The sequence below is a fragment of the Escherichia fergusonii ATCC 35469 genome, from assembly GCF_000026225.1.
Lineage (GTDB): Bacteria > Pseudomonadota > Gammaproteobacteria > Enterobacterales > Enterobacteriaceae > Escherichia > Escherichia fergusonii.
Window position 1 is genome coordinate 4,490,898 of record NC_011740.1, and the last position, 54,439, is coordinate 4,545,336.

The 54,439-nt window shown below is 48.7% G+C and carries 68 protein-coding genes, 3 tRNA genes and 7 pseudogenes (2 of these 78 only partly in view); 49 read left to right on the top strand and 29 right to left on the bottom strand.

The features are described from left to right. The 5 genes and pseudogenes from sstT to EFER_RS21900 form a co-directional block, all read right to left on the bottom strand. Positions 1–681 carry the 5' portion of a serine/threonine transporter SstT gene (gene sstT / locus EFER_RS21880; protein WP_000211670.1) on the bottom strand. 564 nt of this gene lie to the left of the window's left edge, so 681 of the gene's 1,245 nt are visible here — the first part of the coding sequence; its start codon is at positions 679–681; its stop codon lies beyond the left edge, outside the window. 207 nt (positions 682–888) lie between these two features. After that, positions 889–1,857, bottom strand: coding sequence for a TerC family membrane protein Alx (alx, locus tag EFER_RS21885; RefSeq protein ID WP_001098799.1), 969 nt, complete (start codon positions 1,855–1,857; stop codon positions 889–891). Between the two features lie 282 nt (positions 1,858–2,139). Then, a complete protein-coding gene (locus tag EFER_RS21890; protein ID WP_024256579.1) occupies positions 2,140–3,126 on the bottom strand; it encodes a Gfo/Idh/MocA family protein in 987 nt (328 codons plus the stop codon). An 85-nt stretch (positions 3,127–3,211) separates the two neighbouring features. Beyond that, a pseudogene (locus tag EFER_RS21895) lies at positions 3,212–3,904 on the bottom strand (SanA/YdcF family protein). A 76-nt stretch (positions 3,905–3,980) separates the two neighbouring features. Further along, positions 3,981–4,484: a M48 metallopeptidase family protein gene (locus EFER_RS21900; RefSeq protein WP_001295542.1), complete on the bottom strand. Its 504-nt coding sequence runs from the start codon at positions 4,482–4,484 to the stop codon at positions 3,981–3,983. Positions 4,485–4,568: 84 nt separating this feature from the next. Between EFER_RS21900 and rlmG the strand changes: the two genes are divergently transcribed. Further along, positions 4,569–5,705, top strand: coding sequence for a 23S rRNA (guanine(1835)-N(2))-methyltransferase RlmG (gene rlmG / locus EFER_RS21905; protein ID WP_000018680.1), 1,137 nt, complete (start codon positions 4,569–4,571; stop codon positions 5,703–5,705). A 162-nt stretch (positions 5,706–5,867) separates the two neighbouring features. Further along, complete coding sequence (locus tag EFER_RS21910; RefSeq protein ID WP_024256580.1) at positions 5,868–6,656, top strand: hypothetical protein; 789 nt, start codon at positions 5,868–5,870, stop codon at positions 6,654–6,656. An 83-nt stretch (positions 6,657–6,739) separates the two neighbouring features. Here EFER_RS21910 and opgB read toward each other — a convergent pair whose 3' ends face one another. The 6 genes from opgB to EFER_RS21940 all read right to left on the bottom strand — a co-directional run bounded on the left by opgB (position 6,740) and on the right by EFER_RS21940 (position 12,457). Beyond that, positions 6,740–9,031, bottom strand: coding sequence for a phosphatidylglycerol--membrane-oligosaccharide glycerophosphotransferase (opgB, locus tag EFER_RS21915; protein ID WP_001292693.1), 2,292 nt, complete (start codon positions 9,029–9,031; stop codon positions 6,740–6,742). 253 nt (positions 9,032–9,284) lie between these two features. Further along, the gene (locus EFER_RS21920; protein WP_000858933.1) at positions 9,285–9,779 is read right to left on the bottom strand and encodes a YjjA family protein; all 495 of its coding nucleotides are present in this window, start codon (positions 9,777–9,779) and stop codon (positions 9,285–9,287) included. A gap of 50 nt (positions 9,780–9,829) precedes the next feature. Beyond that, positions 9,830–10,567: a DNA replication protein DnaC gene (gene dnaC, locus EFER_RS21925; protein WP_002431706.1), complete on the bottom strand. Its 738-nt coding sequence runs from the start codon at positions 10,565–10,567 to the stop codon at positions 9,830–9,832. Positions 10,568–10,569: 2 nt separating this feature from the next. Further along, entirely contained in the window at positions 10,570–11,109 is a 540-nt protein-coding gene (gene dnaT, locus EFER_RS21930; RefSeq protein ID WP_000098569.1) for a primosomal protein DnaT, read from the bottom strand. 107 nt (positions 11,110–11,216) lie between these two features. Beyond that, positions 11,217–11,690 (bottom strand): threonine/serine exporter, encoded by a 474-nt coding sequence (locus EFER_RS21935; protein WP_000538172.1) that lies wholly within the window; start codon positions 11,688–11,690, stop codon positions 11,217–11,219. After that, on the bottom strand, positions 11,681–12,457 hold the full coding sequence (locus EFER_RS21940; RefSeq protein ID WP_001192845.1) for a threonine/serine exporter family protein: 777 nt from the start codon (positions 12,455–12,457) through the stop codon (positions 11,681–11,683). Before EFER_RS21940 ends, EFER_RS21935 begins: the two co-directional genes overlap by 10 nt. A 289-nt stretch (positions 12,458–12,746) precedes the next feature. Here EFER_RS21940 and pobA point away from each other — a divergent pair, with 289 nt between their 5' ends. The 4 genes from pobA (at position 12,747) to bglJ (ending at position 16,413) form a co-directional block, all read left to right on the top strand. Continuing rightward, on the top strand, positions 12,747–13,931 hold the full coding sequence (gene pobA, locus EFER_RS21945; RefSeq protein WP_000857123.1) for a 4-hydroxybenzoate 3-monooxygenase: 1,185 nt from the start codon (positions 12,747–12,749) through the stop codon (positions 13,929–13,931). 10 nt (positions 13,932–13,941) lie between these two features. After that, on the top strand, positions 13,942–14,841 hold the full coding sequence (locus tag EFER_RS21950) for a helix-turn-helix domain-containing protein (protein ID WP_024256581.1): 900 nt from the start codon (positions 13,942–13,944) through the stop codon (positions 14,839–14,841). A gap of 217 nt (positions 14,842–15,058) precedes the next feature. Then, positions 15,059–15,784 (top strand): helix-turn-helix domain-containing protein, encoded by a 726-nt coding sequence (locus EFER_RS21955; protein ID WP_000936673.1) that lies wholly within the window; start codon positions 15,059–15,061, stop codon positions 15,782–15,784. Next, positions 15,742–16,413 carry a DNA-binding transcriptional activator BglJ gene (gene bglJ / locus EFER_RS21960; RefSeq protein WP_015953969.1) on the top strand — a complete coding sequence of 224 codons (672 nt, stop codon included), beginning with the start codon at positions 15,742–15,744 and terminating at the stop codon, positions 16,411–16,413. The genes EFER_RS21955 and bglJ overlap by 43 nt, the downstream gene beginning before the upstream one ends. Before the next feature lie 59 nt (positions 16,414–16,472). Here the strand turns inward: bglJ and fhuF are convergent, their stop codons facing one another. Further along, the gene (gene fhuF / locus EFER_RS21965; protein WP_000331587.1) at positions 16,473–17,261 is read right to left on the bottom strand and encodes a siderophore-iron reductase FhuF; all 789 of its coding nucleotides are present in this window, start codon (positions 17,259–17,261) and stop codon (positions 16,473–16,475) included. A 140-nt stretch (positions 17,262–17,401) separates the two neighbouring features. Here fhuF and EFER_RS21970 point away from each other — a divergent pair, with 140 nt between their 5' ends. Next, positions 17,402–17,638: a DUF1435 domain-containing protein gene (locus EFER_RS21970; protein ID WP_015953970.1), complete on the top strand. Its 237-nt coding sequence runs from the start codon at positions 17,402–17,404 to the stop codon at positions 17,636–17,638. A gap of 38 nt (positions 17,639–17,676) precedes the next feature. Here the strand turns inward: EFER_RS21970 and EFER_RS21975 are convergent. The 6 genes from EFER_RS21975 to rsmC all read right to left on the bottom strand — a co-directional run bounded on the left by EFER_RS21975 (position 17,677) and on the right by rsmC (position 20,297). Further along, positions 17,677–17,763, bottom strand: a tRNA-Leu gene (locus tag EFER_RS21975). A 33-nt stretch (positions 17,764–17,796) separates the two neighbouring features. Then, positions 17,797–17,883 (bottom strand) — tRNA-Leu (locus EFER_RS21980). 28 nt (positions 17,884–17,911) lie between these two features. Then, positions 17,912–17,998: transfer RNA gene (locus tag EFER_RS21985), tRNA-Leu, on the bottom strand. Between the two features lie 434 nt (positions 17,999–18,432). After that, positions 18,433–18,852 (bottom strand): hypothetical protein, encoded by a 420-nt coding sequence (locus tag EFER_RS21995; RefSeq protein ID WP_000711193.1) that lies wholly within the window; start codon positions 18,850–18,852, stop codon positions 18,433–18,435. Between the two features lies 1 nt (position 18,853). Beyond that, positions 18,854–19,084: a CPCC family cysteine-rich protein gene (locus EFER_RS22000; RefSeq protein ID WP_000430081.1), complete on the bottom strand. Its 231-nt coding sequence runs from the start codon at positions 19,082–19,084 to the stop codon at positions 18,854–18,856. A 181-nt stretch (positions 19,085–19,265) separates the two neighbouring features. Continuing rightward, entirely contained in the window at positions 19,266–20,297 is a 1,032-nt protein-coding gene (rsmC, locus tag EFER_RS22005) for a 16S rRNA (guanine(1207)-N(2))-methyltransferase RsmC (RefSeq protein WP_001272310.1), read from the bottom strand. Positions 20,298–20,399: 102 nt separating this feature from the next. Between rsmC and holD the strand changes: the two genes are divergently transcribed. From holD to EFER_RS22025, 5 genes and pseudogenes are all read left to right on the top strand, one after another. Further along, positions 20,400–20,813 carry a DNA polymerase III subunit psi gene (holD, locus tag EFER_RS22010; protein ID WP_000204018.1) on the top strand — a complete coding sequence of 138 codons (414 nt, stop codon included), beginning with the start codon at positions 20,400–20,402 and terminating at the stop codon, positions 20,811–20,813. Next, positions 20,782–21,228 (top strand): ribosomal protein S18-alanine N-acetyltransferase, encoded by a 447-nt coding sequence (gene rimI, locus EFER_RS22015; RefSeq protein ID WP_001092449.1) that lies wholly within the window; start codon positions 20,782–20,784, stop codon positions 21,226–21,228. Before holD ends, rimI begins: the two co-directional genes overlap by 32 nt. A 14-nt stretch (positions 21,229–21,242) precedes the next feature. Further along, complete coding sequence (gene yjjG, locus EFER_RS22020; RefSeq protein WP_000870712.1) at positions 21,243–21,920, top strand: pyrimidine 5'-nucleotidase; 678 nt, start codon at positions 21,243–21,245, stop codon at positions 21,918–21,920. 90 nt (positions 21,921–22,010) lie between these two features. After that, positions 22,011–22,079, top strand: a pseudogene (locus tag EFER_RS24875) (hypothetical protein); the annotation flags it as partial. Between the two features lie 226 nt (positions 22,080–22,305). After that, on the top strand, positions 22,306–23,529 hold the full coding sequence (locus EFER_RS22025) for a tyrosine-type recombinase/integrase (protein WP_001218281.1): 1,224 nt from the start codon (positions 22,306–22,308) through the stop codon (positions 23,527–23,529). 260 nt (positions 23,530–23,789) lie between these two features. Here EFER_RS22025 and EFER_RS22030 read toward each other — a convergent pair whose 3' ends face one another. From EFER_RS22030 to EFER_RS24350, 6 genes and pseudogenes are all read right to left on the bottom strand, one after another. Next, entirely contained in the window at positions 23,790–24,122 is a 333-nt protein-coding gene (locus tag EFER_RS22030) for a FlxA-like family protein (RefSeq protein WP_001317460.1), read from the bottom strand. A gap of 202 nt (positions 24,123–24,324) precedes the next feature. Next, on the bottom strand, positions 24,325–24,600 hold the full coding sequence (locus tag EFER_RS23580) for a hypothetical protein (protein ID WP_071821821.1): 276 nt from the start codon (positions 24,598–24,600) through the stop codon (positions 24,325–24,327). 234 nt (positions 24,601–24,834) lie between these two features. Further along, positions 24,835–25,371 carry a 5'-deoxynucleotidase gene (yfdR, locus tag EFER_RS22035; RefSeq protein ID WP_000008231.1) on the bottom strand — a complete coding sequence of 179 codons (537 nt, stop codon included), beginning with the start codon at positions 25,369–25,371 and terminating at the stop codon, positions 24,835–24,837. A 128-nt stretch (positions 25,372–25,499) separates the two neighbouring features. Then, positions 25,500–26,324 (bottom strand): YfdQ family protein, encoded by an 825-nt coding sequence (locus tag EFER_RS22040; protein ID WP_000081304.1) that lies wholly within the window; start codon positions 26,322–26,324, stop codon positions 25,500–25,502. Positions 26,325–26,389: 65 nt separating this feature from the next. Continuing rightward, positions 26,390–26,752 (bottom strand): protein YfdP, encoded by a 363-nt coding sequence (gene yfdP, locus EFER_RS22045; protein ID WP_000135674.1) that lies wholly within the window; start codon positions 26,750–26,752, stop codon positions 26,390–26,392. A gap of 14 nt (positions 26,753–26,766) precedes the next feature. After that, positions 26,767–27,077: pseudogene (locus EFER_RS24350) on the bottom strand (hypothetical protein). A gap of 144 nt (positions 27,078–27,221) precedes the next feature. Between EFER_RS24350 and EFER_RS22050 the strand changes: the two are divergent. After that, a complete protein-coding gene (locus tag EFER_RS22050; protein WP_000559917.1) occupies positions 27,222–27,737 on the top strand; it encodes a hypothetical protein in 516 nt (171 codons plus the stop codon). A gap of 227 nt (positions 27,738–27,964) precedes the next feature. Here EFER_RS22050 and EFER_RS22055 read toward each other — a convergent pair whose 3' ends face one another. Beyond that, positions 27,965–28,591 (bottom strand): LexA family protein, encoded by a 627-nt coding sequence (locus EFER_RS22055; protein ID WP_000450739.1) that lies wholly within the window; start codon positions 28,589–28,591, stop codon positions 27,965–27,967. A 98-nt stretch (positions 28,592–28,689) separates the two neighbouring features. Here EFER_RS22055 and EFER_RS22060 point away from each other — a divergent pair, with 98 nt between their 5' ends. The 10 genes from EFER_RS22060 to EFER_RS22105 all read left to right on the top strand — a co-directional run bounded on the left by EFER_RS22060 (position 28,690) and on the right by EFER_RS22105 (position 34,548). After that, positions 28,690–28,890 carry a Cro/CI family transcriptional regulator gene (locus EFER_RS22060; RefSeq protein ID WP_000205495.1) on the top strand — a complete coding sequence of 67 codons (201 nt, stop codon included), beginning with the start codon at positions 28,690–28,692 and terminating at the stop codon, positions 28,888–28,890. A 37-nt stretch (positions 28,891–28,927) separates the two neighbouring features. Continuing rightward, entirely contained in the window at positions 28,928–29,479 is a 552-nt protein-coding gene (gene ymfL / locus EFER_RS22065) for a protein YmfL (protein ID WP_048814586.1), read from the top strand. A 175-nt stretch (positions 29,480–29,654) separates the two neighbouring features. Continuing rightward, positions 29,655–29,834, top strand: a complete 180-nt coding sequence (locus EFER_RS23600) for a DUF4222 domain-containing protein (protein ID WP_001250269.1) — start codon at positions 29,655–29,657, stop codon at positions 29,832–29,834. Beyond that, on the top strand, positions 29,824–30,765 hold the full coding sequence (locus tag EFER_RS22075) for a helix-turn-helix domain-containing protein (RefSeq protein WP_000104982.1): 942 nt from the start codon (positions 29,824–29,826) through the stop codon (positions 30,763–30,765). The genes EFER_RS23600 and EFER_RS22075 overlap by 11 nt, the downstream gene beginning before the upstream one ends. Next, entirely contained in the window at positions 30,762–31,256 is a 495-nt protein-coding gene (locus tag EFER_RS22080; RefSeq protein WP_015953975.1) for a PerC family transcriptional regulator, read from the top strand. The genes EFER_RS22075 and EFER_RS22080 overlap by 4 nt, the downstream gene beginning before the upstream one ends. Next, a complete protein-coding gene (locus EFER_RS22085) occupies positions 31,256–31,582 on the top strand; it encodes a LexA family protein (RefSeq protein ID WP_000210160.1) in 327 nt (108 codons plus the stop codon). Before EFER_RS22080 ends, EFER_RS22085 begins: the two co-directional genes overlap by 1 nt. Next, positions 31,579–31,968 carry a RusA family crossover junction endodeoxyribonuclease gene (locus EFER_RS22090; RefSeq protein WP_000767113.1) on the top strand — a complete coding sequence of 130 codons (390 nt, stop codon included), beginning with the start codon at positions 31,579–31,581 and terminating at the stop codon, positions 31,966–31,968. The genes EFER_RS22085 and EFER_RS22090 overlap by 4 nt, the downstream gene beginning before the upstream one ends. A gap of 19 nt (positions 31,969–31,987) precedes the next feature. Further along, complete coding sequence (locus EFER_RS22095; RefSeq protein WP_001061398.1) at positions 31,988–32,785, top strand: KilA-N domain-containing protein; 798 nt, start codon at positions 31,988–31,990, stop codon at positions 32,783–32,785. Between the two features lie 7 nt (positions 32,786–32,792). Continuing rightward, the gene (locus tag EFER_RS22100) at positions 32,793–33,782 is read left to right on the top strand and encodes a DUF968 domain-containing protein (protein ID WP_024256582.1); all 990 of its coding nucleotides are present in this window, start codon (positions 32,793–32,795) and stop codon (positions 33,780–33,782) included. 13 nt (positions 33,783–33,795) lie between these two features. Beyond that, on the top strand, positions 33,796–34,548 hold the full coding sequence (locus EFER_RS22105) for an antitermination protein Q (RefSeq protein WP_001047084.1): 753 nt from the start codon (positions 33,796–33,798) through the stop codon (positions 34,546–34,548). A 271-nt stretch (positions 34,549–34,819) separates the two neighbouring features. Here EFER_RS22105 and EFER_RS24355 read toward each other — a convergent pair. Together EFER_RS24355 and cspF are read right to left on the bottom strand one after the other, a co-directional pair. Then, positions 34,820–34,909: pseudogene (locus EFER_RS24355) on the bottom strand (hypothetical protein). 54 nt (positions 34,910–34,963) lie between these two features. After that, the gene (cspF, locus tag EFER_RS22110) at positions 34,964–35,176 is read right to left on the bottom strand and encodes a cold shock-like protein CspF (protein ID WP_000087756.1); all 213 of its coding nucleotides are present in this window, start codon (positions 35,174–35,176) and stop codon (positions 34,964–34,966) included. Between the two features lie 302 nt (positions 35,177–35,478). On the opposite strand from cspF, the gene cspB reads away from it, so the two are divergent. Then, the gene (gene cspB / locus EFER_RS22115; protein WP_000066482.1) at positions 35,479–35,694 is read left to right on the top strand and encodes a cold shock-like protein CspB; all 216 of its coding nucleotides are present in this window, start codon (positions 35,479–35,481) and stop codon (positions 35,692–35,694) included. A gap of 363 nt (positions 35,695–36,057) precedes the next feature. On the opposite strand, the gene ynfU is transcribed toward cspB, so the two are convergent. Then, positions 36,058–36,228, bottom strand: coding sequence for a putative zinc-binding protein YnfU (ynfU, locus tag EFER_RS24690; protein ID WP_001405948.1), 171 nt, complete (start codon positions 36,226–36,228; stop codon positions 36,058–36,060). Between the two features lie 218 nt (positions 36,229–36,446). Between ynfU and EFER_RS22120 the strand changes: the two genes are divergently transcribed. Continuing rightward, positions 36,447–36,662, top strand: a complete 216-nt coding sequence (locus EFER_RS22120) for a class II holin family protein (protein WP_000839581.1) — start codon at positions 36,447–36,449, stop codon at positions 36,660–36,662. Between the two features lie 4 nt (positions 36,663–36,666). Further along, a pseudogene (locus EFER_RS24695) lies at positions 36,667–37,002 on the top strand (YdfR family protein); the annotation flags it as partial. Between the two features lie 163 nt (positions 37,003–37,165). On the opposite strand, the gene EFER_RS23605 reads toward EFER_RS24695, so the two are convergent. Next, complete coding sequence (locus EFER_RS23605) at positions 37,166–37,426, bottom strand: hypothetical protein (protein WP_001306174.1); 261 nt, start codon at positions 37,424–37,426, stop codon at positions 37,166–37,168. 113 nt (positions 37,427–37,539) lie between these two features. On the opposite strand from EFER_RS23605, the gene EFER_RS22130 reads away from it, so the two are divergent. The 23 genes and pseudogenes from EFER_RS22130 to EFER_RS22235 all read left to right on the top strand — a co-directional run. Continuing rightward, the gene (locus tag EFER_RS22130; RefSeq protein ID WP_001101174.1) at positions 37,540–38,073 is read left to right on the top strand and encodes a lysozyme; all 534 of its coding nucleotides are present in this window, start codon (positions 37,540–37,542) and stop codon (positions 38,071–38,073) included. Continuing rightward, on the top strand, positions 38,070–38,567 hold the full coding sequence (locus tag EFER_RS22135; RefSeq protein WP_001071778.1) for a DUF2514 domain-containing protein: 498 nt from the start codon (positions 38,070–38,072) through the stop codon (positions 38,565–38,567). The genes EFER_RS22130 and EFER_RS22135 overlap by 4 nt, the downstream gene beginning before the upstream one ends. Before the next feature lie 363 nt (positions 38,568–38,930). Continuing rightward, entirely contained in the window at positions 38,931–39,143 is a 213-nt protein-coding gene (gene cspI / locus EFER_RS22140) for a cold shock protein CspI (RefSeq protein WP_000066495.1), read from the top strand. A gap of 10 nt (positions 39,144–39,153) precedes the next feature. Beyond that, positions 39,154–39,342, top strand: coding sequence for a cold shock small protein YmcF (ymcF, locus tag EFER_RS23610; RefSeq protein ID WP_071528545.1), 189 nt, complete (start codon positions 39,154–39,156; stop codon positions 39,340–39,342). Between the two features lie 2 nt (positions 39,343–39,344). Further along, positions 39,345–39,383: pseudogene (locus EFER_RS24700) on the top strand (hypothetical protein). 31 nt (positions 39,384–39,414) lie between these two features. Next, positions 39,415–39,644, top strand: a pseudogene (gene ynfN / locus EFER_RS22145) (protein YnfN). A gap of 172 nt (positions 39,645–39,816) precedes the next feature. Continuing rightward, positions 39,817–39,990 carry a GnsA/GnsB family addiction module toxin gene (locus EFER_RS22150; protein ID WP_024256583.1) on the top strand — a complete coding sequence of 58 codons (174 nt, stop codon included), beginning with the start codon at positions 39,817–39,819 and terminating at the stop codon, positions 39,988–39,990. Positions 39,991–40,285: 295 nt separating this feature from the next. Next, positions 40,286–40,492: a hypothetical protein gene (locus EFER_RS22155; protein ID WP_000548593.1), complete on the top strand. Its 207-nt coding sequence runs from the start codon at positions 40,286–40,288 to the stop codon at positions 40,490–40,492. A gap of 552 nt (positions 40,493–41,044) precedes the next feature. Next, positions 41,045–41,536 carry a DUF1441 family protein gene (locus EFER_RS22165; protein WP_000349509.1) on the top strand — a complete coding sequence of 164 codons (492 nt, stop codon included), beginning with the start codon at positions 41,045–41,047 and terminating at the stop codon, positions 41,534–41,536. Beyond that, entirely contained in the window at positions 41,536–43,638 is a 2,103-nt protein-coding gene (locus EFER_RS22170) for a phage terminase large subunit family protein (RefSeq protein WP_000934084.1), read from the top strand. The genes EFER_RS22165 and EFER_RS22170 overlap by 1 nt, the downstream gene beginning before the upstream one ends. After that, on the top strand, positions 43,635–43,847 hold the full coding sequence (locus tag EFER_RS22175; protein WP_001072975.1) for a hypothetical protein: 213 nt from the start codon (positions 43,635–43,637) through the stop codon (positions 43,845–43,847). The genes EFER_RS22170 and EFER_RS22175 overlap by 4 nt, the downstream gene beginning before the upstream one ends. Next, positions 43,847–45,355, top strand: a complete 1,509-nt coding sequence (locus EFER_RS22180) for a phage portal protein (RefSeq protein WP_000985953.1) — start codon at positions 43,847–43,849, stop codon at positions 45,353–45,355. The genes EFER_RS22175 and EFER_RS22180 overlap by 1 nt, the downstream gene beginning before the upstream one ends. Beyond that, entirely contained in the window at positions 45,300–47,327 is a 2,028-nt protein-coding gene (locus EFER_RS22185) for a ClpP-like prohead protease/major capsid protein fusion protein (RefSeq protein ID WP_077626326.1), read from the top strand. Before EFER_RS22180 ends, EFER_RS22185 begins: the two co-directional genes overlap by 56 nt. An 86-nt stretch (positions 47,328–47,413) precedes the next feature. Next, positions 47,414–47,737, top strand: coding sequence for a DUF2190 family protein (locus EFER_RS22190; RefSeq protein ID WP_001097050.1), 324 nt, complete (start codon positions 47,414–47,416; stop codon positions 47,735–47,737). Beyond that, positions 47,730–48,005 (top strand): DNA breaking-rejoining protein, encoded by a 276-nt coding sequence (locus tag EFER_RS22195; RefSeq protein WP_001283153.1) that lies wholly within the window; start codon positions 47,730–47,732, stop codon positions 48,003–48,005. The genes EFER_RS22190 and EFER_RS22195 overlap by 8 nt, the downstream gene beginning before the upstream one ends. Positions 48,006–48,016: 11 nt before the next feature. Further along, positions 48,017–48,595, top strand: a complete 579-nt coding sequence (locus tag EFER_RS22200; RefSeq protein ID WP_000677109.1) for a phage tail protein — start codon at positions 48,017–48,019, stop codon at positions 48,593–48,595. Continuing rightward, positions 48,592–48,993, top strand: a complete 402-nt coding sequence (locus tag EFER_RS22205; RefSeq protein ID WP_001079398.1) for a phage minor tail U family protein — start codon at positions 48,592–48,594, stop codon at positions 48,991–48,993. Before EFER_RS22200 ends, EFER_RS22205 begins: the two co-directional genes overlap by 4 nt. 11 nt (positions 48,994–49,004) lie before the next feature. Then, the gene (locus tag EFER_RS22210) at positions 49,005–49,748 is read left to right on the top strand and encodes a phage tail protein (RefSeq protein WP_000211109.1); all 744 of its coding nucleotides are present in this window, start codon (positions 49,005–49,007) and stop codon (positions 49,746–49,748) included. A 60-nt stretch (positions 49,749–49,808) separates the two neighbouring features. Next, positions 49,809–50,195 (top strand): phage tail assembly chaperone G, encoded by a 387-nt coding sequence (gpG, locus tag EFER_RS22215; RefSeq protein ID WP_001300035.1) that lies wholly within the window; start codon positions 49,809–49,811, stop codon positions 50,193–50,195. An 8-nt stretch (positions 50,196–50,203) separates the two neighbouring features. Next, on the top strand, positions 50,204–50,533 hold the full coding sequence (locus tag EFER_RS22220; RefSeq protein WP_001161009.1) for a phage tail assembly protein T: 330 nt from the start codon (positions 50,204–50,206) through the stop codon (positions 50,531–50,533). Further along, on the top strand, positions 50,505–53,570 hold the full coding sequence (locus EFER_RS22225; protein WP_000372016.1) for a phage tail tape measure protein: 3,066 nt from the start codon (positions 50,505–50,507) through the stop codon (positions 53,568–53,570). The genes EFER_RS22220 and EFER_RS22225 overlap by 29 nt, the downstream gene beginning before the upstream one ends. Then, positions 53,570–53,899 carry a phage tail protein gene (locus tag EFER_RS22230; RefSeq protein WP_000447253.1) on the top strand — a complete coding sequence of 110 codons (330 nt, stop codon included), beginning with the start codon at positions 53,570–53,572 and terminating at the stop codon, positions 53,897–53,899. The genes EFER_RS22225 and EFER_RS22230 overlap by 1 nt, the downstream gene beginning before the upstream one ends. A gap of 9 nt (positions 53,900–53,908) precedes the next feature. Further along, on the top strand, positions 53,909–54,439 hold the 5' portion of the coding sequence (locus EFER_RS22235) for a phage minor tail protein L (RefSeq protein ID WP_001152389.1). The gene runs 168 nt beyond the window's last position; 531 of the gene's 699 nt are visible here — the first part of the coding sequence; it begins with the start codon at positions 53,909–53,911; its stop codon lies beyond the right edge, outside the window.

The window sequence follows — 54,439 nt, forward strand, 5'->3', positions numbered from 1 at the left end:
CAGCATACAGCCAACCAACACCATTAGCAGTTGCGCGTACCCCCACAGTGCATCAAACCCGGTAGTTGCCAGTGTGGAAGAGACCAGGCCGAAAATACCAATGGGAGCGAAGCGAATCACCAGTTTCACCATAAAGGTGACGGCACTGGACATATCATTAATCAGGTTTTTTGTTGTCTCGTTACCGTGGCGCAGTGCAAAGCCGAGGCCAATTGCCCATACCAGAATGCCGATATAATTACCTTTCAGCAGAGCATCAATTGGGTTAGATACCATGCTCATCAGCAGGCCGCGCATGACTTCCACAATGCCGGATGGCGGTGTGATATCGCCTGCACCAGTGGTGAGTTGTAGTGTTGAAGGGAAGGCGAAGCTGAAAACTACCGCCGTCAGTGCAGCAGTAAAAGTACCTAACAGATAGAGAAACAGAATCGGGCGAATACTGGTTTTTTGCCCGTGCTGGTGGTTAGCAATAGAAGCCATAACCAGCATCAGCACAAGAACCGGAGCAACCGCTTTCAGTGCGCCAACGAATAAGGTGCCTAACAGACCGACAGCTTCAGCTGCAGGTTTTGAAACCCATGCCAGAATGATCCCGAGAACGAGACCGACCAATATTTGTTTTACCAGGCTTCCCTGAGCCAAACGCTGAAGCAGCCCCGGCGAACGTTGCGTAGTCATTTTTGTGATCCTTGGTGTGATGTTGCTCATCCAATGTGCGCTTTGTTAGTGCATCTTTCTGGATGTAATAAGGTGTTTACCTGAGTGAGTATAAGGAAAGATTACGTTCGGGGAAGCGTAAAATGCTGGAAATTACGCGGCGCGTCATAGTTTTTAACTAAATTATTACAATTGTGCCGGGAAGCGTTGCACTTCCCGGCGCTTTGGTTACTGCATCTGTTGTTTTTTATCGTGCTGATAATTCACCCAGGCATTGACGATAAGAGTCAGTACCAGAATGCCAAACACCACACCCAGCGAAACGGCGATCGGAATATGGTAGAAGTCGACAATCAGCATCTTGATACCGATAAACACCAGAATCACCGCCAGACCATATTTGAGCATCGAGAAACGTTCTGCTACGCCCGCCAGCAGGAAATACATCGCACGCAGGCCGAGGATCGCAAACAGGTTTGAGGTCAGCACAATAAACGGATCGGTGGTCACGGCGAAGATAGCCGGAATGCTATCCACGGCGAAAATCACGTCGCTCAACTCCACCAGAATCAGTACCAGCATCAGCGGCGTGGCATACAACAAACCATTCTTACGCACAAAGAAATGCTCGTTGTCGATGGTGTCGGTCATGCGCAAATGACCGCGCAGCCAGCGCACCAGCGGCTTGTCGCCAATGCCTGATTCATCTTCATGGGCGAGCGCCATCTTCACACCGGTAAACAGCAGGAAGGCACCGAAGATATACAGGATCCAGTCGAACTGCGAAATCAGCCAACTGCCAGTGAAGATCATGATGGTACGCAGAACAATCGCCCCGAGTACGCCATACACCAGCACGCGCCGTTGTAACGCCGCCGGGACAGAGAAATAGCTGAACAACATCAGCCAGACAAAGACGTTATCGACCGCCAGCGATTTCTCAATCAGATAACCGGTGAGAAAGGCCAGTGCCTGTGGATCGGCAACGGCGCGACCTTCGGTTTGCACCAGATACCACCAGAAAGCGGCGTTAAACAGTAAAGACAGCGTCACCCAGACCAGCGACCAGGCCGCAGCCTGTTTCATGGTCATGGCATGTGCCCCACGACGCCCCTGTAACAACAGGTCGATAGCCAGCATAATGGCGACAACAACAGCGAATCCGCCCCATAACAATGGCGTGCCGACAGTATTCATAGAAGTTCCTTACACATAAAAAAACGGCCAACGTCGGAAGACGTCAGCCGCTGCTTTTTATGCATAGACCTCGCCTTCCGGCAAGGTCTCACTTACAACAAAAAAGGAATACGTCTGCGTATTCCTTTCGGGTTGCCCGGTGACCGGATGTGGTTTTTCACACATCGTAATGACGATCGACCGACAATGAAGTTACTCCCCTTTGCAGGTAACAAAGTATGACAGACCATTCACCCAGTCAATGGTCTGTTACATGCCTTTTACACTGCTTTACGGTAACCATTATTGTTTTACGCTATCTGCCGGAAAAATCACCCCCGTCTGGCGGCGGATCTCGGTCAGCAGTTTGGCGGTGATGCGACTGACCGCCAACCCTGGATGATCCACCAGATGTTCATCCACCAGTTCAGCAAACAGCTCTGCTTCGTAGAGCATGGTATTAATATGCTGCGGCTGAGTGAGATCCTGCATCTGGCTGCCGCGCGGCACAAAACACACTTTCTGGCATTCAGACAGTTTTTCAATCACCAGCGATCCCGCTTCGCCCTGAATCTCGCTTGCCAGGACAGAATCGCTCACTTTTGAGTGCTGCAACGTAACGCTGAAATCACCGTAATCCATCACCACCACGCCGTGGGCATCCACACCGCTTGCCAGCAAACTGGCGGTCGCTTGCACGCTTTTCGGCTCACCAAATAACGCCACCGCCGACGCCAGACAGTAAAAGCCGATATCCATAATTGAACCGTTGGAGAATGCCGGATTGAAGGTGTTGGGATTCTCGCCGTCCAGATAACGCTGATATCGCGAGGAATACTGGCAATAGTTGAAAAAGACTTTACGCAATTTGCCGACTTTCGGCAGCGCCTGGCGCAACAAATGAAAATTCGGCAGGCTGGCGGTTTTAAATGCCTCAAACAGCACCACCTGATTTTCCCGCGCACAGGCAATGGCTGCATCCACTTCCGCCAGATTCGACGCCAGCGGTTTCTCGCAAATCACATGTATCTTGTGGCTAAGGAAAAGTTGTGTCTGGGAAAAGTGCAGGGCATTCGGGCTGGCAATATACACCGCGTCAATGGCATCGCTTTTCGCCATCGCTTCCAGCGACGTAAACAGATGCTCGACAGAAAAATCATTGGCGAAGTGCTGGGCCTGTTCAAGGCTGCGGGAATAGACGGTGGTTAACTTGTATTTACCGCTCTCATGGGCGGCCTCGACGAACTGGCGGGTGATCCAGTTCGTGCCAATCACAGCGAAACGTATCATAACGCGTGGATACTCCATAAAGGGATTCTGCCGTCAATGTAGCACGCCTTTTTCATCTTCGACGTGCGCAGTGCGCAGATACGCATTATTTCTGCGCCGGACAGCCATGCTCGCTAAACGGCCCAATCATGACCGACGGCCCGAGATATTTCGGCTGTCGATGGAGGATTTTCGCATCAATCACCGCGCTGACTCTGGCAAGTTTTTCCCGCAGTTGAGTATATAAACCGTGCTTCATATTCAGGTCCGGCGCGTTAAAGCCGATGGCATCAATGCCATATTGCTTTGCCAGCCAGATGGCGCGTTGGTTATGAAATTCTTGCGAAATAATGGTGATATGGTTTTCCCCAAACACTTTTTTGGCACGCACTACCGAATCAAGCGTTGAGAATCAGGCATAGTCGCAGAAGATCACTTTTGCTGGTACGCCTTTAGCGATCAAAGCCTGCTGCATGCCTGACGTTTCATCGTAATTTTTACGTCCGTTATCGCCACTGACCAGCAGCCATTTCACTTTTCCGGCGTGGTACAACTCTGCTGCGGTATCAATACGTCGGGTAAAGTAGCGATTACCCGGCCTCGCCCCCAACAATAAACCCACGTTACGCGCCGGAACGGCGTTAACATCGCTCCAGGTCAGCTGTTTGCTGGCGTTGACCATTGCGCGATCGGCGATAAAAATTGTCGCTCCTGCCACAAGTAACAGTAAGCAGGCAATCTTTAGAGTCCGGCGAGAAAAACAAACGCGGCGAAGAAGGCGGGCAAATGCGCGCAGCATGGTCGTTATCCTTAACGAAAGGGGGGAGGTCGATTTTAGGCGCTAAAGGAGGAAAAGATAACGCCTGAAATTATTTTCAGATTTTGTCCTGCCCAAGCGACAACTGCGTTAGCCACAGCCGGGTGTCGAACTCAAGCTGGTGGTACTGCGGTTCCATATGACAGCACAACTGGTAAAACGCTTTGTTGTGCTCTTTCTCCTTCAGGTGCGCCAACTCGTGCACCACGATCATGCGCAAAAACGGTTCTGGCGCGTTACGAAACACAGTAGCGACGCGGATCTCTGCTTTTGCTTTCAGCTTGCCGCCCTGCACACGCGAAACAGCGGTATGTAACCCGAGCGCGTTTTTCAGCACATGAATCTTATTGTCATACATCACCTTATTGATCGGCGGGGCATTGCGCAGAAACTGATTCTTCAGATCCTGAGTATATTGCCAGAGGGCTTTATCGGTGGCGTAGTCGTGCGTTCCTGGATAGCGTTTTGCCAGCACATCGCCCAGACGCTGTTCATTAATCAGCGTGCGCACCTGGGAAAGTAGCTGCTCGGGATAACCCTGAAGATAAGTAAGATTGCTCATAACCGCCCACGAAAAAGAGAAAAAGGGTATACTCACGCACCCTTTTCAGGGGCAACGTCGAAATTTTATCATTCAGGAGGGCCGATGAGCCACTTAGACAACGGTTTCCGTTCACTGACATTACAACGTTTTCCGGCGACGGATGACGTTAACCCGCTACAGGCGTGGGAAGCGGCGGATGAATATTTGCTGCAACAGTTGGACGACACAGAAATCCGCGGCCCGGTGTTGATCCTGAATGATGCCTTTGGTGCGTTAAGTTGTGCACTGGCGGAACATAAGCCGTACAGCATTGGCGACTCATACATCAGCGAACTGGCGACGCGCGAGAATTTACGCCTCAACGGGATTGATGAGTCGAGCGTGAAGTTTCTCGACAGCACCGCCGACTACCCGCAACAGCCGGGTGTGGTGCTGATCAAAGTGCCGAAAACACTGGCATTGCTGGAACAGCAACTGCGTGCGCTGCGCAAAGTGGTCACGTCGGATACACGTATTATTGCCGGTGCCAAAGCCCGTGACATTCACACTTCCACGCTGGAACTGTTCGAAAAAGTGCTCGGCCCGACCACCACCACGCTGGCATGGAAAAAAGCTCGCCTGATTAATTGCGCTTTCAATGAACCGCTGCTGGCCGATGCGCCGCAGACCGTTAGCTGGAAGCTGGAAGGTACTGACTGGACTATCCACAACCATGCGAATGTCTTCTCCCGCACCGGGCTTGATATCGGCGCGCGCTTCTTTATGCAACATCTGCCGGAAAATCTCGAAGGTGAGATTGTCGATCTCGGCTGTGGTAACGGCGTTATTGGCCTGACACTGCTTGATAAAAACCCGCAGGCGAAAGTGGTGTTTGTCGATGAATCACCGATGGCGGTTGCTTCCAGCCGTTTGAACGTTGAAACCAACATGCCCGAGGCGTTGGATCGCTGCGAGTTTATGATCAACAACGCGCTCTCCGGCGTGGAGCCTTTCCGCTTTAATGCTGTGCTCTGCAACCCGCCGTTTCATCAGCAACATGCGCTGACTGATAACGTCGCCTGGGAGATGTTCCACCATGCCCGCCGCTGCCTGAAAATCAACGGCGAGCTGTATATCGTTGCCAACCGTCACCTGGATTACTTCCATAAACTGAAGAAGATTTTCGGCAACTGCACCACTATTGCGACGAATAATAAATTTGTGGTGCTGAAAGCGGTGAAGCTGGGGCGTCGTCGGTAAGTCTTGTTTGTAATGCCGGATCAGGTGTCAGTTCCTGGTCCGGTAAATATTGGTTTACTTCTTTCTTGCCGGGTACTGGTCATTGGTGACGTTGCGGGAAAGTAATTAAAGCGTATTATTCCACAATAAATAATGCACTTTAATTATAGGTCGTGTGAATATATGAAGGGATTCTTTAAAGCAAAAGGAATTAATGGCGCAATTAATATTGGTGCGTTCATTAGTTTTATTACCTCTTTTATGACCTTTCTCCCCTTTTTTTTACCGTCAAGTTTAGTTTCGAATAACATTTTCTACACGGTGATAAATATATTTATCGCCATAATGTGGTTAATTATTTCCGTTGGGATTTATAAAAAAATACAGATTTGTGCCTGGCTGTCCATATTTTTTTATATTGTAAATCAATGTGCTATTATTATTGATACGGGATACACACGGTTCAATCTGCTGTGGCCTTTGGGTATTTATTTTTTTTGCTGCACCGTTGTGGCTGTTCGACTTTCTTCTCGGGAGAGAAAAGAAGGAATTAGTCTTGAATACCGACTGAGGAAAGATGCTTTTAAACTCTTCATCGCTATGGTGTTGGTTTTTGGGGCCGGAGTGTTTATCTCGATGAAAATAAATGATTACTTAGTCCAGAATCTTTGGGGAGAGTATGTCAAAGCTATTGAGGTCGAAAGAGAAAGATCTAAACTACCGATTAAAATTGACAATAATGTAACGTTAATGAATTTTTATATTGAAGATAAATCATTGGTTATGGAATATGACACAAAGAATTTAAAAACATTAAATGCTACAGAATGGTACGATAAAACAAAAAGCGACTTTAAGCGTTTTTGTTGGGTAAACGTTATTCAGGTAAAAGGGTTTCAGGTAATATATCGTTTTACCCAGGGATATGAAAAAAGAGAGTTTAAATATAACGTTCTTGATTGTCGTAATTAAAAATTAATAGAAACAGCATGAGCGCGTTATCTGCCAGCGGTGGCGTACAAGTACTTGCACGCCACCGCTGGCACTCAAGCTCGCTAACCTTCACGCTCAACAACTTTGATTTCAACCATACCAATCCCCAGTTTTCGTGGTGAATGCCCCAGGATATTCCCCTCGTTGGTGGCGATGGGTTCCGGCGGCACAATTACTACGGTACTGGCGCTGTTGGGGTTATCAAAATGCAGCGTGGTGGTAGTGACTTCATTACCCAGCACCATTGTCTGTTCTTCATTACCAATGCGAACGGGTATCGGTTTGCTGGCGTTCGTGCCGTAGGCTTTGGCAGTAATCACCAAATCAAATTTCTTCGGCAGCGGTGCGTTGTATTCAATTTTCACTTCATCACCCAGTTGGGCGTTGGACCAACGTCCCCACGACTCCGGGCGGGAAATGCCACTGAATTGTTTTACCTCTTCCGGCGCGCCTGCGACATTAAAGATAAAACTGTCGGCTTTATAACGGATATCGTTATCAACGATTTTCAGCGTATCGACGTTACCTTTATAGCGCTCCATATCGATAACCGTATCTTTGAAAGCGGTTTTACCCTGCCATTGTGGTTTATCAACATGCTGTACACGTTGTTCTCCGCCCAGTTGCCCTTGAGACACACACCAGTCGGTAGAAAGCGATAATTCAGGTGCCCACAGCCGCGCCATTTTGTAGCAGCGATCGACCCAGACAAAGTTATCGCGTGGGGCGAAGTCCGCCAACTGGAAGCGCAGTGGGGCAGAATATTCACTTTCAGGCAGTGGTTCTACACGTTTATCGGAAACACGTAGCAGCAGCGGTAAGCGGAAATGGCTGCCAGAAAACGCAATGGTGTTTTTATCCTGATCGATTGTGAACGCTTTTATCTCTTTCGGGAATTTCCACAGCCGAATTATATCTGGCTTCCAGGCCAGTGTTTTCTCTTTGATATTCAGGAAAATTTCCGACATCGACTGCCCGGACAAACTGCTACGGCCAAGACCAAGAAAATTATCGCCACCAAGGATATCCAGTACGGTTGCGCCGTTATCCATCGTATTACGCTTCACCGCCAGCGTTTCCTGTTGTGGTTTATCACCACGCAGTACAAAAAACAGGTTATTACGATCCTGTTTGTTCAGGTATTTCCACGCCGTGTTATTCATTGCCAGATGATCTGACGAAACCACAATCACCGTGTTTTTAAACCACGGCGATGCTTTGATTTTATTAATGAAAGTAGCAATATTTTCCTGGCTGCAGCTCACTGCGCTAAACGATTGATTTTGTTTACCATCAAAGTCATACCGTTTGCGATTGCAGGTACGGGAGATAAAACCGTCAGGGTGGTGAGTGTCCACCGTCAGTGTGAATAATGAAAACCGCTGACCAGACCGGGAAAGCTCTTCAAATTTTTTCCAGGCTTCATCAAGCACCGTATCGTCGTAAAAGCCCCAGTCATTGCGGTAGGTTGGATCGGCTACGACACCTTTTAACTCTTCTGCACCGTACAGATGATCAAAACCGTGAGATTTCAGGAACACATCTTTGCCCGCAAAGCGCAAATTGGCCCCTTGGACAAAATAATTCTGATAACCGGAGTTTTTCAGGATATCGCCAAGACAGATATTTTGTGGAAAGAAGCTGGAAACTGACGCCGAGGCGTTACCCTCAAAAGGCGCAAACAGAGGAATTCCACACTGCGAGGCAACCATTCCGGCAATGGTGTAATCCGTACCAGGTAGCTGCATCGTGTGGCTGAAATCCATGCTTTCATTTTTAATTGCCCCCAGCTCTGGCGTCAGATCCGGGAAGGCCTCGTTATCAAAATAGGTGCGCTCAAGACTTTCGCCATAGATATACACCAGATTCAGTTTCGGATTCGGGATCGTTTTTGCCGGTTCTTTGTAGTAAATAGCAAAATCGGGATCGCCATCGCGAGTCTGCGACTTAACCAGTTCCGTAATCTGCCGAAATGCCGGACTGGCATCTACAGAGCCCAGCGCTAAGAGCAGAGCCAGTAAGCTATAACCAAAATGGTGCGGGTGATGACGACGACGGCGCAGGATCCAACCCAGCGAAACAAAAACTGCAGTCAGCGCCAGCACAATACCAACGCCTGGCAGAATATACTTGCCAATGCCCGCGCCAGTCAGGCTATTTGTCAGCGTGTAAAGCACTGCATCATTGATGCCGTCACCAGTAAAATAATCGCTAGCATATAGGGTGATATTGAGCACAACAAATAACCCAAGCACCGTCAGCGTGGCGGCAAACCACCAGGTGTTACGACCTGCTTTCCAGGCATAAATCAGCACGGAAGCGAGGAAAAGGGCAAAGGAGAGTAACTCTGACAACTGACGATCCTCTTTCAATCCAGCGGGCAACTGGCAGACAATCTTTTTACTGGTTGCACAATGTAACGACGATGTCACATTGCCGCAATTGTAGTGTCAAAAAAATCAATTTTTGTTCAGATTTGGTTTATAAATAAACTTTTTTGATCACCGTCACTGCTTGTGAGCGAGTGGCTGAAAGGACCTGGAGATAAGAAAAAATGCGGTTAACGCCACGTTACTCCTCAAAAGGTTAAAACGTGGCGTTGAATTATCAGGAAATAAAGTTCAGCCCTTGTTTTAAGACCAAATCGCAGGCCTTAGTTTTCACTTTTTCCGCCAGTGGTGTTGAGCCAATATTGTCGAGATTCAGTTGCTGACCATCTTTGGTTTTCAACAAACCAGCGATGCCATCCAGATAGTTGCTATCCTCTTTTTGCTTTTCGCTACTGAGTCCCAGTTTTTCCAGCACCTGATTTTTGACATTTTCAGCATCGGTAACGGAAGCCAGTTTTTGCTTCACGCAGTATTGCAGAATACCCGCTACGTTATTCATATTGCCTGAGCTGAGTGCCTGATTGTCGCCATTAAGCAGGCCCGTTAGCGTGGCAAGAGAAAGCCCGCCTTGTTGTCCAGACGAGGTGTTTTGCTTATTCAGTTCACTGGCGGCGCTGGCAAGAGAATCTTTCCATGACGCAGCAAAAGTACTGGTGCTTAATAATGCACTGGCGGCAAACGCGCAGCACAGCAGATATTTTGTTGTTTTCATCCTGATGACTCTTTGTGTTGTTGCTTCTGGCGCAACGGCGCGCCAGAGAATTAATATTCTTTACCGGTCACACGGCTGCGGTAACTTTCCCAGTTGAAGATCACCCATAAGCTATTGCCCAGGCGCATACGATCCATCACGCGTTCGCCAAGTAGCTTTGTCATCTCTTCCATATTGCTGTTGGTTAACATTCCGGTTGGACGCTTGGAGGATGAGCGGCGATCCACGATCTGGTTAATGATCACTTTTTCATAGCGCGATTCAGTTTGTACCCCGATCTCGTCGATCACGAGTAGATCGACATTACTGAGATCATTAAGCAGTTGTTCTTCCGTTGTTTCACGATTTGTAAAGGTGTCTTTCATAGCAGACATAATGTCTGCAACGGTAATGATTAATACCGATTTCCCACGTAGCAGCAGTTCATTACAGATTGCCGCCGCCAGGTGGTTTTTACCTGTTCCCGGTTTGCCAGAGAAGATAAAGCTGGCGATGTTACCGTCAAACTCTTCCACATACTGTCGTGCTTTGCTCAGAGCGTTCATTTGCCCTTCGCACTCCACAACGTAGTTTTCAAACGAACAGTTTTGATGCAAAGGACGAATACCTGAACGGTTGAAGGTACGCTGCATTTTCATCGCCCGGTTTTCTCGAGCCAGGGCGGCGGCACGGATCGCGCCCTGTTCTTTCTGCCAGGCCAGCAGTTCTTCACCTGTGGTAAAAGCAGGCTTGATATGCTCAGGCATCATCTTTTGCAGACGTTTCATCAGATCGCCAACGTTTTTCATGGTCATCCTCTAAAACCGGGTGGAATTTGATTGTCAGGTTCACTGACCGTGTTTACATCTCGTTTCGGCATACCGCCATTGCTGGCCCGGCTGATTTGGACACTGCGTGCCAGCTTTTGTTGCCACTGTACATGATGAAAAACTTTCCCTTCCGCCTGCCAGTAAGCAACAAAAGAAGCCAGTTCTGCCGCTGTGACGGGTTCTCTTAATGCAACACCCCATAGTGCCGCCAGTCGCTGAAAATCAGCATCTGGCTGCCAGTCGGCATACATGGCAAATTTCCCCATCGGCACTGCAACAGGAGTAGATTGTGGTTCTTCAAACAACTGCGCATCCAACGCGACATCACTACCTGGTTGCGATAATTTTTCTTCAAGTGCCAGCAATGCCGCCAGACGATCTGGGGTGATGGCGTAAAAGGCGGGAGCATTATTGGCAAATACCGCTACCGTACCACTCGCAGATTTGGCCAGCACGGCAGCATGATCCTGTACCAGGGCGTCAATGCCGATAACGTCCGGGGTCAAAATTCTGGAAGACATACTATTTCTCAAAAGTGGAATAACACACGAGAAGGGAGATCTACTAATAGTATCACACAGAAGACAGAGATCGGCAGGATGCTGCGCCGATCTCCAACATCACGTCGTTATACCCGTGGGCGTTTGCGATACAACCATAGCCCTGGTACAGAGAGGCCAATAGAAAGCGCCCCGACGATAGAAGAGGCTTTCAGGAAATTGGTTAACAGGGTAATCATTAATGTTTCGCTGTACCCAAAATGGCTAATTTGTACTGCCGATATCATCGCTGTATACGCCGGAATACCTGGAAACATCGGAATCACTGCTGCCACAGTAAAAACCTTTGGATGCGCGAGATACCAGCGCGACCACTGAATACCGATACTGCCAACCAACAGTGAGGCCATAAATGTTGACCATTCAATATTGAAATCAGCAGCCATCATAATCATCCGCGAACCATGACCAATGGCACCGAGGAGCCCACACCATGGCAGTGCCCGATGCGGCACATTAAACACCATGGCAAAGCCGATGGCAGGAATTGCCGCCAGAATCATGTCTTGCATTAGTGCAAGCAGAAAATCAATCACACCCATCCGCGAAGTCCCCATGCAGTTAATGCCATGACTACCCCCACACACGTTGCCAGCGTTAGCAAACTGGCGATTGCCCAACGCGCAAGACCTGTATTGATATGCCCTTTAAACATATCAGCGACAGAGTTGATTAACGGAAAGCCCGGCACCAGAAGCAACACACTGGCTGCCATCGCAATATTGGGCGTGTGGCTGAACATGGGGAGATTTAATAACAAACCCGAAATAGTGGTGGCGATAAAAGCTGTAATACAAAAGGTAATTTGGGGATGAAGGTGTCGTTGTGCCAGTGTCAGTCGTATATACATCGCTATCAGGCTGGCAAAAAATGTTACGACTGCGCCATCCCAACCCCCATTATTCAATTTACAAAAGCAGGCGCAGGAAAGACCGACCATGAATGCAACCAGCCATCGTGGATAGCGTAATGGTTTTATTTGACTGAAACGTCTCTCCACCCCTTTGTAATCCAGCAACTTGTGTTCTGCGAGGATGACGATGTGTTGTACCTCTGTCACCACGTGCATATTTATACCGTGATCCTGGTTTTTACGGGTGGTGGTCAGGCAGTGCCCATCTTTAATGGTCGTCAGGACGATTGCGTTAGATGAGATTGCGCTTTCCACGCTGTCCATACCCAGCGCCCGACCAAGGCGGGTAGAGAGCTCCTCAACCAGTGCGCTTTCCGCACCATGTTGCAGCAAAAAAAGCCCGCACTGAATACATAATCGTGTGATCGACCGTTGTAACGATTGCTCTGTTTGCATGACTCACTCTGTTGTAAATCGCGATGACGTCTCGCCGGGTAGCAAAAGGCTTCTTTGTATCATGAAGCGTAACGACGGAGCCCACGTAAAAGATCAAATTTGCGGCGGAAAAATAAGCGTTCTGTGCAAAATCAGAACATGACCTGTGCCACAAAACGTACAAATTGGTGAAAAGTCCAAAAACTGTCGTCGATTTGCCCTTCTTTTTTTCTCCAGCTTCTCAAAAATGCAACATGAAACTTTCATTAAACATTATTAATACAAATAATTAACCATATGTGGAGGATTGATGAAAACTCAGGTGACTATTATAGGCGCAGGGCCTTCCGGGCTGTTATTGGGGCAGTTGTTGCATAAAGCGGGTATCCGCACCCTGATTATTGAGCGGCAAACACCAGAATATGTGCTTGGGCGGATTCGGGCCGGGATTCTGGAAAGTGGAACGGTAGATTTGTTGCGGGAAGCGGGTGTCGCGAAACGTATGGATCGGGAAGGGCTGATACATCATGGCGTGGAATTTATTTTTGATGGTAAACGCATTCCAGTTCCGCTCAGTGAATTGACCGATGGCAAAAACGTGATGGTCTACGGGCAAACGGAAGTCACTCGCGATTTGATGCAAGCGCGAAATGAGAGTGATGCGCCCACCATTTATGGCGTCAGTCAGGTCATGATTCACGATGCCAAAAGTGACCGACCCTCTGTCACCTTTGAAAAAGATGGCGAGCACTGCCGTGTAGAGTGTGACTTTATTGCCGGATGCGATGGTTTTCATGGCGTATCCCGGCAAAGTATTCCCCGTGATGTGATTCGTGAATACGAAAGTGTGTGGCCGTTCGGTTGGCTTGGTTTGTTGGCGGATACACCCCCGGTCAACCCGGAACTGATTTACGCGCATCATCAGCGTGGTTTTGTACTTTGTAGTCAGCGCTCACTAACCAGGAGCCGTTACTATTTGCAGGTGCCCCTCAGCGAGCAGGTCGAGGCATGGAGTGATGAACGTTTCTGGGCGGAGTTAAAGAGCCGTTTACCTCATGAGTTGGCAGAAAAGTTAGTGACTGGTCACTCACTGGAGAAAAGTATTGCGCCTTTGCGTAGTTATGTGGTGGAACCCATGCAATATGGCAAATTATTTCTGGTGGGGGATGCCGCACATATCGTGCCACCAACGGGAGCAAAAGGGTTAAATCTGGCTGCGTCTGATGTGAATTATCTCTGGCGTATCCTGACACAGTATTACCATGCCGGGCGGACCGATTTGCTGGCGCGTTATTCGCAACTGGCTTTGAATCGTGTCTGGAAGGGGGAACGTTTTAGCTGGTTTATGACGCATCTTCTGCATGACTTTCAGGACAAAAGTGAATTTGATCGCAAAATGCAGGAAGCAGATCGCCATTACTACCTGGAATCCGTTGCCGGACTGACCACTATTGCCGAGAACTATGTCGGTTTACCCTTTGAAAATGTTGGATAAAAAAGAAAATATGCAAAGTGTGGCAACAGTTCCGGTTTTTAAGCTCTATGGCGAACGGCAAGGCTGGCCCACACCTGAGCTGCTGCATTGTGAATCTATTCATCAACGCAGCAGTCAGTATGAGTGGCATATTCGCGTGCATCAACATGCGGAACTGGTGCAGTTGCTCTATCTTCATCATGGGCAAGCGGAAATTGAAATTGAAGGTAAAACTACGGTCATGCAAGAGGCTTGCCTGCAAGTCGTTCCCGCATTATGCGTACATGGTTTTCGCTTTTCACCTGGCACTGAGGGTTATGTTCTCTCACTGGCCCTGCCACTGTTAAGTCATATGGAATCGCAATTTCCACGCCCGCTTTCGTTGTTAAACACTGCACAATGTTTTCCGGTCGGGCGGTCTCACGAGTACATCCGTACATTATTTGCGGCGTTACAACAGGAATATCATGAAGATAATGATGCCCGGGAAATGATGATGTTCTCTCTGTTGAGTGCACTGTTGGTATGGTTAACCAGGCAGGAACAGCCTCTTCGGCCACGTTCAGGGAGCAGTGAACGTAAGCGCAGTGTGATGTGCTTGTTCGCAAGGCAAATCGAAAGCCAGTATCGGGAACATTTACCGTTAAAAGAATATGCCCGGCGGACTGGTGTCTCGGTTACGCATTTAAATCAATTATGTCGTGAATTTCATAACTGTAGTGCATTAATGGTATTACACGAACGGTTGATTCTGGAGGCTAAACGCTGTCTGCAATACACCCAAATGACCATCAGCCAAATCGCAGATTATTTGGGTTTTAGCGATGTTGCTTATTTCTCGCGATTTTTTAAACGTCACACGTTGCTGTCACCTAAAGCATATCGTGGAATTATGAATAATTCAGATGACATTAGTGAAACTAACAATTGAATTAAGTTATTTTAAATGTGTTAGCGCTATAGCATAAGGTATTATGTGATACTACTCTCTTGATTTATACAATGAGGATTGTAGTATTATCGACGAGTAAAAGGTATATTACGGACGAATTATTCACGGAGTCTATTAATTCATTATTTCCATCATTTTGATGTATATATTTATGGAACATGATTAACGACAAAACCAGTGAGACCAGGGAGGAAATATGTTGCCAGGATGCTGCACAAATGGAATTATTATCAGCAAAATACCTGTTATTCAAAGCGGGTTAAAAGGAATAATGAACACTCATTTTCCTGATTGTGATCTCTCATTCAGTTCAACGCCAGAAGAAGTCACGTTGTTACAACTGCGTCGTTCAGATATCGCCATCGCAGATTTAACGGGTGAATGTAAAAATCCCCGGGTCATTTGCGAACAATTTTATACCTTAATTTCACAATATCGCGAGATCCACTGGATATTTCTGGTATCACGCTCTTATTACGCGCAGGCGGTCGAGTTTCTGATGTGTCCGACTGCGACGCTGCTATCGGATGTTGAACCTATCGATAGCCTGGTCAAAACCATTCGTACCGGTAATCTCCGTGGCGACAGAATCAGCAAAGCGTTGCTTTCTCCGGTTATTGACGAACCTCATGATTACAGTTTCCGTCCCGTTATTTTAACGCTCTCAGAGCGGAAGGTATTAAGGCTCCTTGGAAAAGGTTGGGGAATCAATCAGATCGCCTCCTTATTAAAGAAGAGTAATAAAACCATTAGCGCCCAGAAAAACAGCGCCATGCGTCGATTAGCAATTCATAGTAATGCTGAAATGTACGCATGGATCAATAGTTCTCAGGGAGCCAGAGAGCTGAACTTGCCTTCAGTCTACGGAGAAGCCACGGAATGGAAATCAACAGGAATTCAAAGAGAAATGTCGCACTTGTAGAAAAGTGTGTCATGAGCAGTGTGGGTATTAAAAGTTTATTTGATACTTTCCCTGGTTATCCTTACAGGTTATATACCTACTCGACACAAGATGCTTTTCGCATGGCGATGATGACAACAAGTTTTTCGGCTGTCATTTTTTCACTCTCAGCTATTCGTAAAGAACGCAGAGTGGGGTTGTCTTACCTGAATGAACTGGCAAATAAAAATCCGCGTATGCGGCGGTTGGTTATTGCCGATGATGATATGGAAGCGCGCTTAATTAATTCATTATCACCATCACCGCTCGATGGGGTTTTAAGTAAGGCTTCAACATTACGGGTATTGCAAGAGGATCTTTATAACTCGTTAACCTGTATACGGCAGAAAAAAGATAGCGCAGGAAATCCGTGGTATCTCGACATGTTAAGCCCTACAGAGCGTGAAATATTACATTATATGTCGCATGGATATTCAATGATACAAATCGCTGCACAATTGAAACGTAATATTAAAACAATTCGGGCGCATAAATTTAACGTAATGGCGAAGTTGGGTGTCAATTCTGATGCTGGCCTACTTGATGCCGCCGATATTCTTCTTTATATGCACGGCACGCAATCCGAAAGTGCATTACCAACTGCAGTCTAAACGATAATGCCGGGTAAGTTGACCCGGCAGCGCGATTACTGGCAAATATTCACCCTCAGTTATTTCAGCGTACAGTCACCACATTGCTGCACATCCGGTAAGCGATAACGCTGGCAGCAAGTGCGGCGCACCAGCAGGCCGTCGCGCAGCACCACGGTACGCCAGAGTGGATTATCTTCACCGGTAGTAAGCGTTTTCTCAAAAAAGAGGGCATGGCGCAGCGATTCAACCGTCGCCTCGCCGAGCAGTTGCTTCATCTCAGTCAGATACCAGTTGATCAAATACCCGGTATTACTCCAGATAAGTTTGCCGTTAATCTCTCCCGTTGCTTCTAATGCCTGCACAATCGGAACCAGCGCCTGGCTGATTAACTTTTCCATTCGCTGCTGCGGCGAATGTGGTGTTGCGTTTTTATCTTCACACACATCGACCCAGAAACAGGCGGCGCGTCCGGTTTCGTGAAACTCAGCATGGAAATGTTCCGGCGACACATCTAATGCTTTTTCCTGCGTCAGCAGCGCCAGCATTAATGGCGGCACCATCAGGCCGATATACCATTGTGCCCATAGTGAGATCAGCGGTTTGTTCTCGCGGATCATCATCGGTTGATTGCGGTAGATATGATCGGAATAGACCGCCAGTAGAGAACTTAGCGTATTCGGTGATGACCATTGCGCCAGCGTCATGGCGTTAAACGGGGCGGGTTCATCCAGGCGGATAAACTCGAGCAAATGTTCTCGATGTTCGGCGATCGTCGCACGTACGGCTTGTGCAAGCCCAGCATCCTGCGGCTGGAGATGCGTTCGCCAGATAACATCTTCATAGAGCGGTGCGGAACGATAGGCCATAATCGCGATGGTAATCTAAATGATAATGATTGCTAATCCTAGCGATAGGTTTATTCGATAGCAAGGGATTTCTCTGACTTGCAAATGATAAAAATTATCATATGATATTGGTTATCATTATCAGTGAAAGAGATGAAACCATGTTGCAACGTATGCTGGGCAGTGGCTGGGGAGTGTTTCTGCCAGGATTGCTGATTGCAGGGCTGACGTATGCGGATTTATCGCCGGATCAGTGGCGGATTGTCATTCTGATGGGATTGGTGTTGACGCCGGTGATGTTGTATCACAAACAGTTACGGCATTACATTTTGCTACCATCGTGCCTGGTGCTTATTGCTGGAATCATGCTGATGATAATGAATTTGAATCAGGGATGACAAAACAGGGAAGAAACAAGGAAGGAAGTAAAGATAATTGGTGCGAGGGGGGGGACTTGAACCCCCACGTCCGTAAGGACACTAACACCTGAAGCTAGCGCGTCTACCAATTCCGCCACCTTCGCACAGTCATCTTACTTTTTTGATATCGCCTCGTTTGGTGCGAGGGGGGGGACTTGAACCCCCACGTCCGTAAGAACACTAACACCTGAAGCTAGCGCGTCTACCAATTCCGCCACCTTCGCCCAGTGCGAGCAATATCAACGTGGTTTTTGGTGCGAGGGGGGGGACTTGAACCCCCACGTCCGTAAGGACACTAACACCTGAAGCTAGCGCGTCTACCAATTCCGCCACCTTCGCATACCATCAATTCTTAAAAAGAATTGCTACCACGGAGGCGCATTCTAGTGGTTTTCAGCTTTTCGTCAATAGTTAATTATCGCCAGATGTGTAATTGCTGGAAAAATGGCCATCGGCGGATTGTGGATAATTCGGTTGTCGGTCGGATAAAGCGTTCAGGCCTTACCTGACACGACATGTAGGCACAGATGCCAAATGCGACGCTGGCGCGTCTTATCTGGCCTACGAAGGGCTAACGTGCAGGTTTTGTATGTTGGATAAGGCGTTCACGCCGCATCCGACACGGTATGCGGGTACTGTTGCGTGAATTCTCGTTCGCAATATTTTTCAGACTCAATTTCAATATCCCTTGTGTAGTATTCATCACAAAGGATGTCAAAATTATCAATAAACGTAGTATGATAATCCGGGAGTTTTGCTCTGGCAATGTAGCATCATTTTTTTAACTTCCGTGAGATAGTGATTTTTTTAGCAATGATTTCAATGTAGAAGTCATGACTTTGGACAATGTAATGCGTGTATGTTCCTGAGTCATATAATTTCCAGTCAGTAAAATGCTCTGTTCTTTCGTTCTCGAGTTTTTCCAGCCATGATGACACCGGGACTACCCAGTAACATGAAGCAAAGTCATTCTCACCACAAGGAGTATAGTATCTGCGATCTTTATTGCGTTCATAACGCGTAGCCCATACTTCTGTAAATTCAACAACACCCTTAAATCTGGAGTATTTTGTTGAAGCTCTCCAGAGAGGAAAACTGATTATTAATGAATCACCAATACTTTCAATATGAACATAATCATTTGGTGCCTGCCAGTAAGGCAATTCAATAGCGTATGCGTAATCTTTTTTCATTTTATTTTTTGCTTTTAATTACAATTTGCGCTATTTGTTTTTGAAAAATTTCCGTTTTTTTATATTCATTCGGTGTGGCGTGGTTACAACTACTGTACTGATCGCCTGTCTTACCGTCATTCTGCCAGTGGCATACGGGACAGATCTCAAAAAAAGCATCTTCCTTGCTGGCGAAAACAAGATACCCGCAAGCATTACAAGCTATACCAGACATTGATGAGTTATTTTCCATATTATGATTATCCTTGAATTCGCGCAAAGAGATAGTACACATGCTTGATTGTTGAAAGGATGCTTATTAAGTGTGTGAGGCACCGATTAAACCGAAAAAAGGTGCTAACCGCCGCATTCTTAGAGTAAAAAAAACAGTCATATGCCCGATGTGCAAACTCATCGGGCTCATATGGGGATACTTAACCTTTCTTCGCCTGGCGGGTCATAATGGCGCGATACACCTTGAAGCGCCCGGTTTGCGCGATCACTTCGTGGAAGCCAAATGTCTCATCCAGCACGTCCGGGTAAGGCAGGAAGGCGTTCGCCACAATTCTCAGCTCGCCGCCGCTGTTAAGATGACGCACCGCGCCGCGAATCAGCGTTTGCGCCGCATCCAGGCTGGTTTGCATCCCATCGTGGAACGGCGGGTTGGAGATGATCATATCAAAGCGACCTTTCACCTCGGAAAAGACGTTGCTGGCAAAGACTTCACCTTCAATACCGTTGGCAGCAAGTGTTGCACGGCTGGCTTCAACTGCTGGCGCAGAAACATCGCACAACGTGAGACGAATTTTCGGCGAATGGCGCGCAAAGGCAACCGAAAGCACGCCCGCGCCACAGCCGACATCCAGCACTTTACCTTTCGTGTGCGGAGTTAACGTCGAGAGCAGCAGTTGGCTACCGACATCCAGACCGTCGCGGCTAAACACGCCCGGCAGCGTTTTGACCGTCAGGCCATCGACGTTATATTCGCCCCAGAATTTATCGGCATCAAACATCGGCTGCTTTTCCAGACGACCAAAATAGAGGCCACAGCGACGGGCGCTGTCGACTTTATTCAACGGCGCATAATCTGCCAGCATCTGCTCTGCGCTGCGCACGCCGCTTCGGTTCTCGCCAACGACAAAAATATCCGTCCCCACCGGCAGCAGAGAAAGTAAATTCATCAACTGGAACTGGGCTTCCGGTTTGTTCTTCGGCCAGTAGTAAATCAGCGTATCGCAATCTGCGACATCATCCGCCGTGGCGACCAGGCTAAAACGGGCGTTATCACCCATCTGGCGGCTTAATACCTGCCAGTGGTGGAACTGCTGGGTATGAGCACGGCTGGCCGCGGTATCTAAACGCGCGGGCAGGTCATCCTGTAAGTCTCCGGCAAACAGAATACGGCTTTGTTCGAAATCATCACTGTGACGCAGCAAGACTTCACTTGCCGGGGTAAATGCAGACATGGAATGCTCCTCAATTGATACTGGCGGCGATTATAGCCATATGTTGGCGCGGTATCGACGAATTTGCTATATTTGCGCCCCTGACAACAGGAGCGATTCGCTATGACATCCCGACGAGACTGGCAGTTACAGCAACTGGGCATTACCCAGTGGTCGCTGCGTCGCCCTGGCGCGTTGCAGGGGGAGATTGCCATTGCGATCCCGGCACACGTCCGTCTGGTGATGGTGGCAAACGATCTTCCCGCCCTGACTGATCCTTTAGTGAGCGACGTTCTGCGCGCATTAACCGTCAGCCCCGACCAGGTGCTGCAACTGACGCCAGAAAAGATCGCGATGCTGCCGCAAGGCAGTCGCTGCAACAGCTGGCGGTTGGGTACTGACGAACCGCTATCACTGGAAGGCGCTCAGGTGGCATCACCGGCGCTCACCGAATTACGGGCAAACCCAACGGCACGCGCCGCGTTATGGCAACAAATTTGCACATATGAACACGATTTCTTCCCTCGAAACGACTGATTTACCAGCGGCTTTCCACATTGAACAACGCGCCCACGCCTTTCCGTGGAGTGAAAAAACCTTTGCCAGTAATCAGGGCGAGCGTTATCTCAACTTTCAGTTAACGCAAAACGGCAAAATGGCGGCGTTTGCGATTACGCAAGTGGTGCTGGATGAAGCTACATTGTTCAATATTGCGGTCGATCCCGACTATCAGCGTCAGGGGCTGGGAAGGGCGCTGCTGGAACATCTGATCGACGAACTGGAAAAACGCGGTGTGGCGACGTTATGGCTGGAAGTCCGTGCCTCAAACGCTGCCGCCATTGCCCTGTACGAAAGTTTAGGCTTTAACGAGGCGACGATTCGCCGCAATTACTACCCCACCAAGGACGGTCGCGAAGACGCCATCATCATGGCGTTGCCAATCAGTATGTAAGACAAGGTGGAATAATGAAGTGGGACTGGATTTTCTTTGATGCCGATGAAACGCTGTTTACCTTTGACTCGTTCACCGGCCTGCAGCGGATGTTTCTTGATTACAGCGTCACTTTTACCGCTGAAGATTTTCAGGACTATCAGGCCGTTAACAAGCCCCTGTGGGTAGATTATCAAAACGGTGCTATCACTTCATTACAGCTTCAGCACGGGCGTTTTGAGAGCTGGGCCGAACGGCTGAACGTCGAGCCAGGTAAACTCAACGAGGCCTTCATTAATGCGATGGCGGAAATTTGCACACCGCTGCCGGGCGCGGTTTCCCTGCTTAATGCCATTCGCGGCAACGCCAAAATCGGCATCATCACCAACGGCTTTAGCGCCTTGCAGCAAGTGCGTCTGGAACGCACGGGCCTGCGTGATTATTTCGATTTGTTGGTGATTTCCGAAGAAGTTGGCGTAGCCAAACCGAATAAGAAAATTTTCGATTATGCGCTGGAACAGGCGGGCAATCCTGACCGTTCACGCGTGCTGATGGTTGGCGACACTGCCGAGTCCGATATTCTCGGTGGCATCAACGCCGGGCTTGCGACCTGCTGGCTGAATGCTCACAATCGCGAGCAACCAGAAGGCATCGCGCCTACCTGGACCGTTTCTTCGTTGCACGAACTGGAGCAGCTCCTGTGTAAACACTGATTGCCTCCCCCCCGTTGATGGGTAAAATAGCCGCAATTTTTCGTTTTCAACAAGCGCGGCGCGATGCCGCTTACTCAAGAAGAAAGAATTATGACGTTGTCTCCTTATTTGCAAGAGGTGGCGAAGCGCCGCACTTTTGCCATTATTTCTCACCCCAATAATTAACCCCAAATTAAAGCTCTTTTACTCTTTCAAAATCCTTTCAGTTAATTGAGGTTGAGCTATATAAATCATTTAAATACATTTAGTTATGTGGCTTCTTTAATTGAAAGTTCTTTCATGTAACTTTAAATCGATCAGCTTGCTTTCATCAAAAATCTGTACATATGCTTGTACATAATGTACAAAGCAGCAGAGGTGTTTTGCGATTTGTACAAGGTGAGTAATGGCGCTGTCTGATGCGTGGTTGCGTTCAGTCGTTGGAAAGGAACGTGATAAGGTTTTGGTTAAATCCGATCGTGATGGTCTGTCTGTTAGAGTATCACCGAAAGGTCGCGTAGTGTTCCAATATCGTTATCAGTGGGCGGGGAAAGGTGAGCGTCTTGATATCGGAACTTACCCGGCAACTGGACTAAAAGAGGCCAGAGAAGAAGTTATCCGTCTTCGTGGTGAACTCGAGTCAAACCGCAATCCACGATTGGTCAAGCAGGCTGAAAAACGAAAAGCTACTGAAGCCATGACGGTAGAGTCTGTGATCCGTGCTTGGTATGAAGCATATTGTGTAAAAAATAAAAAAGGTTCTGAACAGATACTCCGCTCGTTTGAGCTGCACCTGTTCTCTAAAATCGGGAATATCCCTCACGATGCAGCTACATTGCATGATTGGTTAGAAGTCCTGGAGCCTCTTAGCACTAAGACTCCTGCAATAGCAGACCGATTGCTAATTAACGCAAAGCAGGCCCACGTCTGGGCGTATAAGAGAAAGCTTATTGAAACTCGCCCGCTGTCGGATATCACGGGTAAAGATATGGATATCCGTAAAGGTCAGAAGAAACGGTTTCTGACACATGATGAAATTAAAATCCTTTATGCTGCGATCGATGGTTCTCGAATGGTTCCTAAATACCGGGCCTTCATTAAACTATTGCTGCATTTTGGCTGCCGTAGTTCAGAGCTAATTACCGCTAGGGTGGATGATTTTGATTTCATTAATAAGGTATGGACTGTACCGCCAGAACGACATAAGACAGGGGATATAACAGGTGAACCGCTAAAGCGCCCCATTATTGAACCGGTTGAAGAGCTTATAAAGTACGTTATCTCTATGAACAATGGTTCCGATATGCTTTTTACTAAGGAAGGATGTAGGGAACCCGTTGGTCGGACATCATTGCAGTCGCTGCCTTACAATTTAATGCAGTACGCATGGCGGCGTTTAGGGTATCAATTCCCCCATTGGTCTCTTCATGATTTGAGACGAACAGCACGAACAAACTTTTCTGATCTTACTGCGCCTCATATTGCAGAAATAATGCTCGGTCATAAACTGCCAGGGGTATGGCAGGTTTATGACAAGAGCGATTATTTAGAAGAACAGCGTAAAGCTTACCAGGCATGGTGGGAGAGAGTTGAATCGATCGTTACTTGTACTGGTTCAGACAGCAACTGACAGTCCGCTTTGAGCAAGAAGCGGAAGTTGGCAGTTTTGTGGACTGTCCCCACAAAAGTGACTACAGAAATAGTTGCAATTCATAATTGATCATGGGTTGTCAGTTAAACTCGTGGCGATTTAAATAGACTAATTGGGAGTGCGTCCATTACTTATATCTTGTAATGTTAACTATCAGAAATGATACAAAGATAATATGTCTTTAAAGAAAAGGCTGATGGCGAAAAGTGGCCCGATGAGGGCCACAATACAGCTGTCACTTAGACGTAAATATCAATGGTGCCAGCGGTATTTGTATCGTCTTTTTTCTCTTCTTTTTTATCAGGCTGAACTGTCGCGTCTTTATTCTTTTTCTCTGCCTGCTGCCTTAACAACTGCTCCAGTTGAGCCCTGAGGCTTTCAATTTGCTTCTGTACCAATGCAGCCATTTCTTTTTTCTGCTGTGTCGTCATCCCCTCTTCCGATGAGATTTTCCCAAGCTTTTCAGTCAGCACCTGAATTTGTCTTGTGATTTTGGCTATTTCTGATGTTCCTTCCGGGGCGGAGTTGTTTGAAATAACGGTTGAGGTATTCCCCTGAATTGTGACAGACATAGATTTCTCCTTTTAAAAAAGCACTATCGGCATGCACAAAAAAATCTTTAATCGTATTTCTTGTGTCATTAATTGTTTGATGTTCAGATTGTTTTCCTCGCGGGCTGGCGCGCCTCAGAAAGTAAAGCTTGTTGACAGGGGTAAACGTTCGGCAATAATTTTCTGCCGCATGCGGGTGTTGCATAAAACGTGCTACGTTCCTTTATCGACAGGTCAGGTCACCGCTCACCCGCCGACGAGAAAGCAACACTGACATGCTAAAGCAAAAAATAGATGAATAAGTTGAGTTGTGCATATGTAGCCTGACCGTCACAAAGTATATGGTGTCTGTACCAGTAAGATGATGGCCGGACTCTTTAAAAACGAGCTGACCTGCACAATACAGGATGGGCTTAGCAATGGCTGCTCCTGGCACAGAGCAGACAGTCAGATTTGTTTGGTCTGTGCCATATCTGTGCCAGCTCTCATTTGAGCTAATGTTTGTTACTCTATTACTCCAGCAAACCTATATATCTTGCGTGATGCCCATTTATTTGGGCAGGATTTAATATCAGGATCTGGAAAATCTGGTCTGTATTTCTGGCCAGTCCTCCTGTTTACGCTGTTCCAGCGAAGCACCGTCGATATTGAAACGCCACAGAATTCGGCGACTTGTTTTGTTGTCATTAAGTTGTTCATTGCTGCCCCTCCAGTGATTGTTCGGTTGAAAGACTCATGCGCATGTGCGTAACTCCGATAACTCGTTAAAGCGCTCCATAAACATCCCGTAGGCATGGCTCGGAGCCAGTGGAATAACTTTGAACATCTCTGTTGCCGGGATGCCTTCCAGTACAGGCCAGAAAGAGCCATCATCAAGTCCGAGATCGCGGCGTTCGGTTGCCAGCATGATGAGATCGGCATATTTCACAGGTGTGCTCATAACCGGGGGTAACCCGTATTTCTCACGGATTACGGCGTCTATTTTTTCTTCCATCCGTTTATAATCAGGAAGAAGGCGTTTCAGTGGAGCCGGGATGTCCTGGCAATACGCTTCTGTTGCATCATGCATTAACGCTTCAAAAGCAAATTCCTGCGGTACCAGCTGGCTGCAAAGCACCGCATGCTGGGCGACGCTGTAGAAGTGTGAAAGATGTCCTGCAAAGCGACAGATATTTGAAAGGGAAACCGCGATATCGTTAATCACGATGTCGTCTTTATTTATCCTGTCATAATAAAAATGCTTCCCAGAAAAAGTTTTAATAAATGACATTTTGTTCTCCACGTTATTTGCGCTGCACCGCACTGAATTCTGGTAAAAGGAAGCCCTCACCATCCGGCGATTATTGAGTTAATTACGTTTCCATAAATGCCCCCGCAGGGGCATTTGCAGTAATCAAATCAGGCGGTGAAAGTACCAATAAAGGTTTCTACTTTGCTGTCTTTGAATTTCTCAACAAGCAGATCGCGAAATTCGTTAGCCATTTCTTCCTGCACAGCCTCCAGCTGAATAATGCGCAGAACAAGTACAGGACGATCGCCAGTGATAATGCTGAGGCGTAATTTAAAAGAACGTTCTTTCAGACCTTCAAACGGAACGCATTTAAATTCAAATGCCACTGGCATAATGTCTTTGGTCTTCGCTTCGACAGACTCCATCAGGGAGCGTTTGCCGCTGAAGTCATTATCTTCAAAATCAGCGGTCTGGTTTGCTTCAATCGTGATTTTACGGACAGCCGCAGCCGATTTTGTTGCCTGGATAGCGTCACCATTAGCATCAAAACCCACAAGGTAGTCGGCCCAGTCTTCAATCCATTCTGCCAGTGACTTCTGGGAGTTACGCTCGCTGTTAACAGACAACAGTGCAGAGAACGGTGCTGTCTTTTTCAGTTTGAGAGTGGCGGTGTTATCTGCGTGACCTGGTTCATCAATAGTACCCAGGTTAAGCACACTGACGGCACGCATATTATCAGCATCGATAAAGCAGCGGGTGCCTTCATCTGCAAGATCTTTAGAATAACGGGTAAAGTCATCGATGCTGGCAGTGGAAAGCGCACCACGGAAACGGAAGCGATTTAAATTAAATTTTTCCAGATCATGAATGCGGAAATTCTCAGGCAATGCCACAGCATCGGCACCAATCTTACTGATAATTTCATTAACACCCTGAGCAGAAATAAGAGCATGGATTTGATTAATTGCGGTTGCGTCTAAGTTCTGAGACATAATAAGTCCTCACTATATAAAGATATTCAGTGATGAAATAAATAATCAGTTAATTAAGAACGATATTAATGACCTGCTGCGCGGAGTTTTCCGTCAGGTTCACCGGCAAGAGTCAGTAATTGTCCCTGGTCTTCCTGCAGAATTGTCAGGCGACCACCGCGATTGACATACATCGGCGTTTCGGTGGTGTCTTCTTCGGAAATTTTCCCGCGGTTAGTCGGGCGAATATATGAGAGTTTGTGTTTGATTTTCACACGGTTCTCATCAAATGGTTCGATTTCCAGGTTGAGTGAGACCTTCCCTTTGGTTTTCGTGTTCATCACACCGGAAGCGACTTCACTGAGAACTGCGCCGATTTTGGTTTCAAATACGCCGCCGTCCAGCTCCCCGATAAATGCCTGCACATCAGTACTGCGTTCGCTAGCCATTTTGCTGTTCCTCATCATATCGCCCCTGCAAGGTCGGTTGGTTTCTCCACAAAACAGAGAAGAACACCTGCGGTGGCAGCCGCCCGGATGGATTGGGTTATGAGCCCGTCGTCCGGTGATGCTCTTCTCTGTTTTGTAAAAAGAGCGGTACCAGCTGGAAGCAAGGGTACAAACTGGTACCGCCAAGACTACACACAGCATAAAGTTGTGGTGCCGGGTGCCTCCCGGTGCCTGGCGAAGGTTGCACACCAGGCGGGTGGGTATCCACAGAAGGTCGACTGTCAGCCTCAACCTTAACCCGCGTGCGCTGAGCCGCATTCACCACAACGCTAAGGATTCTCTCTGGTTGAAAATACTTAGCTGTTATGTGCCTGCTTTTAGCCACATCAGGCGAGGTGGACCTGGTTATTCCCCAACAACAAGGATTCGGTTAATCTGGATATCCCCAACAACAATAAGAGTATTCAATGTGATCGCTGAATTAACGGCAGCAATGACGGCTATTCGTGAAATAGCCCAGATTGCAAAACTAATGAACGAGGCAAAAACTCAAGCTGAAGTAAATGCGGCTATTGGTGAGCTGAACTCAAAGCTTGTGTCTATTCAGCGCGAATGCGTGTCTCTCGTTGAACTGGTGGGCTCTTATCAAGAAATAAATGCTTCTCTCAAAGCTAAAATTGCAGAATTCGAAAACTTTGAGGCTCAGACGGAAGGCTATATCCTTAACCAACTTGAGTCGGGTACTTTTGTATACTCGAAGGAGGTAATCGTGAACGGTGGCAGCATAACCATGCATCTTTGCCCAAAATGTTTTGGACAAAAGATAGTATCGATACTTCAACCATTCCCGGTTAGCGAAGATGAGCTTTTTCATAAAAGCAGGTGCCTCCACTGTGAAAATAAGTTTCTGATGAATAAAAATCCAGATTACGTATCGCCTCCATCCATTGAGGAGTTGTCCAGAAAACTTAACGGCAATCTGTAGATTGCTACTGTTGTGGATATCCAGATTGTTAAAGAGCGAAGCGTGCACTAGGGCGCTTTTTTGTTGCTAACGAATCATCTAGGACTTCATATGCCTCAGGCGGCTACTTCGTGGGCGTCCTGCCTGTTCGTTATCTTTGACATAGAATCTAACTTAACTTAGTTTTTAAGGCAAGAGAAAACACCAAACTTTTCTTAGCTTGGTGCCTTAGTTAGAGAAGGGAGGTACTAGAGTTCGTATTGAACTCCTTTGACTACACCAATGATCAGGCAATTACCATTGATCGGGATGTTGGGATACCGGGGATTCAATGGTACTAAAAACTTTTGAGGACCATCGATGACTAATTTTTTTACTGTAGCTTCGTTCGTTCCATCAAGTCGAGCAATGACTATTTTTCCATGACGAGGTTCTGCATCAGGATCTACAATCACTGTTGCACCTTCTGGTATTGTTGGGAGGCCATTAGGGTTAGTCATGGAGTCGCCTTTAACTTCTAATGCAAATGAGTTATCACCAATCTTTAAAGATGTATCTACCCACTTGTCCACTTCACTAAACACTTCTGCTGCCCTGCACTCAGTAAACTGCCCAGCCTGAACCCACGAAATTACAGGAACTCTGCGCATGTTTGTGACGAGTTTGCCTTCAAACTCAGCACCATAAAGAATGTAATCTATTGACGTATTAAAGAACTTCGCTAATTTCGAAAGTGCTTCCCCGCCAGGGACATTGATGTCTTTTTCCCAGTACCCCACAGCAACGTCACTTACCCCACAAAATTTACCCAATTCTTTCTGGGACGTTCTGGTAACCCTTCTCAGAGCTTTTATACGCTGACCAACCGTTTCCATAGGAGCACCATTTCTTGAATTGCTAAGTAATCTTAGTTTTTATTGACCTAAGATAGATTGATAATTAACATCTAATAAAACTTAGTTTTGGAGAGCGTATGACAACTGACGATATCGAAAGCTACTTCGGCAGTATTGAGAAAGTTGCTGCTTTTTTCGGCATAACAACTGAAGCCGTTTATCAGTGGCGAAACCGTCCGGGCCGGTTAATTCCAAAAGGACGTGCAGCAGAAGCTGCATATAGAACTTGCGGACGCTTGCTATTTAAACCTGAGCTTTATGAAAAATCTAATGGATAAATCGATTAACAGAAACCACAGAACGATGAGGCTAACCGTGGGTAATCATCACTGGAAAATAGAAAAACAGCCTGTGTGGTACGTGAAAGCTGTCAGAAAAACTATCGCGGCGTTGCCGGGTGGTTACGCTGAAGCGGCTGACTGGCTCGATGTAACAGAAAACGCTTTATTCAACCGCCTTCGTGCAGATGGCGATCAGATTTTCCCGCTGGGATGGGCAATGGTTTTACAGCGTGCTGGTGGCACTCACTTCATTGCTGATGCTGTGGCGCAGTCTGCAAATGGCGTCTTTGTGTCTCTTCCTGACATCGAGGATGTGGACAACGCCGATATCAACCAACGCCTGCTGGAGGTCATTGAACAGATCGGCAGTTATTCAAAACAGATTCGTTCAGCAATTGAAGACGGTGTAGTGGAACCGCATGAGAAGACAGCAATTAACGATGAGCTGTACCTCTCAATTTCGAAGCTGCAGGAGCATGCAGCACTGGTCTACAAAATCTTTTGCGTTTCAGAAAGTAGTGACGCCCGCGAGTGTGCAGCTCCGGGCGCCGTGGCGTGTCGTGACTGTGGAGAAACTAACGCATGAACAGTTTAACAATACACTACCGTCGCTCGCAACTGATTGCGCTTCCTGTACCGGGTGGAAAAGCGAAGGTGGAGTATTGCTATGCAGTAAATGTACCAGGTGACAGGGAAATTGTAACCCACAGCTTTGCTGAGTGGGCTGTGGGTGATTTCAACCGGCAGAAGGAGACAGTCCTTTGCGACAAGTTAACCGCTGGTTCAAAGATCACTACGGAGTACCCGTCAGAGTCATTCGTTGGGAGCCGGAAACACAACGGGTTATCTACCTCCGTGAAGGCTATGAGCATGAGTGCTTCAGCCCGCTCGAACAGTTTCGTCGTAAATTCAGGGAAATAGAGGTCGGTCATGAGCACTAAATTAACCGGCTATGTATGGGATGGTTGCGCAGCGTCAGGCATGAAATTATCCAGCGTGGCAATTATGGCCCGCCTGGCTGATTTCAGTAATGACGAAGGTGTGTGCTGGCCATCAATTGAAACCATTGCCCGTCAGATTGGCGCGGGGATGAGTACCGTCAGAACGGCTATCGCACGGCTGGAAGCAGAAGGCTGGTTAACGCGTAAGGCGAGTCGCCAGGGTAACCGCAATGCGTCGAATGTTTATCAGCTTAACGTTGCGAAGCTTCAGGCAGCGGCATTTTCTCAACTGTCAGATTCTGACCCATCAAAATCTGACGCATCAAAATCTGACCCGTCAAAATTTGATGCGTCGAAATCTGGCAAAAAAGCGGGTTTTCACCCGTCAGAATCTGGCGGGGATCCGTCAGTAAAATCAAAACATGATCCGTCAGATAAAAAACCTTCTCGTCCGGACGCTTCGCAACCGGACACGCAGACGGCTGAACAGGATTTTTTAACTCGCCATCCTGATGCGGTTGTATTCAGCCCTAAAAAGCGCCAGTGGGGAACGCAGGATGATTTGACCTGCGCACAGTGGCTCTGGAAAAAAATCATTGCCCTGTACGAGCAGGCCGCCGAATGTGACGGCGAGGTGGTTCGTCCCAAAGAACCGAACTGGACAGCATGGGCAAACGAAATTCGCCTGATGTGTGTGCAGGATGGTCGTACTCACAAACAAATCTGCGAGATGTACAGCCGCGTCAGCCGCGATCCGTTCTGGTGCCGTAACGTGCTCAGCCCGTCGAAGTTGCGGGAAAAATGGGATGAGCTTTCCCTGCGCTTATCGCCGTCCGTCAGCACGCACACAGAAAAACGTGAAGACCCGTACTTCAAAGCCAGTTACGACAACGTGGACTACAGCCAGATCCCGGCAGGATTCAGGGGGTGATCATGAGTCTTTTGAATGACGTTCAGAAATTCATTGAAGCCCATCCGGGCTGTACTTCCGGAGACATTGCGGATGCTTTTGCAGGTTACTCACGGCAGCGCGTTCTGCAGTCAGCAAGCAAGTTACGTCAGAGTGGGCGTGTGGCTCACCGTTGTGAAGGAGATACACGCAGACATTTCCCGCGCCTGACTGAGAGAGCGCAGGAGCCGGAACCACAATCTGTTCGTGAAACCAGACCTGTGCGCAATTTCTATGTCGGCACTAACGACCCCCGGGTGATTTTGTGCCTGACCCGCCAGGCTGAAGAACTGGAGTCCAGGGGCTTATTCCGTCGAGCTGCAACGGTGTGGATGGCGGCATTCCGTGAAAGCCACTCCCAGCCAGAACGAAACAATTTTCTGGCGCGTCGTGAGCAGTGTTTACGGAAAAGCAGCAAGCGCGCTGCATCGGGTGAAGAGTGGTATCTGTCAGGGAATTACGTGGGGGCTTAATGACGACGTTAACTCAATGCCAGCAGCAGGTGCTGGATATGCTGATTTCTTACCAGAAAGAACGTGGCTTCCCGCCAACCAATCAGGAGGTGGCAACCATGCTGGGATACCGTTCGGTGAATGCAGCGGTGGAGCATCTTCGCGCACTGGAGAAAAAAGGCGTCATCACAATAAAGCGTGGCGTGGCCCGGGGGATAACGCTTCATACCGCAGTGAAGGACGACGACAGCGAGGCGGTCGGGATTATCCGCGCACTGCTTGCCGGTGAGGAATACGCCAGGCTGCGTGCAACTCACTGGTTACATGAAAGGGGCTTGAAAGTATGAAGCTTATCCTGCCTTTCCCGCCCAGCGTGAACACGTACTGGCGACACCCTAACAAAGGGGCGTTTGCAGGTAAGAGCCTGATAAGCGCGGCGGGGCGAAAATTCCAGAGCGCGGCGTGCGCTGCAATAGTTGAGCAGTTACGTCGTCTGCCGAAACCAACGTCGGCACCTGCTTCAGTGGAGATCGTGTTGTTTCCTCCTGATAACCGGATCCGCGATCTGGACAACTATAACAAGGCGCTGTTTGACGCCCTGACCCACGCGGGTGTGTGGGAAGACGACAGTCAGGTGAAAAGAATGCTGGTGGAGTGGGGACCGGTTATCCCGGAAGGGAAGGTCGAGATCACTATCAGTAAGTACGAGAAAACGGCGGGTGCAGCCGCCTGATTAAGAGGAGAAACGAAGTATGAATAATCTGATGGTTATTGATGGTATTGAAGTTCGTCGTGATGCTTATGGGCGTTACAGCCTGAACGATCTGCACAGGGCTGCTGGTTCTCTGGATAAGCATAAGCCTGCATTCTGGCTCCGCAATGAGCAAACTGAGCGTTTAATAAGCGAGTTGCAGATTTGCAACTCGGTCAATATAGAGCCAGTTAACGTTATTCGTGGCGGAAATAACCAGGGGACGTATGTCTGCAAAGAACTGGTGTATGCCTATGCAATGTGGATCAGCCCGTCATTCCATCTGAAGGTGATCCGTACTTTCGACATGGTAACCAGCGCACCGGAAAAATTATCCGGACAGGCTGCTGACAAGATGCAGGCTGGTGTGATTCTGCTGGACTTTATGCGCCGGGAATTAAACCTGTCTAACTCTTCAGTGCTTGGTGCCTGCCAGAAACTCCAGGAGGCTGTTGGCTTACCGAATCTGGCACCGCGCTATGCCATTGATGCTCCTGCTGATGCACACGATGGCTCAAGTCGCCCCACGCTGTCGCTGAGTGCACTGCTGAGGCAGTATGGTATCCGCCTGACGGCTAATCAGGCATATCACCAGATGGTGAAGCTGGGGATCGTTGAACAACGCGAACGATACAGCCGTACCGCGATTAACAACATCAAAAAATTCTGGTCGCTGACGGCGAAAGGCTGCATGTTCGGCAAGAACATCACCAGTCCTGCAAATCCGCGCGAGACGCAGCCGCATTTCTTCGAATCCCGATTCCCTGAGCTGTTAAAGCTGCTCGATACCGTTCATTGAGGTGACCGTGAGAGCACTACTGACCCCTGAAATTGCCCCGCGTATGGGGATCGTATTGTTCAGGCCAGGTTCAGAGCTGATGCCCCTGTTTATGCAGGGGCGTGTCCTGCTGGAGCCTGAGCCGGAACGTTATTCATCTTTCGCCAGTGGTGCCGTTCCGGCGGCATCACAACCGCTGGCGGATGATCCTGCCGTTCGGGCCGTGTTCCGCAATGAGGCAGTGATCCGTCGTGCTGGTGGTGTGGAATGTCTTGAAAGCTGGTTACTTCGTGAAAAGGGCTGTCAGTGGCCTCATTCCGACTGGCACAGCGAGAACATGACCACAATGCGGCACGCTCCGGGAGCAATTCGTCTGTGCTGGCACTGCGATAACCAGCTGCGTGACCAGTTCACGGAACGGCTGGAATCAATGGCAACGGATAACTGTGCCCGCTGGGTGTTGTCTGTCGTGCGTCGGGATCTCGGTTTTGATGACAGTCACGTTGTGACAATACCGGAACTGTGCTGGTGGCTGGTTCGTAATGATTTGGCGGATGCCTTACCGGAAAGTGCAGCCCGTAAGGCACTGAGATTACCGAAGCCTGTTGTGCCATCTGTCACCCGGGAAAGTGACCTTGTGCCTTCGGTTCCTGCCACCAGCATCATCCAGGATAAAGCGAAAAAGGTGCTGGCGCTGAAAGTGGATCCGGAGTCGCCGGAGTCTTTTATGTTACGCCCCAAACGTCGCCGCTGGGTTAATGAAAAGTACACGCGCTGGGTTAAGACGCAGCCGTGCGCATGTTGTGGAAAGCCAGCTGATGATCCCCACCACCTGATAGGCCACGGTCAGGGTGGAATGGGTACAAAAGCGCATGATCTCTTTGTGTTGCCTTTGTGCAGAAAGCATCACGACGAGCTGCATGCGGATACCGTGACATTTGAAGAGAAGTATGGCTCCCAACTGGAGCTGATATTTCGTTTTATCGATCGTGCGCTGGCAATTGGCGTACTGGCGTAAGTGGAGAACGAGCATGAACCTTGAAGCCTTACCAAAATATTACTCCCCAAAATCTCCAAAATTGAGTGATGCCGCACCGGCGACAGGCTCAGGTGGTTTAACGATTACGGATGTGATGGCTGCGCAGGGGATGGTGCAGTCGAAAGCACCGCTTGGGTTTGCCTTATTCCTGGCAAAAGCTGGCGTTCAGGATCCTCAGTTTGCGATTGAAGGTCTGCTCAATTACGCGATGGCACTGGATAACCCGACATTGAACAAATTGAGTGAAGAAATCCGGTTACAGATCATCCCTTACCTTGTGAGTTTTGCCTTTGCTGATTATTCCAGGTCTGCGGCAAGTAAGGCTCGCTGTGAGCCTTGTGCTGGTACTGGATTTCATAATGTATTGCGCGAAGTGGTGAAATACTCCAGAAGCGGGGAGTCTGTTATCAAGGAAGAGTGGGTGAAGGAACTATGTCAGCATTGTCATGGTAAGGGAGAAGTCAGCACAGCGTGCAGAGGGTGTAAGGGTAAAGGTATTGTCCTGGATGAAAAAAGGACCCGGCTTCATGGCGCGCCTGTTTATAAGATTTGTGGGCGTTGCAATGGAAACCGGTTTAGTCGTTTACCAACGACACTGGCGCGGTGTCATGTCCAGAAGCTGGTACCAGACCTGACTGATTATCAGTGGTACAAAGGATATGCAGATGTCATTGATAAACTGGTTACAAAGTGCTGGCAGGAAGAAGCATATGCTGAGGTGCAATTAAGAAAAGTGACGAGATAAATGATTTTCGCCGAAGATGGCGACGTAATGCTTGCATTTTTCAAAAAATATGGATAAAATTTTTTCAACGATGGGCTTTATATACCCGACGTTAAGAAAAAGTAGAAAACCCGCTGATGAGCGGGTTTTTGTGCTTTAAATAGGGTAATAGAGATGTTGAATCTCATTCCGGGATTCATGTTTGTTTACTTATTATTTATCGGGTGACTTTGCCTGATGTTTAAAATGTTTTCTTCCAGTACTATGTCCCTAGATACAATGAGTCTGCATATTACATTATTAGCAGAGCTATTACGGTCAAAGTACAGCATAAGCTTTAAAAGCCAATCAACCAGTCATCAAGACAGACGGGGTTATTCATGAAAACTCTCCATGTTTGATTCGATGGGGCCTGAAATTAAAGCTTTAATATAGCTCATGAAAGGTAAACATTGGCAGCTGAAGGGCCACGCAGACCATTTATCCGGCAAAATTCCACGCGTAATCCGGTGGTAATTTCTTCTGCATCGCGGAGATTGAGCGCTGAAACATGAAGCTGGACATCGATACGACCATCGGATGGGGTGATAAGACCCTTGCCGCTTTTGCCGTCAAAGGTTTTGACAATTCCTGTCATTTTACGGGACAAAAAAAAATTCCTTAATACTGATAACTGGGCGCACTATACACACGTTCCTGAAGAAAGCTATAGTTTTTTGATGGGGTTGAAGATGGCTGGATGTCTAAAATAAACATTGCTTCATATGTTCAACTATGCGTTAATGATTGCGTCGGTTTGAAGAACAGACGATATACGAAGTAGTTTACTAAAGCAGTTCTCATTTCAGGTGTTATTCACTTATTCCTTCTTTGAGTCTCTCCAATTAAGTACGAAGTCGTTTCTGTTATACAAGCCATTTATGCCGAAAGGCTCAAGTTAAGGAATGTAGAATGTCAAATAAAATGACTGGTTTAGTAAAATGGTTTAACGCTGATAAAGGTTTTGGCTTTATTTCTCCTGTTGATGGTAGTAAAGATGTGTTTGTGCATTTTTCTGCGATTCAGAATGATAATTTTCGAACCTTATTTGAAGGTCAAAAGGTTACCTTCTCTGTAGAGAGTGGTGCTAAAGGTCCTGCAGCAGCAAATGTCATAATTACTGATTAAAATTCATAGTTTGTCTGTATACGATAACGAAGAAGGCTGATGCCTGAGTGGAGATACAGACAGAGTGGTGAATATTGGATCTCTTTAATAAATAGTAAGGAGGTCCAATACATGAAACAATGGCCAGCATATTTGGCAATAACTTAATCAGGAAAAGTATGCTAACCATTGTGGTGAAGTGCAGGTTTGCTGCATGAATAGTTTTACAGCAGAAGCTAACTGCTGGCATAGCAAAACAAAGTGCGTAAGTGGATGACTCCCACAAAAAGTACCACAATATTAAACCCGCTCAGGCGGGTTTTTTATTATCTGCTTTAAATATGTTATTAAAATATAAAAAATACTTGTTACGAATAAAATCAATCAAGCTACAGCTTTAAGATTTGTCTGGAATACTTTGTTGCAATGAGGGCAGATCAAAAGGGCACCTTTTTGTACTCTTGAAAAACTGTGTTCTGACTCTTGGGTGCAGTTTGGGCAGGAACATTTAACGAGATAATTACGGCGTGATTTTGAGTCTTTACGTTCTGACATAGGCTTTTCCTGTATAAATGGCCGTATACAGTACACTAAATATGAAAACATATCTCGTATTATTATTTAATATATGATTTTCTTTTAAAATAATTACCCACATTTTTAATGTGTCTGTTTTTTAGCGCCGTTGAGAACAACGTTTGCTATAAAAACTAACCCATAGACTCCGATCTTTTCAAACATATTGCACCATCTGTGTACATCGGGGTGAGGATATGAAATCAATGGATAAGTTAACAACAGGTATCGCCTATGGCACATCGGCTGGTAATGCTGGTTTCTGGGCATTGCAGTTACTCGATAAAGTAACTCCGTCACAGTGGGCTGCAATCGGTGTGCTGGGTAGTCTGGTTTTTGGCCTGCTGACGTATCTGACAAACCTTTATTTCAAGATTAAAGAAGACAGGCGTAAGGTTGCGAGAAGAGAGTAATCCAATGACACAAGACTATGAACTGGTTGTGAAAGGAGTCCGCAATTTTGAGAATAAAGTGGCGGTAACTGTAGCCTTACGGGACAAAAAACGCTTTGACGGTGAAATTTTTGACCTGGACATCTCGCTGGACCGTGTTGAAGGTGCCGCGCTGGAGTTTTATGAGGCAGCAGCCAGAATGAGAATCAGACAGGTATTCCTGGATGTTGCTGCCGGGTTATGTGTAGGGGATGAGCAGTCGCCGGAAAAGCGCCCCATAATTTTAGAGGCGCAGAATGTGTGGATAACCTACAAAGGAAAGCTACCGGGAAGAATTACTGGTTCTCTGAAGACGCCGCCGACGGCATTGCGGTCAGAAAAAGATGATATTGAATCGCCCATTGAAAAACTGGAGGGCAGCGTCGCTGATCTGAATAAAAAATTGTCGGTGCTGATCCCTTCTGAAGATGAAAAAAAACGCCGCGATGAGCAGTTTGCGGCGTTTTACGATTATTGCATTGAAGTTACTCGCAGGAGTTTTGTGAAGATTTTTGAGGAGGGTAAATCTCTTCAGTAAGCTTAATGGCGGACGCTGCAATTAATTCAGGAAGGTCCGCAAGGTCATCTGTCAGTGGATATGATGAAAAATCGGCGGCAGTTCTGTTAAGAAGCGCTTTAACTAATTCCTTTTCCTTCTCCGGCAACAAGTTGATTAGAGCTACGACTGCTTGCCTGAGTGCGATTAAATCAGCAAAAGTTTGTTTTGGTAGATTTGTGTAATCCATAGTCACCTCTGTGTTTATCAGATTGACATCCTCCTCCCGCCACTGCCCATCACTGGTGAGGTAAGATTTAACATATCCGGGGATTTGAAGCCGATAAATCCTGATAAATATCCATGAACGTAAAAATCAGATACAGCCTGTCGGCTGCTGTTCTGGCACTGATTGCCGCCAGTGCTCCTGCCCCTGACATTCTCGATCAGTTTCTGGATGAAAAAGAGGGGAATCACACCACTGCATACCGCGATGGCTCCGGCATATGGACCATCTGTCGGGGAGCAACGATGGTGGACGGTAAACCTGTTATTCCGGGAATGAAACTGTCGAAGGAAAAATGCGCCCAGGTTAACGCCATTGAGCGGGATAAGGCGCTGGCATGGGTGGAGCGCAATATAAAAGTTCCACTGACCGAGCCACAGAAAGTCGGTATCGCGTCATTCTGTCCCTATAACATTGGCCCTGGTAAGTGTTTTCCGTCGACGTTTTATAAGCGGCTTAATGCCGGTGATCGTAAAGGCGCATGCGAGGCGATTCGCTGGTGGATAAAGGACGGTGGACGTGATTGCCGCATTCGTTCAAATAATTGTTACGGTCAGGTTATTCGTCGTGACCAGGAGAGTGCATTAACCTGCTGGGGGATAGAACAGTGAATCAGATATTCACGGTGATTTTGCTCGTGTTGGTAGGATTTGTCGTAGGTAATGTCTGGAGCGACAGAGGATGGCAAAAAAAATGGGCGGAGCGTGATGCTGCCGAATTATCTCAAGAGGTAAATGTCCAATTTGCTGCTCGAATAATTGAACAGGGGCGAACTATATCCCGTGATGAGGCTGTTAAAGATGCACAACAGAAAGCCGCTGAAATTTCTGCCAGGGCTGCTGATCTGTCTGATAGTGTTAACCAGCTGCGTGCCGAAGCAACAAAATATGCCATACGCCTTGACGCAGCGCAGCATACCGCAAATCTTGCCGCTGCCGTCAGAGGCAAAACAACCAAAGCCGCCGAAGGAATGCTCACCAACATGCTCGGAGATATTGCAGCAGAAGCTCAGCTTTATGCTGAAATTGCTGACAAACGCTACATCGCAGGAGTGACTTGTCAACGGATTTATGAATCTTTAAGAGATAAAAAATATCAGATGTAGATTAATATTAAATCGGATTATTTTTAGCGCTGAATGTGAAATTTAAATAAAAAGGACTCTTCCATGAGTCAAAATCCTTGAAATCTTAAGGGTAAGATAAAAGGTCATTAGACAGAATGACACGTTTTATTAATAAATAAAGCTATTGTTTCATTCGTGTGTTTTTCTTTACAAAAGTAATCCTTGCTATGGTTGGTTAATCATGCGTTAATGGTGTTCTGGTTTGTTACAAAATTATCTGAAGCAGTCATTGTTATAATTTTATTATTTGTACCTCTTGAGATTTCCTTGTTGGTTTTTCTCTCTGATATTTTTTTTCGGACCATTCTGCCCAAGGGCTAACTTCTTCAAAAGGTAATAATGATGTCTAACAAAATGACTGGTTTAGTGAAATGGTTTAACCCTGAAAAAGGTTTTGGTTTCATCACGCCGAAAGATGGTAGCAAAGATGTGTTTGTCCATTTCTCAGCTATTCAGAGCAACGATTTCAAAACGTTAACTGAGAATCAGGAAGTCGAATTTGGTATTGAGAACGGACCTAAAGGCCCCGCGGCTGTTCATGTAGTGGCACTTTGAGGTAGAAAATATTACAAACCATATTCACTTTAGATGCCCGTGTTGCCATGGTTCGCAGTATAGAACATCATCTTTTGATGTTTCTGACAGGAATCCTTTCGGGGCAAAATGTATCTTTTGTAAATCAATGATGATTACATTTGATAATATTTCACAATACTTAAATGTTAGCCGTCTGTCGTTAGATTTAAGAAAGTGAAAATGAAGGCTCCTTCGGGAGCTTTTTTGCTTAGTGTCTAGTCGATGGATACTCACATATTACGGTAACATTATGAAAAAAATAATAGTTTTTTTAACTCTGAACCAGCAATGGTAGTGCCAGTGATGACCGGAGTTAACACCATCATGCGTGAATATCCAAATGGCGAAACAACACACCTCACTGTAATGGCTGCAGGGTTTCCATCTCTGACCGGAGATCATAAAGTCATTTATGTAGCAGCGGATCGACATGTAACTTCAGAAGAAATTCTGGAAGCAGCAATGAGACTCTTGAATTGATTTGATTCTAATGCATTGATAATAAATGATAATCATTTTTATCTGTTTGTGTGAAATTTAGACCGTCGTATGTTGATTATTGCGATGTTTCATCTTATCTTTTATACGTTTGCTCCATATAATTGACACTACTGTGTACCAGGAAAGTCATAACAGACTAAAAGAGGAAATGATGAACATTGAAGAGTTAAAAACAAAAACAGAAGCAGATATTTCTGAATATATAACAAAAAAAATCATTGAGCTTAAGAAAAAGACCGGGAAAGAAGTTACCAATATCCAGTTTACTGCACGGGAAAAAATGACTGGTCTTGAAAGCTATGATATCAAGATTGATTTAATCTAGTATGTTTATAGTATTAGCATCAATTTCTCATCAGATGCTATTCAACAATACAAATTACCCATAAACCTCGTTTTTACGGGGTTTTGTTATATTTAAACATTACCGAATAGATATAAATCTCGATTGTCGATGGTATTGGTTGTGTGACAATACCTAGTCTTTCCGGTATGCCTGAAGAGAATACAAACGACAGATTATGTAAGGGAAACGCGCTGAAACTTTCACTCTTTCATGCTGAGTGATTTGACGTTATATCTTTAGCCGCAAGTGAAGAGCAAACGCATGGAGCGACAAAATGCATAAAGATCAATACACTGATGCCCCCTCCCAGGAGCAGGTTCGTGTAAAAACTATGCTTAATAGCACCATTTCGATGGGTTACCCGGATGTTGTAATTGCATGTATAGAACATCAAGTATCTCTGGAAGCATTCAGGGCAATTGAGGCCGCGTTAGTAAAGCACGATAAGAATACGAAGGATTATTCCCTGGTGGTTGACTGATCACCATAACTGCTAACCATTCTGACCATTTCACAAGTGACAGAGTCAATATCGTATTCTGTCACTGTCAGGCTAATACAGTACTGCAATTCAACTACAGCAATGCCTCGTATTTAGGTGAATTTACAATATCGTCCAGTTCTGATGCCGGCTGCATTTCTAAAGATAAGGCATTTCGGTTCGCGTATTTTCCCCTCATGCTCGTCAGTCCTGTGCGTAGGAAGAAACAGGACACTCACACTAATTTGTGTGGGCATGCTGTGATGTCCTTCTGAATTATTCCTATGCCATTATGTAAAGCGCTGTATCAGATGCTCGTCACGGCTGTCAGGCTGTCGGGTCCTCCCGGTGGGGGCCCCTGCCACGGGGCGGGAGCGTCGCGGAAAAAGGCTAGTTTTTGCATTTTTATCGGCCACCATCATCTTTGCATCTTATTGATTATTAATGGTTATTTGTTTTTTGTATGTCGAATTGAGTGTTTTTTGTTCGACATCGAACGCGTTTTCTTAAAGTTGTTCGCACGATGCATGTTTAAAGCTCTCCGGAGGAAATATGGATCATGAGTTGAAAAACCTGGTGCTGAATATTAATCAACTGGCGGCTTTATCTGGTCTGCACCGCCAGACTGTCGTGGCAAGACTGAAAAACATTCGTCCCGCTGGTGGACATGACAAACTCAAGCTATACCGGTTGACCGATATTCTGACTGAATTTATGGGGTTACCACCGCCGGTTGCTGAGGGCGAAATGGATCCACATGAACGCAAAGCCTGGTATCAGTCTGAACGTGAGCGTCTTAAGTTCGAACAGGAAACGGCACAACTCATTCCGGCCAGTGATGTCAGACGGGAGTTTGCCATCTGGGCAAAAGCGGTCGTGCAGGTGCTGGAGACATTACCGGATATTCTGGAACGTGACTGCGGCCTGCAGCCTGCCGCTGTGAGCCGTGTTCAGTCCATTATTGATGATCTGCGCGATCAGATAGCCCTGCGGGTGACCGAAGCAGGTGCGGATGATGAGGAGGAATTACAGCAGGAGGAGTAATGCTGAATCAGGAAACCGCAAAGGCAGCACGAACCGATTCAGGTTATATCCTTCGCGCACCGAGACGAATGCTGGTTGCTGATGCCGTTGCTCAGTATATGCGGGTGCCCATGGGGGCCGGGAATTCAGTCCCGTGGGATCCGCTGGTGGCACCGTATGTTATTGAGCCGATGAACTGCCTGGCCTCGCGTGAATACGACGCAGTGATATTTGTTGGCCCGGCACGAACTGGCAAGACTATCGGCCTGATTGACGGCTGGGTGATTTACAATGTGATTTGCGATCCTGCTGATATGCTGATCATTCAGATGACGGAGGAAAAAGCCCGCGAACACTCCAAAAAACGACTTGCCAGAACGTTTCGCGTCAGCCCGGAAGTGGTCAGTCGCCTGAGTCCGAACAAAAATGACAACAACGTTTATGACAGAACATTCCTTGCTGGCAACTACCTGAAAATCGGCTGGCCGTCAGTCAATATCATGTCCTCATCAGATTATAAATGCGTGGCGCTGACGGATTATGACCGTTTTCCGGAAGATATTGATGGCGAGGGGGATGCCTTCTCTCTTGCCTCAAAACGTACCACCACATTTATGTCCAGTGGTATGACGCTGGTGGAGAGTTCCCCCGGCAGGGATGTGAAGGATGTGAAATGGCGACGGACTTCACCGCATGAGGCTCCACCAACCACGGGGATACTGTCGCTCTATAACCGTGGCGATCGCCGTCGCTGGTACTGGCCCTGTCCACACTGTGGTGAGTATTTTCAGCCCTGCGGCGATGTGGTTGCTGGTTTCCGTGATATTGCCGATCCCGTGCTGGCAAGTGAGGCGGCTTATATTCAGTGTCCTTCCTGTTCAGGACGGATTATGCCTGAACAAAAACGTGAGCTGAACGGACGTGGGGTCTGGTTGCGGGATGGTGAATCCATCAATGCGGATGGCAGTCGTTATGGTGATCCCCGACGCTCACGTATTGCGTCATTCTGGATGGAGGGTCCGGCAGCTGCTTACCAGACACTCTCGCAACTCGTTTACAAACTGCTTACTGCAGAACAGGAATACGAGACAACCGGAAGTGAAGAAACACTCAAGACGGTTATCAATACCGACTGGGGATTACCTTATCTTCCCCGTGCCAGCATGGAGCAACGAAAAAGTGAACTGCTTGAGCAGCGGGCAGAGCCAGTTCCTTCCCGCAGTGTGCCGGATGGCGTTAATTTCCTGGTGGCGACAGTGGATGTGCAGGCGGGACGTCATCGCCGTTTTGTGGTTCAGGTAACGGGCTATGGCAGCCGTGGCGAACGCTGGATTATTGATCGTTACAACATCACGCAGTCATTGCGCGGTGACAGCGACGGGGAGAGCCAGCGAATTGATCCGGCCAGCTATCCGGAAGACTGGGATGTCCTGCTGACGGATGTTTTTCATAAAAGCTGGCCGCTGGCCTCCGATCCTTCTCAACAAATGCGACTGATGGCAATGGCGGTGGACTCCGGCGGTGAAGACGGGGTCACTGATAATGCCTATAAATTCTGGCGTCGTTGCCGTCGTGATGGCCTTGGTAAACGTATTTACCTGTTTAAGGGCGACAGCATCCGGCGCGCAAAACTGATCACCCGTACATTCCCTGATAACACCGGACGAACGGGCCGACGGGCGCAGGCCGCAGGTGATGTGCCGCTCTGGCTTCTTCAGACGGATGCCCTGAAAGACCGGGTGAATAACGCGTTATGGCGTGACTCTCCAGGTCCCGGCTATGTGCATTTCCCTGACTGGCTGGGGAGCTGGTTTTACGACGAACTGACGTATGAAGAGCGGAGTAGTGACGGGAAATGGAGTAAGCCGGGTCGCGGTGCCAACGAAGCTTTTGACCTGATGGTGTATGCCGAGGCTCTGGTCATTCTGCATGGATACGAAAAGATCCGCTGGCCGGATGCACCGGAGTGGGCGAGCCTGGAAACCTGGCTGGAGTGTGTCCCGGACAGTACCGAACCGTCACCCTCACCGGAACCGGTATCCACGCCTGTTAAAAAACAAAAACGGAAGAAAACAGTAACTGACGATGTTAACCCCTGGCTGACTTCCGGAGGATGGTTATGAACCAGAATGATATCGAAGCCATGATTCAGCGTTATACGGAAGCTGAAATGGCGGTGCTGGACGGAAAATCCGTCACCTTTAATGGTCAGCAGATGACCATGGAAAACTTATCTGAGATCCGGCAGGGACGGCAGGAGTGGGAGCGCCGCCTTGCGGCTCTGATTACACGACGACGGGGGCATCCTGGGTACCGGCTGGCGAGGTTCTGATGGCAATTCTTGATGATGTGATTGGCGTTTTTTCACCAGGATGGAAAGCGGCAAGGCTGCGTTCCCGTGCGGTGATCCAGGCTTATGAGGCCGTAAAAACGACACGGACACACAAAGCCCGGCGGGAAAACCGAACTGCCGACCAGTTAAGCCAGTACGGGGCCGTGTCGTTACGTGAGCAGGCCCGTTACCTTGATAACAACCACGATCTGGTTATTGGTGTATTTGACAAGCTGGAAGAACGGGTGGTGGGGAAAAACGGGATTATTGTCGAGCCACATCCGGTATTACGCAATGGGGCCATTGCCCGTGATCTGGCAGCGGAGATACGCACCCGATGGAGTGAATGGTCTGTCAGTCCGGAAGTCACCGGGCAGTTTACCCGTCCGATGCTGGAACGTCTGATGCTGCGTACCTGGCTGCGCGATGGTGAGGTGTTTGCCCAGATGGTTTCCGGGCGCATAAACAGCCTGACGCCTTCTGCCGGTGTTCATTTCTGGCTGGAGGCGCTCGAGCCGGACTTTATTCCCATGACCAGTGATGAGAGCAACAGGCTGAATCAGGGCGTGTTTGTTGATGACTGGGGGCGTCCCGAAAAATATCTGGTGTATAAAAGCCGTCCCGTATCCGGGCGGCAGATGGAAACCAAAGAAGTGGATGCAGAGCGAATGCTGCATCTTAAATTTGTTCGCCGTCTGCACCAGATGCGCGGGACGTCTTTGTTGTCCGGTGTGCTGATCCGCCTCAGTGCCCTGAAAGAGTATGAAGATTCTGAGCTGACTGCAGCAAGGATCGCCGCTGCTCTGGGGATGTACATCCGGAAAGGCGACGGGCAGAGCTATGAACCGGATGGTAATGGCAGCAAGGAGAATGAACGCGAGCTTACCATTCAGCCAGGCATTATTTACGACGATCTGAAACCCGGCGAAGAAATCGGAATGGTGAAGTCGGATCGTCCCAATCCTAACCTTGAAACTTTTCGTAATGGTCAGTTGCGTGCCGTGGCGGCGGGCAGTCGTCTGAGTTTTTCCAGTACGGCACGCAACTATAACGGCACTTACAGCGCCCAGCGTCAGGAACTGGTTGAGTCTACTGATGGCTACCTGATCCTGCAGGACTGGTTTATTGGTGCCGTCACCCGCCCGATGTATCGTGCCTGGCTGAAACAGGCTGTGGCATCCGGTGTTATCAGGTTACCCCGCGATCTTGACCGTTCTTCACTGTATACCGCGGTGTATTCCGGACCAGTGATGCCGTGGATTGACCCTGTTAAGGAGGCTGAGGCCTGGAAAATCCAGATTCGTGGTGGAGCGGCGACAGAATCAGACTGGGTACGTGCTGGTGGTCGTAATCCGGATGATGTCAAACGTCGGCGCAAGGCCGAAATTGATGAAAACCGCAAGCTGGATCTGGTATTTGATACCGATCCGGCCAGTGATAAAGGAGGCAGCAGTGCCGCAACGAAACGACAGGAGCCGCAGCACACCGACGACCAGTCCGAAGAATAATTCCTGGTTCAGGATGCAGGCTGGTCACCAGAGTGACGCGGATATTTATATTTATGACGAGATTGGTTTCTGGGGTGTTACAGCGAAGCAGTTTATCAGTGATCTGAATGCACTGGGCGATATCACCCACATTAATCTCCATATTAATTCACCGGGTGGCGATGTCTTTGAAGGCATCGCCATTTTTAATGCGCTGAAAACACATGGTGCGTCCATTACCGTTTATGTCGACGGTGTGGCGGCGTCAATGGCGTCGGTCATTGCGATGGTGGGAAACCCGGTCATTATGCCGGAAAACACCTTCATGATGATTCATAAACCATTTGGCTTTACGGGCGGTGATGCGGAGGACATGCGCACCTATGCCGACCTGCTCGATAAGGTTGAGGCGGTTCTGTTACCCGCTTATGCACAGAAAACCGGGAAAACCACCGATGAAATTGCTGCCATGCTGGCGGATGAGACCTGGATGTCCGGTGCCGAATGTCTGGCACATGGATTTGCTGATCAGGTAACGCCAGCCGTTAAGGCAATGGCATGTATTCAGTCAAAACGTACAGAGGAATTTAAAAAGATGCCGGAATCCATTCGAAACATGATTACTCCGCCACGCAACAGTGCTCCACGCGTACAGGATGATGAACCTGCAGCCTCCCGGACGCCAGTGCAGGCAGCAACACCCGTGGTGGATGAAAACAGTATCCGTGCGCAGGTACTGGCAGAGCAAAAAGCGCGTGTAAACGGTATTAATGATCTGTTTGCCATGTTTGGCGGGCGTTATCAGACGCTGCAGGCTCAGTGTCTTGCCGATCCTGAATGTTCGCTGGAGCAGGCCCGCGAAAAGCTGTTGAACGAGATGGGGCGCGAGTCCACGCCATCCAATAAAAATACCCCGGCTCATATTTATGCCGGTAACGGTAATTTTGTGGGGGACGGGATCCGCCAGGCGCTGATGGCGCGTGCCGGATTTGAAAAAACCGAACGTGATAATGTCTACAACGGGATGACCCTGCGTGAATATGCCCGTATGTCACTGACTGAACGGGGTATTGGGGTTTCCAGTTATAACCCGATGCAGATGGTCGGTGCGGCGTTCACACACAGTACGTCTGACTTCGGTAATATTCTGCTGGATGTTGCGAACAAAGCCATTCTGCAGGGCTGGGAAGATGCCCCTGAAACCTATGAACAGTGGACGCGGAAAGGTCAGTTGTCTGATTTTAAAATTGCCCATCGTGTGGGTATGGGGGGCTTCAGTGCTCTGCGTCAGGTGCGTGAAGGGGCGGAATATAAATACGTCACCACCGGAGATAAACAGGCCACTATTGCACTGGCGACCTATGGCGAGCTGTTCAGTATCACCCGTCAGGCCATTATCAATGATGATCTGAATATGCTGACCGATGTCCCGATGAAACTGGGCCGTGCGGCGAAATCCACTATTGCCGATCTGGTTTATGCCATTCTGACGTCTAACCCGAAAATCTCCACAGATAATGTAAGTCTGTTCGATAAAGCGAAACATGCAAACGTACTGGAGAGCGCTGCAATGGACGTGGCATCGCTGGATAAAGCCCGCCAGTTGATGCGCGTTCAGAAAGAGGGGGAGCGTCATCTGAATATTCGTCCTGCGTTCGTACTGGTACCGACGGCGATGGAGTCTGTTGCTAACCAGGTCATTCGCTCCTCAAGTGTCAAGGGGGCTGACATTAACGCCGGTATTATTAACCCGGTGAAAGATTTTGCGACCGTTATTGCAGAGCCTCGTCTTGATGATAACAGCCAGACCACTTTCTACCTGGCTGCGTCCAAAGGCTCCGATACGATTGAAGTTGCTTATCTCAACGGTGTGGATACGCCATATATTGATCAGATGGAGGGCTTCAGTGTGGATGGCGTGACAACGAAAGTGCGTATTGACGCCGGTGTCGCGCCAGTTGATCACCGCGGTCTGGTGAAATGTACGGCGTAAACGTCGCAGACAACAACTCTGATGGCCCGTAAGGGCTTTTTTTGTACCTGAAATCAGCCCCTGAACGGGGCTGTGCGGAGACAGTTATGGCAAAGAATTTTGTAGAAGAAGGAAAAACGGTGGCGATTGTTGCCAGTGCAGCCATCAGCAGCGGAGATCTGGTGCAGGTGGGCGATGTTTTTGCGGTGGCGCTGACCGATATTCCACAGGGTGAAACAGGCGACGGCATGACCGAAGGTGTGTTTATGCTGCCTAAGCTGAAAACGGATGACATGAAAACGGGTAAGAAGGTTTATCTGAAGTCCGGAAAAGTTCAGCTGACTAACAGCGGCTCTGATCCGCTGGTCGGGGTTGTCTGGGCAGATGCCGGAACCAGTGCAGAAGAAGTGCCGGTAAAACTCAATGTCTGATCCCTTTTCCCGGCTGGCAGCGCGTATGGATGCTATCACGGTCAGAAAGATGGGAAAGACAGCCTCGATTAATGATGTCGATATGACTGTGATCCCGGGAGAAACACTGGCAGAACTGAATGCTCTGTCCGGACCTGCGGTCTCTCTGGTGGTGTTTTCTTCGGGATACCGCCCACGGCGCGGGGATCGCGTTGTTTATGACGGACAACAATGGACGGTCACACGGCATGAACGCTTTAACGGTAAGCCAATGATCTTTATTGAGTAAAGAGGTGTGGGATGAAGGGGCTTGAGAATGCCATCCGTAATCTGAACAGCCTTGATACCCGTATGGTGCCACAGGCCAGCGCATGGGCGATAAACCGTGTGGCACAGAAAGCGGTCTCGGTTGCCACCCGGCAGGTTGCCGGGAATACCGTTGCGGGAGATAACCAGGTGAAAGGGATCCCCCTGAAACTGGTACGTCAGCGTGTCCGGGTGTTTAAAGCCAGTCCGTCAGGAAAAATGACGGCCAGGATCCGCGTTAACCGGGGCAATCTGCCCGCCATTAAGCTGGGGACAGCCCGGGTCAGACTGGCCCGGCGTGGTGGAAAACTGCAGTACCGTGGCAGTGTGCTGAAGGTGGGTAAATATCTTTTCCGGGATGCGTTTATTCAGCAACTGGCGAATGGTCGCTGGCATGTGATGCGGCGTATTGATGGCAAAAATCGTTACTCCATTGATGTGGTGAAAATCCCGCTTTCCGGACCGCTGACACAGGCATTTGAAGATGCCCGCGACCGCATCATTGCTGCGGAAATGCCGAAACAGCTGGGGTATGCACTGAAACAACAACTGAGGTTATGGCTGACCCGATGAACCGACATACACAAATCCGCCAGGCCGTACTGGCACGCCTTCGGGAACAGTGTGGAGACAGCGCCACGTTTTTTGACGGGCTTCCGGCATTTATTGATGCGCAGGAACTGCCTGCCGTGGCGGTGTGGCTGAGTGATGCTCAGTACACCGGAAAAATGACGGATGAAGATGACTGGCAGGCTGTTCTGCATATTGCTGTCTTCATCCGGGCACAGGCACCGGATTCAGAGCTGGATATGTGGATGGAGAGCACCATTTTCCCGGCCCTGAATGATATACCGGCACTTTCCGGACTCATCGACACCCTGATCCCTCTCGGTTTTAACTATCAACGTGATAATGAGATGGCCACCTGGGCGATGGCGGAAATCACGTACCAGATCACGTACACGAATTAAAGGAGGTGGCAATGACCACACCAAATCCACTGGCAAAAACGAAAGGTGCGGGAACGACGTTCTGGATGTACACCGGCAAGGGCGATGCGTTTGCGAACCCTTTATCGGACACTGACTGGCTGCGTCTTGCGATGGTGAAGGATCTGCAACCTGGCGAAATGACCGCTGATGCAGAAGATGACACTTATCTCGATGATGAAGATGCAGACTGGAAAACGACAACCCAGGGGCAGAAATCCGTCGGTGATACTTCGGCGACGCTGGCCTGGCGTCCGGGTGACAGCGGGCAGAAAAAACTGGTTCAGTTGTTCGACTCCGGTGAAGTCTGCGCGTTTCGTATCAAATATCCCAACGGCACTGTTGATGTTTTCCGTGGCTGGCTGAGCTCACTGGGTAAAACCATTGCCTCAAAAGACGTGATGACCCGCACAGTGAAAATCAGCGGTGTGGGGCGTCCGTATCTGGCAGAGGAAGGCACTGAAACAGTGAGCGTTACCGGGCTGACGGTGGCACCGGCATCTGCCAGTGTAAAAGTGGGAGCAACCACCACGCTGACCTTTACAGTAAAACCTGACGGAGCCAGTGACAAAGCGATCAGTGTGCATTCGACAGATCCACAGACTGCCACGGTGACCCTGAACGGGCTTGTGGCCACGGTGAAAGGCGTGAAGCAGGGCAGTGTCAGCATTGTGGGCATGACTTCTGACGGCGATTTTGTGGCAGTGGCTGCGGTGGCTGTCAGCGCCGCAGGTTAACAGGACGATACTCATCATTTGCCCCGGTTATCCGGGGCTTTTTTGCAGGTGGAGAACATGATGTTTCTGAAACAGGGCACGTTTAATTATGAAAAGCAGTCCGTGGTGCTCAGTGAGCTGTCCGGGCTGCAGAGAATTGAATATCTGGCGTTTGTTCAGCAGCGAACGGCAAAGTTTGATGCCGAAGAGGGAGAACTGCCGGAGGCTGAACGACAGATTGCTTTTCTGCGGATGGGGATGGATATCAATGCCTGGCTGGTTTCCCGCTCACTGTGGAATGCGGAACAGTCTCAGGATGTTGAGACGCTTTGCGCATCCGTTATTACAACATGGTCGTATGATGCCCTGGGAGCGGGGGCGGAGATGGTTCTGTCGCTGAGCGGTATGGGAGCCATTGAGAATGCCGGGGATTTGGAGCATGAGGTGCTGACGCCGGAAAAGTCCTGACGCGGGAAATGCAGTTTGTCATGCGGCTTGCCCGGGAGTTCCGGCGGGCAGACTGGCGGCGGATGCTGTCGGAAATGTCGGCCACTGAGCTTGGTGAGTGGGGCGATTATTTCCGGATGCAGAGCTTCAGTGATGTGTGGATGGATGCGCAGTTTGCCTCGCTGAAGGCATTGATCGTGAGAATGGTGTCCGGCAGCAGTGATGCTGCGGTGGCTGATTTCAGCCTTTTACCGGAAGAGAACGGGATACCGGAGCGAACGGACGAAGAACTGATGCATCTTGGAGAAGGTATTTCCGGAGGTGTGCGTTATGGACCAGATAGCCAACCTGGTCATTGATTTGGGGATTGATGCGGCAGAGTTTAAAAATGAAATTCCCCGTATCAAAAACCTTCTGAATGGTGCCGCCAGCGATGCAGAACGGTCTTCTGCCCGTATGCAGCGTTTTATGGAGCGTCAGACTCAGGCCGCCCGGCAGACAACGCAGGCGGCTTCTTCGGCTGCAACAGCCGCCTCCGTCCATGCGCAGACGGTGGAGAAGAACGCACAGGCTCATGAACGCATGGCCCGCGAGGTGGAGAAAACCCGCCAGCGCATGGAGGCGCTGAGCCAGAAAATGCGCGATGAACAGGCGCAGGCCATGGCTCTGGCGGAGGCTCAGGATAAAGCGGCTGCTGCGTTTTATCGTCAGATTGACAGTGTGAAACAGGCCAGTGCGGGGCTGCAGGAATTACAGCGTATTCAGCAGCAGATCCGACAGGCCAGAAACAGTGGCGGGATTGGTCAGCAGGATTATCTGGCGCTGATTTCTGAGGTTACGGCGAAAACCCGTGTTCTTACACAGGCTGAGGAAGAGGCTACCCGACAGAAAGTGGCGTTTATCCGTCAGCTTAAAGAGCAGGCAACCCGCCAGAATCTTTCTTCTTCTGAGTTGCTTCGTGCTAAGGCTGCCCAGCTGGGGGTAAGCAGTGCTGCAGAAGTGTATATCCGCAAAATGGAGCAGGCAGGAAAAGCCACGCATTCGCTGGGTCTGAAAAGTGCAGCGGCCCGCCAGGAGATAGGCGTTCTGATAGGTGAACTGGCTCGCGGCAATTTAGGTGCGCTGAGGGGATCCGGGATAACGCTGGCTAACCGTGCCGGATGGATAGACACACTGATGTCACCGAAAGGCATGATGCTGGGCGGGGTTATTGGCGGTATTGCCGCGGCCGTCTATGGTCTGGGTAAAGCCTGGTATGATGGTCAGAAGGAGGGGGAAGAATTTAACCGCCAGTTGTCGCTGACGGGGCATTATGCCGGAGTCACTGCCGGGCAGCTGTGGACGCTCAGTCGTGCTATTTCCGGGAATGGTATTACGCAACATGCTGCAGCCGGTGCGCTGGCTCAGGTGGTGGGGAGTGGTGCATTTCGTGGAAACGATATCGGTATGGTGGCGAGAGCTGCCGCACAGATGGAGCGATCGGTTGGCCAGTCGGTCAGCGATACCATAAATCAGTTTAAGCGGCTGAAGGATGATCCTGTAAATGCCGCGAAGGCTCTGGACAATGAGCTGCATTTTCTTACTGCCACTCAGCTTGAGCAGATACGCGTCCTTGGGGAACAGGGGCGGTCCAGTGATGCGGCACGGATAGCCATGTCTGCACTGGCAGAGGAAACCGGTCGGCGTACTGCGGATATTGATAATAACCTCAATGCGCTGGGCAGTACGCTGAAGTATCTGTCTGATTTATGGAGTCGTTTCTGGGATGCGGCCATGAATATTGGTCGTGAAGACTCGCTGGATGAACAGATTTCCGCTTTACAGGAGAAAGTGTCGCGGGCGAAAAGACTCCCCTGGACGGCATCATCTTCTCAGGTTGAGTACGATCAGCAGCGTCTTAACGAGCTTCAGGAGAAAAAACGCCAGAAGGATTTGCAGGATGCAAAAGAGCAGGCAGAGCGGAATTATCAGGAGCAACAGAAACGCCGTAATGCTGAAAATGCTGCACTGAACCGGATGAATGAAACGGAAGCAGCACGACATCAGCGTGAAATTGCGCGTATTAATGCCATGCAGTACGCCGATCAGGCTGTCAGGGATGCGGCGATACAACGTGAAAATGAACGTTACGAGAAAGCCCTGGCATCCGGTAAGAAAAAAACACGCGAACCCCGTAATGATGAGGCCACCCGGTTATTGCTGCAGTACAGTCAGCAACAGGCACAGGTGGAAGGACAGATTGCTGCTGCCAGACAGTCAGCAGGCATTGCCACGGAAAGGATGACAGAAGCGCATAAACAGCTTCTGGCTCTGCAGCAGCGCATCAGCGACCTGGACGGGAAAAAACTGACGGCAGATGAAAAGAGTGTGCTGGCCCGTAAAGATGAACTGATTCAGGCACTGACGCTGCTGGATGTAAAACAGCAGGAGCTTCAGAAACAGACGGCACTCAACGAGCTGAAGAAAAAAACAATTCAGCTGACCAGTCAACTGGCTGAAGAAGAGCGCGCTCAGCGTCAGCAACATGACCTGGATATCGCCACGGTGGGTATGGGTGATCAGCAGCGGCAGCGATATCAGGTACAACTGAGTCTTCGCCAGAAATACCAGCAACAGCTGGAACAGTTGAGGCGGGATAGTGAGCAGAAAGGAACATATTACACGGATGACTACAGAAAGGCCGAGCAGGCGCTGACGGAGAGCCTGAACCGACAACTGAATGAGAATCGCCGTTACTGGCAACAGCTTGAAGTTGTGCAGGGTAACTGGAAAAACGGAGTCCTGCGTGCATTTCAGGATTTTACCGTGGATGCAGATAATACGGCAGGAACAGCAGAACAGGTGTTCTCGTCAGCCTTCAGCAACATGGGAAATGGCCTGGCAACTTTTGTCACTACCGGCAAACTCAATTTCAAATCCTTCACCTCTTCTGTGCTGTCAGATATGGCGAAAATCCTGGCGCAGGCAACCATGATGAAATCGATAAAAGGGATTGGCAGTGTACTGGGATTTGATCTCAGCAGCCTTTCCCTGAATGCCAATGGGGGGATTTATCAGTCTGCTGATTTGAGTCGTTACAGTGGCACGGTGGTTAACCGTCCGACGTTTTTTGCTTTTGCAAAAGGCGCGGGTGTGATGGGGGAAGCGGGACCTGAAGCCATTCTGCCACTGCGTCGTGGTGCTGACGGTAAGCTGGGGGTTGTGGCGGATATTGGTGGTTCAGGTATGGCGATGTTTGCCCCGCAGTACAACATCGAGATCAATAACGATGGCACGAACGGGCAGATAGGTCAGGCTGCCCTGAAGGTGGTTTATGACCTTGGGAAAAAAGCGGCAGCGGACTTTATGCAACAGCAGGCCCGTGATGGTGGTCGGTTAAGTGGAGCATATCGGTAATGGAGACGTTTCACTGGAAAGTGCGCCCGGATATGAATGTGGTATCAGAGCCGAAAGTGGTGACAGTGAAGCTGGGCGATGGTTATGAACAGCGTCGTGCGGCGGGACTGAATAACCAGTTGTCGACTTACAGCGTGACGATACGTGTTCGTAAATGTGAACACCCATCTTTAAAAGCCTTTCTGGAACGGCACGGTGGCGTCCGTGCATTTCAGTGGACGCCACCTTATGACTGGAAACCGATTAGGGTGGTTTGTCGTAAATGGTCGGCAAGCGTGGGGGCGCTGTGGGTAACCATAACGGCAGATTTTGAACAGGTCGTGGCATAGGAGGCTCTGATGCAGGATATTCCACAGGAAACACATCATGAGACGACACGCCTCACTCAGTCAGCCCAGGTGGTGCTCTGGGAAATCGATCTGACAGAGGTCGGTGGTGAACGTTATTTTTTCTGTAATGAGCAGAACGAAAAAGGTGAGCCGGTTACCTGGCAGGGGCGGCAGTATCAGGCATACCCCATTCAGGGGACGGGATTTGAACTGAATGGCAAGGGCAGTGCTGCCCGTCCGACACTGACGGTTTCTAACCTGCACGGCATGGTCACCGGGATGGCGGAAGACCTGCAGAGTCTGGTCGGCGGAACGGTGGTCAGGCGTAAGGTTTACGCCCGTTTTCTGGATGCGGTGAACTTCGTCAACGGAAACAGCGACGCCGATCCGGAGCAGGAGGTGATCAGCCGCTGGCGCATCGAGCAGTGCAGCGAACTGAGTGCGGTCAGTGCCTCCTTTGTGTTGTCCACACCGACGGAAACGGATGGTGCCGTTTTTCCGGGGCGCATCATGCTGGCCAACACCTGCACCTGGACCTAT

Coding starts and splice junctions, on each gene's coding strand:
- EFER_RS22025 (WP_001218281.1), top strand. CDS start 22,306: ATGGCGCTGTCTGATGCGTGGTTGCGTTCAGTCGTTGGAAAGGAACGT.
- cspB (WP_000066482.1), top strand. CDS start 35,479: ATGTCAAATAAAATGACTGGTTTAGTAAAATGGTTTAACGCTGATAAA.
- EFER_RS22210 (WP_000211109.1), top strand. CDS start 49,005: ATGACCACACCAAATCCACTGGCAAAAACGAAAGGTGCGGGAACGACG.
- EFER_RS22090 (WP_000767113.1), top strand. CDS start 31,579: ATGAAGCTTATCCTGCCTTTCCCGCCCAGCGTGAACACGTACTGGCGA.
- gpG (WP_001300035.1), top strand. CDS start 49,809: ATGTTTCTGAAACAGGGCACGTTTAATTATGAAAAGCAGTCCGTGGTG.
- EFER_RS22095 (WP_001061398.1), top strand. CDS start 31,988: ATGAATAATCTGATGGTTATTGATGGTATTGAAGTTCGTCGTGATGCT.
- EFER_RS21890 (WP_024256579.1), bottom strand. CDS start 3,126: ATGATACGTTTCGCTGTGATTGGCACGAACTGGATCACCCGCCAGTTC.
- yfdP (WP_000135674.1), bottom strand. CDS start 26,752: ATGGCTAGCGAACGCAGTACTGATGTGCAGGCATTTATCGGGGAGCTG.
- EFER_RS22060 (WP_000205495.1), top strand. CDS start 28,690: ATGACAACTGACGATATCGAAAGCTACTTCGGCAGTATTGAGAAAGTT.
- EFER_RS21935 (WP_000538172.1), bottom strand. CDS start 11,690: ATGGGTGTGATTGATTTTCTGCTTGCACTAATGCAAGACATGATTCTG.
- EFER_RS22190 (WP_001097050.1), top strand. CDS start 47,414: ATGGCAAAGAATTTTGTAGAAGAAGGAAAAACGGTGGCGATTGTTGCC.
- EFER_RS22225 (WP_000372016.1), top strand. CDS start 50,505: ATGGACCAGATAGCCAACCTGGTCATTGATTTGGGGATTGATGCGGCA.
- EFER_RS22030 (WP_001317460.1), bottom strand. CDS start 24,122: ATGTCTGTCACAATTCAGGGGAATACCTCAACCGTTATTTCAAACAAC.
- ynfU (WP_001405948.1), bottom strand. CDS start 36,228: ATGTCAGAACGTAAAGACTCAAAATCACGCCGTAATTATCTCGTTAAA.
- dnaC (WP_002431706.1), bottom strand. CDS start 10,567: ATGAAAAACGTTGGCGATCTGATGAAACGTCTGCAAAAGATGATGCCT.
- rsmC (WP_001272310.1), bottom strand. CDS start 20,297: ATGTCTGCATTTACCCCGGCAAGTGAAGTCTTGCTGCGTCACAGTGAT.
- yfdR (WP_000008231.1), bottom strand. CDS start 25,371: ATGTCATTTATTAAAACTTTTTCTGGGAAGCATTTTTATTATGACAGG.
- pobA (WP_000857123.1), top strand. CDS start 12,747: ATGAAAACTCAGGTGACTATTATAGGCGCAGGGCCTTCCGGGCTGTTA.
- EFER_RS21920 (WP_000858933.1), bottom strand. CDS start 9,779: ATGAAAACAACAAAATATCTGCTGTGCTGCGCGTTTGCCGCCAGTGCA.
- EFER_RS22205 (WP_001079398.1), top strand. CDS start 48,592: ATGAACCGACATACACAAATCCGCCAGGCCGTACTGGCACGCCTTCGG.
- EFER_RS21910 (WP_024256580.1), top strand. CDS start 5,868: ATGAAGGGATTCTTTAAAGCAAAAGGAATTAATGGCGCAATTAATATT.
- EFER_RS21950 (WP_024256581.1), top strand. CDS start 13,942: ATGCAAAGTGTGGCAACAGTTCCGGTTTTTAAGCTCTATGGCGAACGG.
- EFER_RS22200 (WP_000677109.1), top strand. CDS start 48,017: ATGAAGGGGCTTGAGAATGCCATCCGTAATCTGAACAGCCTTGATACC.
- rimI (WP_001092449.1), top strand. CDS start 20,782: ATGAACACGATTTCTTCCCTCGAAACGACTGATTTACCAGCGGCTTTC.
- yjjG (WP_000870712.1), top strand. CDS start 21,243: ATGAAGTGGGACTGGATTTTCTTTGATGCCGATGAAACGCTGTTTACC.
- EFER_RS22085 (WP_000210160.1), top strand. CDS start 31,256: ATGACGACGTTAACTCAATGCCAGCAGCAGGTGCTGGATATGCTGATT.
- EFER_RS21955 (WP_000936673.1), top strand. CDS start 15,059: ATGTTGCCAGGATGCTGCACAAATGGAATTATTATCAGCAAAATACCT.
- EFER_RS22000 (WP_000430081.1), bottom strand. CDS start 19,084: ATGGAAAATAACTCATCAATGTCTGGTATAGCTTGTAATGCTTGCGGG.
- EFER_RS22220 (WP_001161009.1), top strand. CDS start 50,204: ATGCAGTTTGTCATGCGGCTTGCCCGGGAGTTCCGGCGGGCAGACTGG.
- EFER_RS21970 (WP_015953970.1), top strand. CDS start 17,402: ATGTTGCAACGTATGCTGGGCAGTGGCTGGGGAGTGTTTCTGCCAGGA.
- EFER_RS21995 (WP_000711193.1), bottom strand. CDS start 18,852: ATGAAAAAAGATTACGCATACGCTATTGAATTGCCTTACTGGCAGGCA.
- EFER_RS22105 (WP_001047084.1), top strand. CDS start 33,796: ATGAACCTTGAAGCCTTACCAAAATATTACTCCCCAAAATCTCCAAAA.
- EFER_RS22130 (WP_001101174.1), top strand. CDS start 37,540: ATGAACGTAAAAATCAGATACAGCCTGTCGGCTGCTGTTCTGGCACTG.
- EFER_RS22175 (WP_001072975.1), top strand. CDS start 43,635: ATGAACCAGAATGATATCGAAGCCATGATTCAGCGTTATACGGAAGCT.
- EFER_RS22150 (WP_024256583.1), top strand. CDS start 39,817: ATGAACATTGAAGAGTTAAAAACAAAAACAGAAGCAGATATTTCTGAA.
- EFER_RS22165 (WP_000349509.1), top strand. CDS start 41,045: ATGGATCATGAGTTGAAAAACCTGGTGCTGAATATTAATCAACTGGCG.
- fhuF (WP_000331587.1), bottom strand. CDS start 17,261: ATGGCCTATCGTTCCGCACCGCTCTATGAAGATGTTATCTGGCGAACG.
- alx (WP_001098799.1), bottom strand. CDS start 1,857: ATGAATACTGTCGGCACGCCATTGTTATGGGGCGGATTCGCTGTTGTT.
- EFER_RS22120 (WP_000839581.1), top strand. CDS start 36,447: ATGAAATCAATGGATAAGTTAACAACAGGTATCGCCTATGGCACATCG.
- EFER_RS22180 (WP_000985953.1), top strand. CDS start 43,847: ATGGCAATTCTTGATGATGTGATTGGCGTTTTTTCACCAGGATGGAAA.
- EFER_RS21900 (WP_001295542.1), bottom strand. CDS start 4,484: ATGAGCAATCTTACTTATCTTCAGGGTTATCCCGAGCAGCTACTTTCC.
- EFER_RS22155 (WP_000548593.1), top strand. CDS start 40,286: ATGCATAAAGATCAATACACTGATGCCCCCTCCCAGGAGCAGGTTCGT.
- EFER_RS22055 (WP_000450739.1), bottom strand. CDS start 28,591: ATGGAAACGGTTGGTCAGCGTATAAAAGCTCTGAGAAGGGTTACCAGA.
- EFER_RS22230 (WP_000447253.1), top strand. CDS start 53,570: ATGGAGACGTTTCACTGGAAAGTGCGCCCGGATATGAATGTGGTATCA.
- EFER_RS22195 (WP_001283153.1), top strand. CDS start 47,730: ATGTCTGATCCCTTTTCCCGGCTGGCAGCGCGTATGGATGCTATCACG.
- dnaT (WP_000098569.1), bottom strand. CDS start 11,109: ATGTCTTCCAGAATTTTGACCCCGGACGTTATCGGCATTGACGCCCTG.
- bglJ (WP_015953969.1), top strand. CDS start 15,742: ATGGAAATCAACAGGAATTCAAAGAGAAATGTCGCACTTGTAGAAAAG.
- EFER_RS22040 (WP_000081304.1), bottom strand. CDS start 26,324: ATGTCTCAGAACTTAGACGCAACCGCAATTAATCAAATCCATGCTCTT.
- cspI (WP_000066495.1), top strand. CDS start 38,931: ATGTCTAACAAAATGACTGGTTTAGTGAAATGGTTTAACCCTGAAAAA.
- EFER_RS22170 (WP_000934084.1), top strand. CDS start 41,536: ATGCTGAATCAGGAAACCGCAAAGGCAGCACGAACCGATTCAGGTTAT.
- holD (WP_000204018.1), top strand. CDS start 20,400: ATGACATCCCGACGAGACTGGCAGTTACAGCAACTGGGCATTACCCAG.
- EFER_RS23605 (WP_001306174.1), bottom strand. CDS start 37,426: ATGGATTACACAAATCTACCAAAACAAACTTTTGCTGATTTAATCGCA.
- EFER_RS22075 (WP_000104982.1), top strand. CDS start 29,824: ATGAGCACTAAATTAACCGGCTATGTATGGGATGGTTGCGCAGCGTCA.
- rlmG (WP_000018680.1), top strand. CDS start 4,569: ATGAGCCACTTAGACAACGGTTTCCGTTCACTGACATTACAACGTTTT.
- EFER_RS21940 (WP_001192845.1), bottom strand. CDS start 12,457: ATGCAAACAGAGCAATCGTTACAACGGTCGATCACACGATTATGTATT.